The organism is Pseudomonas indica NBRC 103045 (assembly GCF_002091635.1).
GTDB lineage: Bacteria > Pseudomonadota > Gammaproteobacteria > Pseudomonadales > Pseudomonadaceae > Pseudomonas_M > Pseudomonas_M indica.
This window is the reverse complement of the sequence record NZ_BDAC01000021.1, coordinates 1-57671: the sequence shown is the minus strand read 5'-3', so window position 1 is coordinate 57671 and position 57671 is coordinate 1. Positions and strand designations below refer to the sequence as shown.

Genomic DNA, 57671 nt, shown 5'->3' with positions numbered 1-57671 from the left:
CTTGCCGCCACGCTTCGTCGAACGCCTCGACCGCCGCGTGGAGGTCCTCTGGCGCAACGATCTGCCTGACAACGGCTACGGCCGGGTCACCCGCCTCGATGCCCTGGCGCTGAACGCAAAACTGCTCGACGGCCTGGTCGATGGCTCCGCCGCACGCGAGCGCACCAACCGTCCCCACGGCACGGTACGCCGCGAGCTGCTGGCTACCGTGCTGCACGAACTCACGCACCTGTACGACCGCGCCCGCCTCTGGCCCGATGGCGAATGGCAGCGCCTGCAGCGTTGCCGCCGGCAGGCCGCCGATCTCGGCCCGGTCGGCCTGCCGGACCGTTGCCGAGGCCAGACCGCTCGCCGCTTCACCCTCAGCGACGACCCACGCCTGCTCGATCTGGCCGGCTGGCCGCAGCGCGTCGGCAGCCGCGGCCAGCGCGAACGGCACAACGGCCAGGTCGCGCGCAGCCCGGACGTCTACGAGTTGAGCAACCCGCGTGAGTTCGTCGCGGTGAACATGGAGTATTTCCTCCTCGACCCGAGCTATGCCTGCCGCCGCCCGTCCCTGTACCGCTACTTCAGCGAACACTTCGGCTGGTCTCCAGTCGACCGTGACACTTGCCTGGACGGTTACGCCTACCTCAACGCCGGGCGTGATTTCGGCCGGGTACCGCTGGGCAAGCTGGACCCGGAACGGGTCTACGAAGTGGACTACCTGTTCGCCGAAGCCAACGATGCCTGGGTCAGCCGCTGGGGCCACAGCATGCTGCGCCTGGTGGTCTGCGCCCCCGGTCGGCCACGCGGCCCGGCCTGCCGGCTCGATCTCGACCACCATCTGGTGCTGTCCTACCGTGCCTTCGTCGGCGATGTGCAACTGTCCAGCTGGGACGGCCTTACCGGCGTCTACCCCTCACGGTTGTTCGTGCTGCCGTTGTCGCAGGTGATCGACGAATACACCAAGGTGGAGATGCGCAGCCTGGCCTCGGTCCCATTGCGCCTGAATCGCACCGAACAGGACATGCTGGTCGCTCGCGCAGCCGAGCTGCACTGGAGCTACGACGGCGACTATTACTTCCTCTCCAACAATTGCGCGGTGGAGACCCTCAAGCTGTTGCGCAGCGGCACCGACCGCCCGGAGTTGGTCGGCCTCGACAGCATCATGCCCAACGGCCTGCTCGACCTGCTGATCGCCCGCGGCCTGGCCGACCGTAGCGTGCTCGACGATCCCAAGGAGGCCCTGCGCCTGGGCTATCGCTTCGACTCCTTCCGTGACCGCTACCAGGCGATGTTCGCCGTACTGCGCCAGCGCCTGGCGGTGCCCCAGGCGCGCGTCGAGGAGTGGCTCGCCCTGCCCGCCGAGCGCCGCCGACCCTGGTTCGAGAATGCCGACCTGCGCGCCTCGGCAGCCCTGCTCCTCTTGGAACAAGCCGCCCTGCGCAGGCAACTGCTGCTGGCCCAGGACGAACTCAAGCAGCGCTACCTCGGCCCGCGCGCCGCCGACGACGAGCTTCTCGCCAAGGCCGGCGATACCCTCGAAGGCATCCTCGCCAACAGCGGCTTCCTCAGCCGCCCCGCTGAAATGCTAGACAGCGGCTACGGCCTGCCCCAGGCCGGCGAATGGCAGCGCCTGGAAGCGGAGGCATCCGAACGCCAGCAGACGCTGCATCGGCTGAGCGACGACCTCGACCGCGAGGTGCGCCTGCTCCTGTTGCCGGAGCGCCGCAGCGAGCTGGAAGCCAGCGAAGCCAACCTGGCCCGCCTTGGCGAACACCTGCGCGCGCTGCATAAGGCCGGTGGCGGGCTGGAACTACCCTGACAGCCGAACGGCACTGAACTCTCCCGTGCGGAATGCCTCTGAACCAGATCGCAACCCGCGCGGAGGACGCATCATGAAAAAGCACGCATCGGCGGTCTGGCAGGGCAATCTCAAGGACGGCAAGGGCACCCTCAGCACCCAGAGCGGCGCGCTCAAGGACAACCCCTACGGCTTCAACACGCGCTTCGAAGACCAGCCGGGCACCAACCCGGAAGAGCTGATCGGCGCGGCACACGCCGGTTGTTTCTCCATGGCGCTGTCGATGATGCTCGGCCAAGCCGGACTCACCGCCGAGCGTATCGAAACGCAGGCCGTGGTGACCCTGGACAAGGTGGGCGAAGGCTTTGAAATCACCACCGTCGACCTCATCCTGAAGGCGAAGATTCCCGGTGCCGACGTCAACCAGTTCCAGCAGATCGCCAATCAGGCGAAGGAAGGCTGCCCGGTCTCCAAGCTGCTGAAGGCACGCATCAACCTCAACGCCACCCTGGAAAGCTGAGCCGAAGTCAGGGCAGCCAGCTGAGCACGAAGCGGTTCTTGCCCCCCGCCTTGGCCCGGTACAACGCCGTGTCGGCGCGCTTGTACAGGGTCTCGGCGGTGTCCCGCTCGTTGGCGACGGCAACGCCGATGCTCAGGGTCAACGGTCCGCGCGGCCATTCCGAAGGGTGCGGCAGCGCATTTTCACGCAGGCTCTTGAGGATGTTCCCGGCAATGACCTCGGCCCCCGCTTCGTCGGTGTCGTACAACAGCAGGGCGAACTCTTCGCCGCCGGTCCGGGCCGCTACGTCCAGCGGGCGCCGGGCGAATTCGGCGAAGCGCACGCCGAAGACCCGCAACAGCTCATCGCCCGCCGGATGCCCCAGGGTATCGTTGTAGACCTTGAAATCATCCAGATCGGCCAACAGCAGCGCCATAGGCATCCGGTCACGTCGCGCCTGCGACAGGCGTACCCGCAGCGACGAATCGTAGTGGCGCCGGTTCGCCAGGCCGGTCAGGGCGTCATGCTCGGCCACCCAGCCGAGCAGCTTGCGCATGAGGAACTGCTCGCGCTGGGAAAATTCATGCACGAAGCGGCCGGTCGCCCCGATGAACAGAAGGACCAGGTAGTAACCGGTGGCGATCCAGTGCTCGGCCAGCAATGGTCCTTCCAGCCGCCACTGCGCCATCACGCCGTCCACCAACATGATCAACAGGCCGCAACACAGCGCCGTCCAGAACGTGATGCCGAGAAAGAAGAACGACGAAACGATCAACAACCCCGCTTCGTAACGCAGCACCAGCGGCAGCCGGCTGGCTTCGTAATGCAGATCGACATGGGAGGCGAGACCGCCGATTACCACCAGCAATAGCGGATAGAGCTTCGTTGCGATTCGTCGTCCACGGCGACTGCCGCTCATCAGCAGGACCATACCGCCGATGCCGATCAGTGCCAGGCGGATCAGTGTCACTTCCGTCAGCCACACCGGCTGGTAGGCAACGATGAAGACCTGCTCGATGTACAGATAGCCACCGACCACCAGGGTCAGCAGTAGGCCGGCGAGGAATTGGGAAAGACGCGACTGCTCGTTGAGTTGGGCGCGGAACTCGCGCTCCAGGGAAGAGGAAAAGCGCAGCCAACGGAAACCTTGCCGCAATTGCTGCCCGTACGGGGTATGGAGAAATTCTTCAACCACCTGACTTTCTTGGGCAAACATGGCGCGGGCACTCGTTGGTCGCCAGGAATAATATCATTTCGACATCTCCAGCTCAGGCTTTAGGTCACCCGATCCGACGAAACGTGACTGCCTCGGCCAGCATAGCCCGCCCTAGAGCGGTCAACCCGGCTTTCGGTCTTGCCGACGGGCGCGTCAGCTACCAAGATGTGACCTCCTCTCCTGCCTGGAAATCCGAGTGACTGCCCTGCTGCTCGCCCTCTGGCCCCTGTTCGCCCTGATCGTCGGCGGTTATCTGCTGCGCCGTTGGGACTTTCCCAGCGAGGCCTTCTGGCCGGGCGCCGAACGCCTGAACTACTTCATTCTCTTCCCCGCCCTGCTGTTCAGCAGCCTGGCCACCGCTCCGTTGGACAACCCCGCGCTGCCCCGCCTGGCCCTGGCAGTCCTGCTTGCCCTCGGCCTGGCCTGGATCGCCTTGCTCGTCGCCCGCCGGGTGCGCGGTTGGTCGGCGGCACGCTTCGGCGCCGTCACCCAGGGCGTGCTGCGCTTCAACACCTACCTGGGCCTGGCTGCGGTGGGCAGCCTGTTCGGCAAGGAGGGCCTGACCCTGGCCGCGTTGATGCTGGCGCTGATGGTGCCGACGGTGAACGTGATGTCGGTCTGGGCGCTCACCGCCGAGCGCGGCGTCAGCGCCCGCTCGTTGCTGCTGCCGATCGCCAGGAATCCGCTGATCCTCGCCTGCCTGGCCGGTGCGCTGGTCAACCTCTCCGGCCTCGGCCTGCCCGGCGGCACCGACCGCCTGCTCAGCCTGCTCGCCGCCGCCAGCCTGCCGCTCGGCCTGCTCTGCGTCGGCGCTGCGCTGCGACCGCAGGAACTCGGCGGCGAAGTCCCGGCCCTCGGCTGGAACTGCGCGATGCGCCTGCTGGCCATGCCGCTCCTGGCGTTCGGCGTGGCCCTGGCGCTGCACCTGCCGGCCATGGAAAGCAGCCTGCTGATCCTGTTCTTCGCCCTGCCCACTGCCCCTACCGCCTACGTCCTGACCCGCCAGCTCGGCGGCGATAGTCATTTGATGGCCGGGATCATCACCCTGCAAACGCTGCTGGCCGCGGCCAGCCTGCCGTTGGTGATGGGATGGGTGGGCTAAACCGATTATCGGAGTGAACGTACGGTCGCGCTGAGGAGACGGAAAAACCTCGGAGCCGAGAAGTTCGACACGTAACGGGCGTTCGCTAGAACAAGTCCAACTGCCCCTTGGCTGCCGGATCGACAGGCTTCGGCGGAGCCGGCGCGACTGGCTCGGCGCTGGCGGCTGGTGGCACGCCCAGTCGCTCGGCCAGACCGGCAGCGCGTTCGGCGCGGGTGTTCACCGCTTCGCTCAGGCGGGGCGCCAGGGCCCAGATTTCCACTTTGCGCTTGGCGCGGGTGATGCCGGTGTAAAACAGGCTGCGGGTCAGCAGCGGGCTGGGCTGTTCCGGCAGTGCCAGCAGCACCTCGGCGAATTCCGAGCCCTGACTCTTGTGCACGGTCATGGCGAAAGCGCTGTCGTGGCTGGGCAGGCGCGCCGGGGCGAACGGCCGGTAGCCGTCCTCACCCTCGAAGAACACCCGCAGGCCGTTGGACGTCGGCAGGCACAGGCCGATATCGCCGTTGAACAGCCCCAGGGCGTAGTCGTTCTGCCGCACCATCACCGCACGGCCAGGGTACCAGCGCTCCCGGCTGGCCAGACCGAGACGGCGCTTGATGCGCGCCTCCAGGGCCTCGTTGATCCCGGCCACGCCCCAGGGGCCTTCGCGTTGGGCGGTGAGGGCGCGGAAGGTGTTGAACGCAGCGAAGGCAGCACCCGGATCGCCCTGGCGGGCGGCGGCGAGATACGGCGCATAGCCCGCATCCAGTCGCTCCAGCAGGCCGGCAGGCGTCGGATGGGCGTTCCAGGCCAGGTCGGCGCGGTTTTCCCGCAGCAGGGCCTGGGTGCCCTTGGCGTCACCGGCATTGATCCGCCGCGCCAGTTCGCCGATGCCGCTATCGCCGGCGAAGCGATGACTGTGGGTGAGCAGCACCACCGCATCGCCCAGCTTCGAACGGGGCTTCTCCACCGGCACCGGCTGGCCGGTGAGGCGTTGCAGATCGGCCGCCGCGCGTGCATCGAAACCACGTCCCTCGCACAGTTCGGCGAACACCGCGCCGGCCTCGACAGCGGCGAGCTGGTCCTTGTCGCCGAGCAGAATCAGCCGCGCCGCGGGGGGAAGGGCAGCGAGCAGCTTGGCCATCAGCGCCAAGTCCACCATGGAGGCCTCGTCCACCACCAGCACGTCCAGGGGCAGCGGATTGGACGCGTCGTGACGCACCTGGGGGCTGTCGCCGCGGCTGCCGAGCAGCCGGTGCAGGGTGCGCGCCTCCTCAGGCAGCGCCGCCTTGATCGCCTCGCTGACCGGCAGTTCGGCCTTGGCGTTGCGGATCGCCTCGGCCATCCGCGCCGCCGCCTTGCCGGTGGGCGCCGCGAGGCCGATGGCCAGGGACTCGCCGCCGCGTTGCTCGAGCAAGGCGGCGAGCAGGCGCACCACAGTCGTGGTCTTGCCGGTTCCGGGGCCGCCGGAAATCACCGCCAGACGCCGACGAACCGCCTGCGCCGCCGCCAGGCGCTGCCAGTCCGGCGACTGGGTGTTGCGGGCAAACAGGCGGGCGAGGGAGTCGGCCAGCAGCGTTTCGTCCACCTCCGGTCGGTCCGCCGCCCGTGTCAACAGGCGTTCGGCGAGCTGGCTTTCGTAAGCGTGGTAGCGCGCCAGGTAGAGACGGTCACGGTCGAGGATCAGCGGGGCGAACTCGCCCGGCCTGGCCACCAAGGGCGACGCCTCCAGGTGCGCACGCCACGCCGCCAGAGGCGGCAGCACGAAGCCGGCGTCCGCTTCCGGCCAGGCGGGCTTGCCCGCGCGGCGCCCCAAGGGCAGGCAGACATCGCCCTCGGCCAGCACCTGGCAGCAGAGTGCGGCGGCAGCCAGCACCGCGTCGTCCGCCTGCGGATCGAGGCGTTGCAGGCTGTCGACGAAGGCGCGCTCCAGGGGGCTGAGGGGAAGATCAGCGAGCGCCATGGCGGTCTCCGTTCGGTGCAGGGAGCCGTCGGGCGAATGAATTCGCACCTACAGGGGAAAAGCCGGACATAGGTAGGGGCGAATTCATTCGCCCGATGACAACTGGGTTCATGCCCCCTCCTCGAACAGCCGGTCCAGCGCATCCAACAGGCCGTCCGCCGGGCGGGCGAAGTACACGCCGGCGTCCGGCATGCCACGCAGGAACAGGTAATAGGCGCCACCAAGCTGTTCGTCGCGGAAATCCGCGAGACGCTGGCGCAGGAAGCGGCGCAGCGCCACCAGATAGATCAGGTATTGCAAGTAATAGTGCTCGCCGGCCAGGGCCTGGAGCAGGCGGTCGCCGCCGTAGTGCCCGGTATCCGGGCCGAGCCAGTTGGATTTGTAGTCGGCGATGTACCAGCGACCGTCGTGCTCGAAGGTCAGGTCGATGAAACCCTTGAGGAAACCTTTCAGCGCATCGAATTCCAGGCGTGCCGCCGCCTCGCGCAGGGGCTCGGCCAAGCCATGAGCCGGGTCGCAGAGCAGGGCGCGCAGGCGCTGGACATCCAGGCCGGCCACCGGGAAGGTGAAGCCCAGCTCGGGCAAGCGGCGCTCCGACGCCAGGGCGGACAGGCGCAATTCGCCGTGCTCGTCCAGCCGGGTGTCCAGCACCTGTTGCAGATGGGCCACGGTCAGCGGCGCCCAGTCCTCGGGCAAGCCGTGGTCACGCAGAGCCGGGGCGACCAATTCCTCCAGGCTGCCCTTGCCCCGCGCCCAGAGCTCCAGGATCGCGTGCAGACAGGTACCGGCACGTGCACCGCGAGGGAAGGCGAAGAAGCCGCTGCCCGGCTCGCTGGCATCCGGCATGGCCAGGGTATCGCGGTCCGGTGCTTCCATGTGTACCCCGGCGGCCAGACCGGAGAAACTGCCGATCCGCCAGGCGCTGTGCAGGCTGCGCGGCAACAGCGCCAGCTCGGCGGGCGGTGTGGCGCGGTGCTGACCCTGGGCACTGGCCTCACGCTCCAGCAGCGGGATGCGGGCGAGGGTGCCGGCACTGTCGCTGGCCAGCGCGTCCAACTCCTCGCGCAACTGCGCCGGCTCGCATGCGGCCAGATGTGTCGCCAGTTCGGCCAGGGCATCGTCGCCCGGCAGGTCGCGGCCATGCAGCAGCCAGGCGAGGGCGCTGCTGTGCAGGCCGTCCTCGGACAGTTCGCCGTCTTTCTTCGCCTTGGGCAAGGCGACCGGGCCCCAGTGCAGCCAGAGCCGATCGCGGGCACGGGTCAGGGCGACATAGGCCAGCCGCAGGCGTTCGGCGAAACGCTCCTGGCGGGCACGTCGGCGATGGTTGTCCCAGTCGGCGCTGCCCAGGTCGAGCAGCGGTGTACCGTCGGCGGCGTGGCAGGTGACGTCCTCGTCCTTGCGCAGCAGGCCGCCGTCCCACAGGTACGGGCAGAACACCAACGGGTATTCCAGGCCCTTGCTGGTGTGCACGGTGACGATCTGCACCCGCTCGGCATCGCTTTCCAGGCGCAGCAGCGCGTCGTCGCCAGCGCCTTCGCTGGTGCGCTGGGCATTCAGCCAGGCGAGCAGCGGCTCCAGGCCGGGGCGTTGCAGGCTCTCGGTTTGTAGCAGTTCGGCCAGGTGCAGGAGGTTGGTCAGCCGGCGCTCGCCATCGGGCAGCCCGAGCAGTCGCCCGGCCACACCCTGTTCGTCCAACCAGGCGCGGAAGGCGCGCATGAAGCCATGCTGTTGCCAGAGCTGATGGTATTTCTCCGCCGCTTCGCGCTCGGCGTCCCAGGCCAGTTCGTCATCCTGGCAGCGCGCCAGTTGCAGGGCGTCGCGGCCAAGCAGGCGGGTGGCCAGGGCGTAGCGCAAAAGCCCCTCGCGCCCCGGTTCGGCATAGGCGGCGAGCACCGCGGCAAGCTCTTCCGCCTCCTCGCTGTGCCAGACGCTGTCGCGCCCGCGCCGCACGCTGGGTACCCCACGCGCAGCCAGTTCGGCAGCGATGTCGGCGGCCTGCCGGTGGCTGGCCACCAGCACGGCGATGTCGCCCCCCTTGAGCGGCGTGCGCGTGCCGTCCTGCTCGAAATACGCCTGCCCTTCGGCGCTGGCCGCCAGGATCGCCGCGATGCGGCGCGCGGTGTCCTGCGCCGCCAGGCGGCCCGCCTCGCCCTTGATCAGCGGCTCGTCGCCGAGCCAGACCAGCGCCAGCGGCGACTCCTGTTCCGGCAGGACCAGCCGGGCACGGTCTTTCTGCCCCGGACGAACCGGCGGATAGTCCAGGCCCTCTTCGGCGAATGGCCGGGGACGGTCGAAGAGGAGGTTGAGCGCGGCGATCAGCTCCGGCGTGGAACGGTAGTTGAACGGCAGGTCGTAGTGCCGACCGGCTTCGTCGCGGGCCTTCAGGTAGGTCGCCAGGTCCGCGCCGCGGAAGGCATAGATGGCCTGCTTGGGATCGCCGACGAAGCACAGGTCTCCCGCCGGCGCATCGCCACGGGGACGGTAGATGCGATCGAAGATGGCGTACTGGATCGGGTCGGTGTCCTGGAACTCGTCGATCAGCGCCAGCGGATAGCGCTCGCGCAGGGTCGCCGCCAGCTCATCGCCGGCCGGGCCGTGCAGGGCTTCGTTGAGACGGTTCAGCAGGTCGTCGAAGGCGAGAATACGCTGCGCCGCCTTGCGCGCCGGCAATTCGCAGTTGAGCTGGTCGAGCAGGCGCACCTGCAGGGCGATCAAGCGTCGTTCGCCGGCCGGAATCGCTTCTTCCAGGGCTTCGCGCAGAATGTCCAGGGCCTCCGCCAGCTCGCATACCGGCGCGTCGAAACCCTTCTTGCAGGCTTTCGCCAGCGCCTGGATACCGAGTTTGTCCAAGCCTTGTGGCGGGTCGAAGAGGGCAGCCGGATCGGCGAAATAAGCATCCAGCTCACTGGACCAGAGCGCGAATTTCTCCTGCTTGTGAGTGGTCTGGCTGAGTCCGCCATGGGCCCGCAGTTCTTCGACCCAGGCGTAGCCCGTACTCCGCCACAGCGCTGCGGCACGCTCCCAGGCGGCGCCGGCCGCAGACAGGTCCGCCGCGTCGATATCCTCGCGCGGCTCGATGCGCAGGTACGGCTTGCCCAGATGGCTGCGCAGCCGCTGGCGCAGCCAGGCCGGGGTGATGCGCTGCTTGGCGAGGAAGCGCGCCCAGGCCGAATCCGCCTCGGCCAGCTCATGGCGCCAGGCATCGGCCAGAACGGCGTCGAGCACCTCGCGGTCGTCGGTGGACAGCTCGCTGTCGAAATCCCCGCCGGCCTCGAATGCCGCGTCCTGCAGGGCGCGCTGGCAGAAACCGTGGATGGTGAAAATCGCCGCCTCATCGAAACCATGCACCGCCAGCAACAGGCGCCGGTGTGCGTCTTCGCCGGGGTATTGGGCATGCAGGCGGGTGAGGAAGTCATCGCCGCTCGGCGTGCCTTCGTAGATTGCCAGCAGCTCGGCCAACCGGGCACGGATGCGCTCGCGCAGTTCGGCCGTGGCCGCCGTGGTATAGGTCACCACCAGAATCTGTCCGACCGACAACTGCCGCTCCAGCAGCAGCCGCGCGTAGAGCGCGGTCAGCGTCCAGGTCTTGCCGGTGCCGGCGCTGGCCTCGATCAGGCTGCGGCCGTCGAAGGGCGAGGCGAGGAGGTCGAGGCTCATGTCAGACCCAAGTCTCGCATAGCGTTTCCGCCTGCTAGGGTTTTCTGCTCAAGCTGGTCTTCAGTCATCACCTTCTCCCTAGCGGATGCTCACTCATCCGTCGCCGATGCTGCCCGATACGCCTGGCGCTCATGCGTGGGGCGCGACGGGAACGCCAGTTGGATCTGCCGATGACGCACCATCTCGTTCAAATACTGCTGGCGTAACGCATCGGGGTTACGCTCGACCAGCCGGGCCAGCACGTTCAGCGTCATGAACTGCTCCTGGCACAACGCCGTCAGCACCTGCTGCATGCGCTCCCTGGCCAGTTTCTTTTTCCGCCGGGGCTCGGCAGCCATCGTTTCCAGCCTCGTGCGGAAGTTTTCGTCCAGACAGTCGAGAGAGTCCACGACCGGCAAAGGCAGATGAGGACTGATCCAGCGTCCCACTTCGTCCCTATTGCTATCGCTCTCCTCCGAACCTGAATTCCAATGTTCGGAGCTGACAGCGAAATGTTCGGAGCTTCGATTCCAATGTTCGGAGCTGACAGCGAAATGTTCGGAGCTTGAATTCCAATGTTCGGAGCTGGGGCCCAACTTGGCCGGGGAACCATAGCCCGGCATGGGCTGCGGTCCCTCGAACACCTGCTCGGGCGTCGGCATGACCTCACCCGGCAGGTGATACATCATGCCGCGCGACCGCCCATCCGAGACCAGCATGCCCTCCTTGACCAGCCGGCTCAGCATCTGGCTGAGGTCGTGGGGATGGGCATCGCAGAGTTCCAGCAGACGATTATGGTTGACCACCCGCTCGATGGCGGCCGTGGCCAGGATCATCCGGGCGGTATGGTCGAGCCGGTCGAAACGCTCTCCGAAACGCTCGCGCAGTTGCTCTACCGCCTCGGCAGGCAGCAGATCGACCATACGCAGCTCGAGCAGGGTCTGCTCGGGCTCATCCTTCTCGTACAGTGCCGGCGGGCGCCAATGCTGGCTGCGCCAGCCACTGTAAATCTTCGGTACCCCGGAGCCACCACGCTCGCCCAAGCCGATCATCAGGAACATCTGATGCATCAGCCGGTTCCGACAATCGCTCGTACCGCCTTGCAGCACTTGCTCCAACGGTAAACGCAGGCCACCGGGGTTACGGAAACCAAACAGGTCGGGACGCTTGACCACCAGCACGGACACACGCCCTGTGTAATCGGCATGCACCAGCGTGTTGACCAAGGCTTCGCGCAAGGCTTCGTGCACAGGCGTATCGTCTTGGCGCTGATCGCCCTTGAGGGCGAAAGGCACCTTCAAATCCTCGGTCAGCTTGCGGTAGACCCGCCGATAGAAGTCGAACAGGTTGCCTGACCAAGTGCCATCCGGCACCAATCGGTCGACCCAGCGCAACTCGGTCTTCGCCTGCGGCCGCTCCTGGTAATCGAGGAAGTAATGAGGCATGGCTTCCTGGATCGACAACCAGCGGCCGAACATCAACAACCCCGCAACCGTCAGGCCCTCCTGCCCGGTGGCACGGTCCCGCCGCCATCCGCCGATCTGGCGCAGGAAGTCGACGCCCTGGTGCTCCAGCGCCGGATGATTGGCTTTGCGATCGCTGAGCATCTGCCGGTATATGCGCAGGCTGTCTGGATCGATATCGCTCAGGTCGTAGTGGGGCAGGATGCGTTCGTCCCGGGAGTCCTCCACCTGCTCGGCGAACATACGCTTGACGCTTTCCTCGTCGCAACGCCGGTCGCCCTCATGCAACCGCCGATAGGTATTACCCAACGGCTGGCCGTTGAGGAAAACCGGCTTCTGCTTGCGCGAAGCGGCGGGGACGCGCACCTCGAGAATCCGCTTGCCCTCCAACTCACGAACCACGACATCATCGTCCGTCAGCAGATTGATGCTGACCTTTGCCGGGTTGTTCAGGGTGTTGAACAGGTCGGTGCGGACCTTCTCGACATTCGACAAGCCAGCCACGCTGAACTGGCCATCCTTCTCCCGGACACCGAGCAACACGACGCCACCATGGGTATTGGCGAAGGCAGAATAGGTCGTCCAGAAATCCTTCGGCACCTCACCCTTGCCGTCCTGACCCTGGGCGAGCTTGCACTCCAGTTCGACGGTTTCAACCAACAGCGACAGATCGTCCAGCGAGTAGGGTTGGGTCATGCCGCCCTCTTCGCCGTGCACTCGACGGGGAATCGCCTGAGCAGCCACTTGGCCATCATGCTTTCGACAATCCTGGGCGTGGAGTGATCCGTCATGTACGACTCCCAAATAGCTTTCAAGCCCTTGTCCGGGGCTGCGTCATCCAGAAAATACGTAGTGTGCCTAAAGCAGCCGCATTTATCCTGCGTCCTCTCCACCTTGCTTCAGCGCATCCATCGCCGGCCCCAGCAGGGCTTCCGCCAACTGCTCGAAGCGCTGGCCGAGCGGGTCGGCGTCGCGGAAGGCGAGGGCGTACCAGGGGTCGCGGCATTCGCCGGCGGGACCGAAGTCGGTGCCCTCCCAGGCGGCGCGGGCGCGTTTGCGAGCGGTGTCCAAGGGCTCGCCGCGTCCTGGCTTGCGCAGGCCGTTGGCGAAGGCATGGCTGCTCTTGGTCAGCAGCGGCAACGGTTGGCATATGGCTTCGCGATAGGCGGCCAGCCAGGGCTCCAGCAGGGCGGCGGCGTCCGGCAGCGGGCCGAGTTGCCAGTCGCCGTCCGGGGAGAGCAGCAGACTCTCGCGGCGAATGCCGTCGCCGGCCGCGAGGTTGAGCAGCAGATGGCGTAGCCAGAAAGGCGCCAAGTCCCATTCGCCGAGGCGATTCAGGCGCCAGCCGAACAGCCCATGGGAGGTCACGCCATCGAGCCAGCCGTGGACGCGCACGCCGGCCAGGCGGACATCTACCAGCAACGGCTGCGGCGTCTCGTCCGGCCGTGCTTCGAAGAGGCGAGGCGCGAAGGCTCTCACCGGACCGCGCAGCTTGCCCCACAGCGCCTGGCCCAGCTCGCCGGTGGGCAGCCAGCCGGCGGCGCGGGCGACCCGGCGCTCCTCTTCCTCGGACCAGCCACGTTCCACGGCCTCCAGCGCCAGTTGGCGCAGGCCGCGCCAAGCTGGGCCTTCCAGGGCGAAGGGTTCATCGCCGGCCAATGCCTCCTCGGCATCGGGCAGGCGCAGGCCGAGACGTTGTTCGAGCAGGAAACGCGCCGGATGGCGGAAGCATTGCAGCAGCAGCGAGGGCTCCAGGGTCAGCCAATCGTCGTCCGGCTCGGGCAGGCGCACGGTGAAGGCTGCCGAAGCCGGCTGCGGCGGCGCGGCGAGACGCTGGGCGGCGCGGAACCAGGGGGCGGCGAAACCGGCGCGGCGACCGCCCTCGAAGTTGCCCGGCGCGAACGGTTGCAGCGGGTGGGCGACGGTCAGGCCGGCGCTGGCCTGCAGAGCCGAATCCGGCTGGACTGCCGTCAGGTCCACCGCTTCGAGGATTTCGCTGACCAGTACCGACGGCGGCAGCACGGCGTTGTCCCGTGGGTCGCGGCCGACATAGCTGAGGTAGAGCGCATCGCGGGCGCTGAGCAGGGTTTCCAGCAGCAGGTAGCGGTCGTCCAGTCGCCGCGCACGGTCGCCGCGCCGGGGGTGACGGGCGATCAAGTCGAAGCCGGCCGCCGGGGTGCGCCGGGGCAGGGCGCCGTCGTCCAGGCCGAGCAGGCAGACCAGGCGGAACGGCAGGCTGCGCATGGGCACCATGGTGCAGAAGGTCACCGCGCCGGTGAGGAAGCCACTGGCGCCGCTACCCTGCTCCAGCGCGGCGGCCAGTTGCTGGCGCACCAGCGCCAGCTCCAGCGGCCGCGCGATGCCGGCCGCCTCACCCTGTTCGCGCAGGGCGGCACAGGCCTTGGAGAGCAGCAGCAGGGTTTCGCCGGCGCTGCGTTCGTCGAACAGGGTGTCGATCAGTCCTTGCAGGGTCTCTGCCCAGTCTGCCAGCGGGCGCGGTCGGGCCAGGTCCTGTGCCAGCACGGCGAGACGCTGGACGAACCCGGCAAGCCGTCCGAGCAACTGCCCACGGGCGCCTTCCAGCGCATCCAGCGGCCAACTGTCGCCGAGCAGCGGGGCGGCATGGCCGGCCAGCCGTGGCGGCGCGGCGAAGCCCAGCAGCAGCCGGTCCAGGCCCTGGCGCCAGGTGAACGCAGCATCCGCCGGCAAGCCGAGACCGGCGCGGTGATCGGCGTCGCGGCCCCAGCGCACCCCGGCCTCGCGCAGCCAGTCGCGCAGCAGCGGCAGGTCTCCATCCTCGATGCCGGCGCGGATGGCGATGGCCGGTTGCTCCAGCCAGCCGAGGATGTCTTCGGCGGTGAAGCGGCTGTCCGGCAGGGCGAGCAGGTCGAGGAATGCCTCGATCAGCGGGATTTCCGCACGCAGGCTGCGGTCGGCGAGGCTGTAGGGAATGCGCGGCGCGCCTTCGCGGGAGGCGAACACCGCTTCGATGTAGGGCGCATAGCGCTCGATGTCGGGGGTCAGCACCACCACCTGGTCGGGCGTCAGGCCCGGGTCGGCGGCGAAGCGGGCGAGCAACTGGTCGTGGAGGATTTCCACCTCGCGCAGGGGCGAGTGGGCGATATGCACCTCCAGGGAGCGATCGCCCTCGCGCAATGCCAGGCGCTCTTCCGGGGTCCGGGTGCGCAGGCGCAGGATGTCGTTCTGCAAGGCGTGCAGCAGGCTGTCGTCACGCAGGTCGGCGTCTTCGGAATACAGGCCGGTCTCGTTGCCGCCTAGGGCGAACAGGCTGTCGAAAAAGTCGCGGCCCTGCTTGCCGAGGCTGGCGAGCAGCGGGTGGCCAACGTCCAGGTACCAGTCGTCCGGCCCCGTGCCGGCCGGTTGCCGGGCCAGCTCGCGGATGTCGCGGATGTCGCCCCAGGCCTCGCGGCAGGGGTTGAGCGCGCAGATCACCACGTCGATGTGCCGGGCCAGACCGTCCAGCACCCGCAGGTGGTGCGGCGGCAGGCTACTGATGCCGAACACCAGCAGGCGTTCGGGCAGACCGGGGATCGGCTCGCCCGTGTACAGGCGACGCAGCAGCTCTTCCAGCAGACGGGCGCGGTGCGGGTGGCCATCGGCGGTCAACTCGTGCCAGAGCAGAGCCTGCCAGCCCTCATCGGCGCCCAGGTCGAGGCGCTCGCCACGCTCCCAGGCGGCCAGCCAGTCGTCGCGATACAGCAGGTATTGATCGAAAACATCGGCGATCTTCGTCGCCAAAGATAGCCGTCGGCGCTCGTCACCGCCCTCCAGGTACTGCGCCAGACGCGGCACACGTTCGAGATTGGCCGGCTCGCACAGCCAGTCGTAGAGCCGCCAGGCGAGCGTCGCCGGGGCGAAGGCCGATTGCTCCGGTAACTGGCCGAGCACCTGCCGCGCCAGTTCCCAGACGAAGCGCGCCGGCAACTGCATCTCCACCTGCATGGCGATGCCCTGCTTGCGCGCCAGCTCCAGGGTCAGCCAACGGCCCATGCCCTGGCTCGGCACCACGACCTGGGCCGGCGCCAGCGGGTCGCGCTGCGGCTGGGCGAGCAGGGTGGTGGCCAGCTCGCCGAGGGTTTCCAGGTCAGGGGCGTGGTAGAGGTCGAGCATGGATGGTCCTGTGGGAATCCGACTAGGAGCCTGTCGGACTTGACCGTCCGTAGCATAGGACAGTGTTAAGTCCGACAGGCTCCTAGGGTAGCAAGCGACCCTCGTTCATCGCGAACGCCGTATGAACGCGAAACCGCAACGATAGCCAATTGATATTACGTCGACTGGCCGGCCGTTCCGATTTGCACTGTACTGAGAGAAGAGAGCATCTCGTAGAGCCGACACCATGGACCAGAGCCCCACCGGCGCCAGGCCGGACATCTTCCCGTACCTGTACCTGCTGCATCAGCGGGGCGGCTCGGACATGTTCCTCAGCGTCGGTGCGCCGCCGCACATCAAGCTGGAAGGGCGTACCCAGCCGGTCGCCGAACCGCCGCTGGTGCCGGGTTCCGTGCAGCACATGGCCTACCAGTTGATGACCCAGAAGCAGATCGTCGAGTTCGAACGCGACCTGGAAATGAACCTGGCGATCAGCCTGCCGAATTCCGGGCGGTTCCGGGTCAACGTCTACCTCCAGCGCGGCGAAGTGGCCATGGTGGTGCGCTTGGTGAAGAGCGAAATCCCGCGCATCGCCACCCTCGGCCTGCCGCCGATCCTCGAACGCCTGGCGTTGCTGGATCGCGGCCTGGTCCTGGTGGTCGGCGCGGCCGGCTCGGGCAAGTCCACCACCCTGGCGTCGATGCTCGACTACCGCAACAGCAATAAATCCGGGCATATCCTCTGCATCGAGGACCCCATCGAATTCATCCACCAGCACAAGCGCTCTGTGATCGACCAGCGCGAAGTCGGCCTCGACTGCCACAGCTTCGCCGATGCTCTGCGCAATGTGCTGCGCGAGGCGCCGGACGTGATCATGCTCGGCGAAGTGCGCGACCTCGACACCATGCAGCACGCCCTGCACTACGCCGAAACCGGCCACCTGTGCCTGGCGACCCTGCACGCCACCGGCAGCGTGCAGACACTGGAGCGGATCGTGCACTTCTTCCCAGAAGAGGCCCGCCGCCAGATCCTCGCCGACCTGGCGCAGAACCTGGTGGCGGTGATCGGCCAGCGCCTGGTGCCGGGCGTGGCGCAGAAGCGCGTGGCCGCGGTGGAACTGATGCTCGCCACCCCTTACATCCGCGACCTGATCCAGCGCGATCAATTCGACGACCTCCGCAGCGCCATCGCCCGCGCCGGCGAACAGGGCCTGCAGACCTTCGACCAACACCTCTATCAGCTCTACGAGAACGGCCGCATTTCCCTCGAAGAAGCCCTCCGGCACGCCGACTCGCGCACCGACCTGACCCTGCGGATCAAGCTGGAGCACGGCTTCGGCGCGAACGAGGCGGAGAAGAAAGTGTTGCGGGACAGCTAGCTCCGGGGCGCAGGCCGCGGACCCGCGAAATAAAGGCGTTCTGCCACTGGCAATCCGCTCCGCGCCCAACTAAAGCTCAATACAGAGCCGCAGAAAAATCGAACGCGGGCGTGGCGCGGCGAGTCTCTTTAGAAAGAACCCAGCGCCGCGAGCGTTCGTGAAAACGAGCGACCGTGGTCTTTTGCTCAACAGGTTCTGCACGAAAAGTAGCCGAGCGAAGGTCAGGCAAGGCAAAAACAGGCGAAGAAGCGGAATTTACGGTTGTAAATGAGCATTCTGAGCCTGTTTTTAACGCAGCATCACCGAGCGCAGGCACTTTTCGTCAGAAGCTAACAAGGCTGCCAGGGAGGCCGCATTATGCTCACCCTGCTCAACCTGCTGTCATCCATCGCCTTGCTGGTATGGGGAACCCATATCGTCCGCACGGGCATCCTGCGGGTCTACGGCTCGCAGTTGCGGCGCATGCTCAGCCACAGCCTGGACAACCGCTTGCTGGCGTTCTCCTCGGGGATCGGTGTCACCGCGCTGGTGCAGAGCAGCAATGCCACGGCGCTGCTGACCACCTCCTTCGTCGCCCAGGGCCTGATGGCGCTGGCGCCGGCCCTGGCGATCATGCTCGGCGCCGACGTCGGGACGGCGCTGATGGCGCGGGTGCTGACGCTAGACCTGTCGTGGCTGTCGCCGCTGCTGATCTTCCTCGGGGTGATCTTCTTCCTCTCGCGCAAGCAGACCCGCGCCGGTCAGCTCGGCCGGGTGGCCATCGGCCTGGGGCTGATCATCCTGGCGCTGGAGCTGATCGTCAGCTCCGCCACGCCGATCACCGAGTCGCGCGGCATCAAGGTGCTGTTCGCGTCGCTCACCGGCGATCTGCTGCTGGATGCGCTGGTCGGCGCGCTGTTCGCCCTGATCACTTATTCGAGTCTCGCTGCCGTGCTGCTCACCGCGACCTTGGCCGGCGCCGGGCTGATCAGCCTGCCGGTGGCCATCGGCCTGGTGATCGGCGCCAACATCGGTAGCGGCATCCTCGCCTTTCTCAACGCCAGCATGCAGAACGCCGCGGGCCGGCGGGTGGCGCTCGGCAGCCTGCTGTACAAGCTGCTCGGCCTGTTGCTGGTGATGCCGCTGCTCAGGCCGATGGTGGACTGGATGGACGGCCTGGCGCTGAGCCCACAAGGCATGGTGATCGGCTTCCATCTTGTCTACAACGGGCTGCGCTGCACGCTGTTGCTGCCCACCGTGGGGCCGATGGCGCGGCTGTGTACCTGGCTGCTGCCGGAGCGGCAAGTGGACAACGGTGTCGCCCGGCCGCGGCATCTGGACCGTAGCGCCCTGGGCACGCCGAGCCTGGCACTGGCCAACGCGGTGCGCGAAACCCTGCGCATCGGCGATCTGGTGGAGCAGATGCTGACCCATCTGCTGGAAGTGCTGCGCCATGGCGAGACAGCGCCGGGCAAGGAAATCCGCCGTCTGGACGATGACGTGGATGCGCTCTACAGCGCGGTGAAGCTGTACCTGGCACAGGTCCCACGGGACGAGCTGGGCGACCATGACAGCCGTCGCTGGGCGGAGATCATCGAGCTGGCGGTGAACCTGGAGCAGGCCGGGGACATCATCGAGCGGATGCTGGGCAAGTTGCAGAATCAGAAGACGGCCCAGCGCCATTCGTTCTCCGACAGCGGCCTGGAGGAGCTGTCCAGCCTGCATGCCCAGTTGATGAGCAACCTGCGCCTGGGGCTGTCGGTGTTCCTTTCCGGGGATCGCGAGAGCGCCCGCCGCCTGCTGCGGGAGAAACGCAGCTTCCGCGCCCGCGAACGGCGCCTGGCCCATGCCCATGTGCATCGCCTGCACCGGCAGGTGGTGCAGAGCATCGAGACCAGCTCCCTGCATCTGGAGCTGATCGCCGATATGAAGCGCTTGAATTCGCTGTTCTGCTCCAGCGCCTATGCGGTGCTGGAGGCAGGGGAAACCGGCGCGTTGCACGCCGGTGAGGATAACGATCCCGCCGAGGCGACGATCAGCCTTGCCGACGACGACGCTGTAGCCAGACCACCAGGCCGAACAGCATGAAGCCGGGAATCCACATCAGCTCCTTCGGCCAGCTTTCGGTGGGCGCCCGCACGCTGAGGATTTCCTGGTCGAACTCGAGGCCGGCCTCGGCGGCCGGGCTGCCGAAGGCAACCGTATCCACCAGGGTCTTGCCATCCTGCTCGTAGAGGGCGAGGCCGAGCTTTTCCAGGCGTTCCTGGCCGTTGGCGCCGTCGGGGATCGCCAGCAGCAACGAGAAGGTGCGCTGGTCGCCCACCGCGTCTTCGCCGCGGACACGCAGGCGCAACTGGCTGTCCGGCTCCACGTCGTCGAGGGCCTGGGCCAGCTCGGCGGGCGCGATGTCGCGGTAGGGGTCGTGCACGATGTCCATCCAGAAGCCCGGACGGAACAGGGTGAACGCCACCAGCAGCAACAGCACGTTCTCGTACCAGCGGCTGCGCACCAGGAAGAAGCCCTGGGTGCCGGCGGCGAAGATCAGCATGGCGACGGTCGCCACGGCGAAGATCAGCACGCCGTGCCAGAAATCCACGTCGATCAGCAGCAGGTCGGTGTTGAAGATGAACAGGAACGGCAGCGCCGCGGTACGCAGGCTGTAGTAGAAGGCGGTGACGCCGGTCTTGATCGGGTCGCCCTTGGACACGGCGGCGGCAGCGAACGAGGCGAGGCCCACCGGCGGCGTCACGTCGGCCATGATGCCGAAGTAGAAGACGAACAGGTGCACCGCGATCAGCGGCACGATCAGGCCGTTCTGCTGGCCGAGGGTCACCACCACCGGCGCCAGCAGGCTGGACACCACGATGTAGTTGGCGGTGGTCGGCAGGCCCATGCCGAGGATCAGGCTGAACACGGCGGTGAGCATCAGCATCAACAGCAGGTTGCCCATCGACAGCAGTTCGACCAGGTCGGCCAGCACCAGGCCGACGCCGGTCTGCGACACCGCACCGACGATGATGCCGGCCGCGGCGGTGGCGATGCCGATACCGATCATGTTGCGCGCGCCGGCGATCATGCCTTCGCGCAGGTCGATCACGCCGTCCATGAAGGTGCCGTGGTCGTGGCTGCCGTCATGGCGCATCCAGCTCAGCAGCGGACGCTGGGTGAGCAGGATGATCACCAGCATCACCGAGCCCCAGAAGGCCGACAGGCCGGGGGACAGGCGCTCCACCATCAGGCACCAGACCAGCACCACCACCGGCAGCAGGAAGTGCAGGCCGGAGAGCAGCACCGCGCGGGTTTCCGGCAGGGCATCGAGGGGCGCGTTCGGGTCTTCCGGCGGCAGCACCGGCACGCTGGCGGCGATTTTCAGCAGGCCCAGGTAGACCAACGCCAGCAGCACGCCGATGCCTTCCAGGGCGTACGGGCCGAGGGCCGGCTTGAGCCAGCCGAGGCCGTAGTAGACCGCCAGCGACAAGCCGGAAATCAGCGCCGCGCCGAAGGCGAAGCCGGTCAGGCGGCGCAGCCAGGTCTTCGGCTGCTGGTTGCCGATGGGCTGCAGGCCGAGCTTGAGCGACTCCAGGTGAACGATGTAGAGCAGCGCGATGTAGGAGATGGCCGCCGGCAGGAAGGCGTGCTTGATGATCTCCACATAGGGCATGCCGATGTACTCGACCATCAGGAATGCCGCGGCGCCCATCACCGGGGGCATGATCTGGCCGTTCACCGAGGAGGCCACTTCCACCGCGCCGGCCTTCTCCGAGGAGAAGCCGGTGCGTTTCATCATTGGGATGGTGAAGGTGCCGGTGGTGACCACGTTGGCGATCGACGAGCCGGAAATCATCCCGGTCAGGCCGGAGGACAGCACCGCCGCCTTGGCCGGGCCGCCGCGCAGGTGGCCGAGCAGGCTGAAGGCAAGCTGGATGAAGTAGTGGCCGGCGCCGGCCCGTTCGAGCAGGGCGCCGAACAGCACGAAGAGGAACACGAAGCTGGTGGACACGCCGAGGGCGATGCCGAACACGCCTTCGGTGGTGATCCACTGGTGGTTGGCCAGTGCGGTGAAGCTCACGCCGCGGTGGGCCAGCAATCCTGGCATGTACGGGCCGGCGACGCTGTAGACGAGGAAGACCAGGGCGATGACCGCCAGGGCCGGGCCGAGGGCGCGGCGGGTGGCTTCCAGCAGCAGCGGAATGCCGATGCAGGCGGTGATCAGGTCGAGGGTGGTCAGGTTGCCGGGCCGCTGCGCCAGTTGCTCGTAGGCCAGGAACAGATAGGCCGCCGCCGCGCAGGCCACCAGGCCGAGGGCGATGTCCAGCAGCGGCACGTAATTGCGCGGCGAGCGCTTGAAGGCCGGGTAGACGAGAAACGCCAGCAGCAAGGCGAACGCCAAGTGGATGGCACGGGTCTCGGTGTCGTTGAACACGCCGAAGCCGAACACGAACGGCAGCGGCGAGGCGATCCACAACTGGAACAGCGACCAGAGCAGCGCCAGGCCGGCGATGATCTGCGCCATCGGGGCCCCCGGAAGGCGCGCGCCGACGTCCTGGGCGATCAGTTCTTCGGTGGACAGTTGCTTGTCATGCATGGAAAAGGGACCTGCATTTTCGGCTGATCGGAACACGGCAGAACCCGCGGTCTCGCGACGCGCGGGTTCTGCCGGAGGGCGAATACGAAATGCCGCCCCGCCACGGCAAGCCGGGCAGGGCGCCAGGGCTTACAGCCAGCCCTTTTCCTTGTAGTAGCGCTGGGCGCCTTCATGCAGCGGGGCGGACAGGCCGACCTTGATCATGTCTTCGGCCTTCAGGTCCTTGAATGCCGGGTGCAGGCGCTGGAAGCGCTCGAGGTTGTCGAAGACCGACTTGACCAGTTGGTAGACCACTTCCGGGTCGGTCTTGGCGGAGGTGGAGAGCACCGCCTTGCCACCGATGGACGCGGTCGGCTGGTCGTTGCCCTTGTACACGCCGCCGGGGATCTCGGCCTTGGTGTAGTAGGACTTCTCGGCCAGCAGCTTGTCGATTTCCGGACCGGTGATCGGTACCAGCACGGCGTCGGTGGTGGTGGTGGCTTCCTGGATGGCGCCGTTCGGGTGGCCGACGAAGTAGGTCATGGCGTCAATGTTGTTGTCGCCCAGCGCGCTGGCCTGTTCGGCCGGCTTCAGCTCGGCGGCGAGGGCGAAGACGGACTTGTCCCAGCCCTTCACGCGCATGATTTCCTCGAGGGTGTCGCGCTGGCCGGAGCCAGGGTTGCCGACGTTGACGCGCTTGCCCTTGAGGTCGTCGAGGCCCTTGATGTTGGCGTCGCGACGGGCCAGCACGGTGAAGACTTCGCTCTGCAGGGAGAACACCGCGCGGATGTCTTCCATCGGACCTTCGGCCTTGAACGGTTCCAGGCCCTTCATGGCCTTGAACTGGTGGTCGGACTGCATGATGCCGAAGTTGAATTCGCCATTACGGATGCCGTTGACGTTGGCCACGCCGCCGCCGCTGGCCGGCGCGTTGCACTTGATGCCGTGGTCGGCGGAGCCGCGATTGAGGAAACGGCAGATGGACTGTCCGGCGACGTAGTAGACGCCGGTCTGGCCGCCGGTGCCGATGGTGACGAACTTGTCCTGTGCCTGTACCGTGCCGCCCAGCGTGGTGCCCGCCAGGGCCGCCGTCAGGGCCCATGCCAAGGATTTGCCTTTCATGGGTTTGCTCCTTCTTCTGTTTGTTGGATTCAGCCGACCCTCGTGGGGGCAACCGAAGGAGGCGACTTTATACCGGATTGTCCGAAACGGGGCGTATGCCGAACGCGCATGCCCCATGCCGAATACGGTGCATCTTCTTCGATTCCGGTGGGCCGCCCGCTCTATTGCGGTCCTGGCCGGACCGCGTCCCGCTCAAAGCTTAGTCCACCTTGGGCGGCGCAAAGTGCGCCAGTCGAATGGAAAAACCGTGCCGCAGCCATGACCGACGTCAATATCGGCATGGCGCTATCCACTAAAGTGCAATGGCCATCCGCCACCCTCTGGCCGACCATGCCTCCAGCCACAGCCTGCCTGCTGATCGCCAGCGGCGACCGGGACCTCGCGAATCGACTGCGCCAGCACCTGGCCGCGGCGGACCTGCCCTGCGACGTCCTGGCGGAAAGCGCCGACTGCCATGAGGCGCCGCTGTGCCGCTGGCTGCGGGCCGATCCGGTGAGCGAGCCGGCCCGCCTGAGGGCGGCGCTGGTGGATGCCGTCGGCGTGCTCGAACGCACCCGTCACGCCTTCAAGTCGCGCGAACTGGGCGAGCTGCGGCGACGCCTGGAGGCGCTGCTGGAGGCATCGGCCGGACGGGATTGAACGAAGGTTCCGCACAAGCGGGAACCGGCTTTGCCGGGCAGGACATAAGGGCCTGCAAGACAGAGCGCCCTGCGCCCAGCCGGAACGGCTGCCGCGCACGGCGCTTTTTTCATGCCTGGAATTCGGGGAGTGCCAGTAGGGATGGATGATCGGCTTCGCGGGTTGCTCAGACGGATCGGGCTGGACAGGGCGGAAGTCGCCGAACGCTGCCGCTTCCTGGACTGGCGGACCGAGGACGCGGAACGCCTGGGGGCGATGGCCGAGGCCATGGAGCCGGCCCATGGCGCCTTCGTCGACAGCCTTTACCAGCACCTCGGCCGTTTCGAGGCGCCGCTGGCGATCCTCGGCGGCGAAGAGGTGGTCACCCGTCTCAAGCACAGCCAGCTCGGCTATTACCGGCGTCTGTGGCTCGGCCCCTACGACCGCGACTACGTGGCCGACCGCCTGAACGTCGGCCTGATCCACCAGCGTGTGGGCGTCGAGCCCAAGTGGTACCTGGGCGCCTACCGGCTCTATCTGGACCATATGCTCGTCCGGCTGCTGGGCGAGCATCCGGCCGCCGCCACCTGTGCCAGCCTGCTGAAGGTGGTGTTCTTCGACATGACCCTGGCCATCGACACCTACATCGCCGCCCAGCGCCAGGCCCTGGAAGACAGCGAAGCACGTTTCGCCCGCGCCCTGCGCGGTGCCAACGACGGCCTCTGGGACTGGGACATCGAGACCGACCGCCTGTACCTCTCGGAGCGCTGGACCGGCATGCTCGGCCTTCCGGCGGACAGCCTGAGCGCCAACAGCGCCGCCTGGCTCGAACGCGTCCACCCGGAGGACCTGCCCGCACTGCGCGATGCCATCGCCGCCCATCTGCGCGGTGAAACCGCTTCGCTGCACCACGAATACCGCATCCGCCGGCACGACGGCGACTATGCCTGGGTGCTGGTGCGCGGCGTGGCCGAGGCGAGCGTACCCGGCTCCGCCGAAACCGGCCGCCGGATGGCCGGCTCGCAGACCGACATCAGCCAGCGCAAGGCCGCCGAAGAGCAACTGCGCCACGCCGCCCGTCACGATCCGCTCACCGGGCTGGCCAACCGCACGCGCCTGGGCGAACTGCTGCAGCAGGCCCTGCACCGCCTGAACCGGCCCGGCGCACGCCAGGCGGCGCTGCTGTTCGTCGATCTCGACCGCTTCAAGCTGATCAACGACAGCCTGGGCCACGCCACGGGCGACCGGGTCCTGATCGAAGTGGCGAAACGGCTGAGCGCCTGCCTGCGCCCCGGCGATCACCTGGTCCGTTTCGGCGGCGATGAGTTCGTCGCCCTGCTCGACGACCTCGCCCACCAGAGCGACGCCGAGCGCGTCGCCCAACGCATGCTGGAAAGCCTGCACCAGCCGCTGCATCTGGACGAGCGGGTGCTGGTAGTCAGCGCCAGTATCGGCATCGCCCCGCTGCGCGAGACGGACGGCGCGCTGGATGCCCTGCAAGCCGCCGACCTCGCCCTGTACCGGGCAAAAGCGGCGGGCAAGGCGCAATTCGCCCGCTACAGCGACGAGTTGCAGGGCATGGCGCAGCGCCAACTGGAACTGGAGAGCGCGCTGGCCCAGGCGCTGGGCAAGGCCGAGTTCGAGCTGCACTACCAGCCGATCTGCCGCCTGGACCAGGACCAGCCCTACCTGCAGGCCGTGGAAGCGCTGTTGCGCTGGCGCCAGGACGGGCGCCTGGTTTCGCCCTTGGAGTTCATCCCGGTGCTGGAGGAGTCCGGCGAGATCGTCCGCGTCGGCGACTGGGTACTGCGGCAGGCCTGTCGGCAGACCCGCGCCTGGCAGCTCGCCGGGCAGGACCGGCTGCGCTGCTCGGTGAACCTGTCCAGCCGCCAGTTGCGGCAACCCGACTTCGCCGCACGGCTCGCCGATATCCTGCTGGACAGCGGCCTCGCCCCGGGCAGCCTGGTGCTGGAGATCACCGAGAGCCTGCTGATGCAGGACAGCGCGGAAACCCTCTCCAGCCTGCGCGAGCTGGCCAGCCTGGGTGTGCGCCTGGCCCTGGACGACTTCGGCACCGGCTACTGCTCCCTCGGCTACCTGACCCGCTTTCCGCTGCACATCCTGAAGGTGGACAAGAGCTTCATCGGCGGCGCCCCGCACGATCCGGAAATGACTGCGATCAGCCGCGCCATCATCGGCCTCGGCGCCAGCCTGGGCCTGGAGGTGGTGGCCGAAGGCGTGGAAACCGAGGCCCACCTGGCGTTCCTGGCCGCCGAAGGCTGCCGTTATGCCCAGGGCTACTGGTTCGGCCGGCCGAAGCCGCCGCAGGAATTGCAGCGGCTGTTCAGCGGCGAGGATTGCTTCGATGGGCACTGGTGCCTGCTGCCGGAGCCCAGCGGCATGGTCTGAAGGTCAGCCAAAGAACCAGTAGCAGATAGCGATCGCCGCCAGCACCCCGGCGACATCCGCGATCAAGGCGCAGCCCACCGCATGACGGGCGCGCTGGATGCCGACCGCGCCGAAGTACACGGCCAGCACGTAGAAGGTGGTTTCGGTGCTGCCCTGGATGGTCGCCGCCACCAGCGCCGGGAAGCTGTCCACGCCCTGGCTCTGCATGGTCTCGATCAGCATGGCGCGCGCCGCGCTGCCGGAGAACGGCTTGACCAGCGCGGTCGGCAGCGCATCGACGAAGCGGGTGTCCCAGCCGAACCACTCGACCAGCGCCCGAACGCCATCGAGGCCGTAGTCCAGGGCGCCGGAAGCCCGCAACACGCCAATCGCGCAGAGCATGGCGACGAGGTAGGGCAGCAGGTTGCGGGCGACATCGAAGCCTTCCTTGGCGCCTTCGACGAAGCTCTCGTAGACCGGCACCTTGCGCAGGGCGCCGACCAGCAGGAAGGCCAGGATCAGGCCGAACAGGGTCAGGTTGCCGAGCAGGCTGGACAGTTCCTTCAGGGCCGTGGCGGACAGGGTGCTGAGCAGGGCCATGAAGGCGCCGAGCAGCAGGGCGCCGGGAACCAGGTAGCCCAGCACCACCGGGTCCCACAGCCGCAGCCGCTGGACGATGGCCACGCTGACCAGGCCGGCCAGGGTGGAAGCGCTGGTGGCGAGCAGGATCGGCAGGAAGACCAGGGTGGGATCGTCGGCGCCCTGCTGGACGCGGTACATGAAGATCGACACCGGCAGCAGCGTCAACGAAGAGGCATTGAGCACGAGGAACAGGATCTGCGCATTACTCGCCACCGTCTGGCTCGGATTCAGGTCCTGCAAGGCGCGCATCGCCTTGAGGCCGATCGGCGTGGCGGCGTTGTCCAGCCCCAGGCCGTTGGCGGCGAAGTTCAGAGTGATCAGGCCCAGGGCCGGGTGCCCGCGCGGCACCTCGGGCATCAGGCGGGCGAACAGCGGGCCGAGCAGGCGGGCCAGCAGGTCCACCAAGCCGGCTTTCTCGGCGATGCGCAGAAACCCCAGCCAGAGGGTCAGCGTGCCGAACAGCACCACCATCAGCTCGACGGAGACCTTGGCCATGGCGAACAGGCTTTCCACCAACGCCGCCCAGACCGTGGGGTCCCCACCGATCCAGCGCACCAGCGCGGCCAACGCCGCCACCAGGAAGAAGCCGAGCCACAGGCCGTTGAGCATGATGATCCCCCGAAAACCGTGCGGAGGATGATAGCGGCCCGGCGACGCAACGGTCACCCACCGTGCCGGCGTGCGGGTTCAGAAGGAGGGAAGCAGATTGCTACGCACTGCCCACCGGGGCGCGAGACCTGTCGCGGCCCCGGTAGCAGCGCTCGCCAGACCCGGCCCGTCGGACGGAGGTACTCCCTGTACCCCTAGGTCGCTTCGAACCTGACGCATTCAAAGCAACCCGGCCCCTTGGTCTACCCCTTGTCGGGGGATATCAATGCCAATCCGGATCGGCCCTCAACTGCTCGTCGAGAAGCCTTTTCTGCTCTTCGTCCGGCTCGCCCAGCCAGCGGAAGCTGGCATGCCGGCTGGGCGCCTTGTCCGCAGGCATGCCCTGCGGTACCTGGACGTAGAGCGCGTAAACCTTGTCCTTGTCCCAGCTGAACGCGACGTAGAGCCGCTGATGGAAGCAATCCTGCTCATCGCAGAGCCGGCCAACCAGGTACTTGCCGTCCTTGCTTTCCACTGCCTTCATCGGCGATCCCTTGCCGGTCAGGTTCATGACCCATTCCGGCAGCCGGAGTTCGTCCTCGACCAGCTCCTGCCAGGTCTCGCGGTATTCCTCGTCCGTCAGCACCTCGTTGAGGCGGAACTCGGCATCCGTGTCGGCAGCGTGGGCAACCGCGCTGGCGCTCAGCAATAGAGCGGCCAGCAGCGCTTGCGGCCGTTTCACTCTCAACGTGGCCCCCTCATGCGGCCAAAGATGAACGACGCGACGAACAGCACCAGGAACAGCACGAACAGGATCTTCGCGATGCCGGTGGCTGTACCTGCTATACCACCGAAGCCGAGTACCCCGGCGATGATGGCAATGATCAGAAAGGTAATAGCCCAGCTCAACATGGTGATTCTCCTCTCGGGTTGGTGAAGGAAACCGTACGGTTTCCCCGGGCACGCCAATGTGCCCGCCCCGTCAGGCGGAACCGAAGCTCCACCGACGGCCACCGGGACCGGAGTGCCGGTGCCCGGCCTGTTCCGAAGCGGTTCGCGGGCGAACCTTTTCAGAACATCCTTGCGTGCCGATCCTGGGAAGGATGGCGCTCATCTCTGACATCAGAACACCCAGCTCTGTCGGCGGGGCAGCTCGCTCCAGGCTTGCGTCTGGGGCTCGCGCTCCAGAACCGGTACCGCATGCTGGATGCCCGATGTCTGCGACCGCAGTTGCGATTGCAGAATCTGCAGCTGCTGCTGGATCTGCGGCTGAAGCAGGGGCTGTGGGTTCCGGCTTTCCTGAAAACGCTCCGTCACCGTCCCGAAACTGCCCTGGATCAGCAGCACTGCCAGTCCAGCAATAACGCTCTTGAGCAATAGACCTTCATTGGATTGGCGTTGTTTCATCCTGAATCTCCTCCCAGCCATATGGGACTCCGGCCAAGGCCGCATAAAAGGCAGATAGTGTTTGCTGCATCGCTTATGCCAATCACGGCTAATGCTTTTCCGGAATAAGATCAATGACTTATGTATCGTTAGCCAAGTAACTTCCAGGCAATTTGCACGATTGAATATTTTTCGATCTTGCAAATTGCACGAATAAAAGCCTGGAACATCCCTATTCCAGGAAGCTCATCCAAGGCTCTGTTTCAGGCTGCGCATGCGGTCATGGCAGGCACGGACCTTGGGCATTTCCACGGAAAGCAGGGCGCGCACGTCGGGCTCGGCGCTCTCGAGCGCATCTTCGAACGCATGGACGATGCGATCCTCCGCGGCTTCCAACTGGGCGATGTAGGCGCCGTTCTCGTCTTTCGCCAAGGTCGCGCGCGTATCGGCATAGACTTCGCGCAGCTTGCCTAGCGCGGTACCGCCCTGCGCCGGTTGTTCATGATTCGCCGCGACTTTCACCGCCAAGGCCTGGATCACCTCGGTCTTCGCCTGGGCCATGTCGCGGAACAGGCTTTGCAGCCGGGTGTCCTTCACTTCCTCGATGGCATGCTGGTAGAAACGCTCGCCATCACGGGTGATCTCGATCAGCTCGTTCAATTGCGCTGTGGTTCGGGTCATGGCTGTTTCTCCTGAAGGGTTATCAAAGGTCCCGGCACCGGTGGGTCCTGCACCGGGCGTTCCCTTGCCGCTCCCGTGCACTGTCGGCCAGGGCGTCCCGGTACAGCCTCGGTACATCGAATCCCGCTCGCCGTGCCGATTGCATCGAACGGCGGGCCCCTCGCCATGGCTTGCGGGACGAAGCCGCACGACAGGCCGTCAGGTAACGGGTGCACAGGTCGGCTTCTCGATTGGCAAACACACAGGCCCGGTCGTTCGTCGAGCCGGCGGCCGTCTGTGCTGCTGCGGCGATGCGATCGGTGGGCTTGCGTGGGTCTGCCATGAAAAGGTCCTTCGAGCAGTCTGCAACCTGGGTTTCTGTCTCTTCCTTCGCAAGCCCTGTGCCAGCTTCAAAAAGACGCAATTTCAATGACTTAGGATTTCCAGCAGACACAGAGGCCATGCACGATGCAGGATTGAGCGGAAACTGTCGTGCAACTTGCACGGACTTCCCGTTGACTAATAATCCTGTCCTACAAGACCCCGCCTCGCTGAAGGTATCGGGGCTGACACATGCCGTTTTAGGGAGAAGTCTTATGGAGTCGATGTTGGAAACCGGCGGGCGCATCCTGCTCGTGGACGATGAAGCGGCAATTCTTCGGACCTTCCGCTACTGCCTGGAAGACCAGGGCTACAGCGTGTCCACCGCCAGCAGTGCGGCACAGGCCGAAGCGCTGTTGCAGCGCCAGGTCTTCGATCTCTGTTTTCTCGATCTGCGCCTCGGGGCCGACAACGGCCTGGATGTGTTGCAGCAAATGCGCAACCTGGCGCCCTGGATGCGGGTGGTCATCATCACCGCCCATTCCGCGGTGAACACCGCGGTGGACGCCATGCAGGCCGGCGCCGCGGATTACCTGGTCAAGCCGTGCAGCCCGGACCAACTGCGCCTGGCGGCCGCCAAGCAACTGGAGATGCGCCAGCTGGCGGCGCGCCTGGAGGCCCTGGAAGGCGAGCTGCATCGCCCCAGCGATACCCTCAACTCCAACAGTCCGGCCATGATGGCGGTGCTGGAGACCGCCCGCCAGGTCGCGGTTACCGATGCCAACATTCTCATCCTCGGCGAGTCGGGCTCGGGCAAGGGCGAGCTGGCACGCGCCATCCATGGCTGGAGCCGCCGCGCCAAGAAGGCCTTCATGACCATCAACTGCCCGTCGCTGTCGGCCGAGCTGATGGAAAGCGAACTGTTCGGCCACAGCCGCGGCGCCTTCACCGGCGCCACCGAAAGCACCCTGGGCCGGGTCAACCAGGCCGACGGCGGCACCCTGTTCCTCGACGAGATCGGCGACTTCCCGCTGACGCTGCAGCCCAAGCTGCTGCGCTTCATCCAGGACAAGGAATACGAGCGGGTCGGCGATCCGGTCACCCGTCGCGCCGACGTGCGCATTCTCGCAGCGACCAACCGCAACCTGGAGGAAATGGTCAGCCAGGGACGCTTCCGCGAGGACCTGCTTTACCGCCTCAATGTGATCACGCTGAACCTGCCGCCGCTGCGGGAAAGGCCGGAAGACATCGTGGCCCTGGCCGAACGCTTTCTCGCCTACTTCGTCAAAACCTATTCGAGGCCCGCACGGGGGTTCAGCGAGCGGGCGCTGGAAGCGCTCGGCAGCTATCGCTGGCCGGGCAACGTGCGCGAGCTGCGCAACGTGATCGAACGCGCCTGCATCATCTGTCCACAGGAGTGGCTGGAGGTCAGCCACCTCGGGCTCGCCGAGCAGCCCAGCAACAATGCGCCACGGGTGGGTGAATCCATGAGCCTGGAAGAACTGGAGAAAGCCCATATCGCGGCAGTCATCGCCACCAGCGAGACCCTCGAGCAGGCGGCGAAAGTGCTCGGCATCGATGCCTCTACGCTGTACCGCAAACGCAAGCAGTACGGCCTATGAACAGACACCTGCCGGTCAAGCTGCGTACCCGACTGTTCCTCAGTATTTCAGCCCTGATGACGGTAGCCCTCCTGGGGCTCATCCTCGGCCTGACCGGGGTGGTACAGATGGCCAACTCGCAGAAGGAGCTGATCAACCAGAACTACGGGACGATCAAGAATGGCATCCAGTTGCGCCAGGCCTTCACCGACCAGTTGGTGATCCTGCTCAACGAGCATCCGGACTTCGATGCGTTGCACGAGGCCCAGCGCGAATTCCAGGACTACCTGAGCGTGGCCTTGGAGGAATCGCGCAACGACTCACGCTACAACCATTACCAGGCGGTAGCGGCCAACTACGCGAAGTTGCTGGAAGTACTCGACCAGCCGCCCCAGCGACGCCGGGAGATTCTCGACGACGCCGCGTTCGCAGAGGCGATCAGCTCGTTGCAGCGCAGCCTGATCGACGTGCAGCAGCAGAGCATCGACAACGTACTGGTCATGGAGGCGCATTCGCGGGAACGCGCCTTGCTGGTCGCGGGTCTGCTCGGCATCGTCGGGGTCGCCGTGCTGCTGATCGGCTTCGTCACCGCTCACAGCTTCGCACGTCGCTTCAGCGCGCCCATCGAACAGCTCGCCCATGCGGCGGATGAGATCGGCCAGGGCAATTTCCAGATCACCCTGCCGATCGCCCCCGAAGCTGAGCTGTCGTCGTTCATCCGTCGCTTCGGCCTGATGGCCGAGGCCCTGAGCCTGTTCAAGCAGACCAACGTCGAGGCCCTGAGCAGTGGCCAGCGGCGCTTGCAAGCGGTGCTCGACAGCATCGACGACGGCCTGCTGATCATCGACCGCCAGGGCCGCCTGGAACACGCCAACCCGGTGGCCCAGCGCCAGCTCGGCTGGACCTCGGAGCACATCGGCCAATCCCTCGGCGCGGCCCTGGACCATGCCGAACTGGACGAAGCCGTGCAGCAAGTGCTGAACAACCAGCCGCTGGAAAAACCATTGCAGGATCTGGAAATCCAGGTGGATGGCGACACCCGCCTGCTGAACTGGCGGCTCAGCACCGTCGGCCACGACGACGGCCGCGTAATGGGTGCGGTGATGGTGCTGCGCGACGTCACCGAACAGCGTGCCTTCGAGCGGGTGCGCAACGAATTCGTGCTGCGCGCCTCCCACGAGCTGCGCACGCCGGTCACCGGCATGCACATGGCCTTCGCCCTGCTCCGCGAACGGCTGCGCTTCTCGCCGGAGGCGCGGGAAAGCGAACTGCTGCGGACCGTGGACGAGGAAATGCACCGGCTGGTCCGGCTGATCAACGACCTGCTGAACTTCTCGCGCTACCAGAGCGGCCAGCAGAAACTCGAACTGTCGCCCTGCGACGTCGGCGAACTGCTCGAGCGCACACGCCTGCGTTTCGCCGCCCAGGCCGCCGAACACGACATCAACCTCCAGGTGGAGCTGCAGTCGCCGCTGCCGCGCCTGCTGGCCGACCACCTGCAACTGGAGCGGGCGCTGGACAACCTGGTTGGCAACGCACTACGGCACACACCCAACGGCGGGCAAATCTGCCTGCAGGCGCGTCGCCATGGCGATCGGCTGATCATCAGCGTCGAAGATACCGGCGAGGGCATCCCCTACAGCCAGCAGGCCCGCATCTTCGAGCCGTTCGTTCAGATCGGCACCAAGAAGGGCGGCACCGGCCTGGGGCTGGCGCTGTGCAAGGAAATCGCACAACTGCACGGCGGAAGGCTCGGCGTTCACTCACGCCTCGGCCAGGGCACCATCTTCTACCTCGCCCTGCCGGTCTAGGGCCTGTCTGCGACGGGCTCTACGCCGCGCGAATCACCGGAATATCCTGCTCCACCAATGTCCGCAGCTTGTCCGCCGTCAGCGGCTGGGCGAACAGCCAACCCTGGCCGTAGTGGGCGCCTTCGCTGCCGAGCAGGCGTGCCTGGGCTTCCTGCTCGATGCCCTCGGCGATCACCTTCAGCTTGAGCGCATGGGCCATGCGGATGATGTGCGGCGCCACACCGCTGCTGGCAGCGTCGTGGCCGAGGGCATCGACGAAAGATTTGTCGATCTTCAGGTAGTCCACCGGCAGGTTCTGCAGGTGCGCCAGACTGCAATAACCGGTACCGAAATCGTCGATCAGCACCCGGTGGCCGTTCGCCCGCAGCGCCATCAACTGGCCGCGCGCCGCCTCGATGTCGGTGAGCCCGCGCTCGGAAATCTCGAAGGCGATCTGCGAGGCCGGCACCCGGTATTGCGCCAGCAGGCTCGCCGCGACCTGGCCGATGCGCGGCTCGGTGACGTCGCAAGCTGCCAGGTTGACCGAGATGTACAGGTGCGGATTCTGTTGCAGCAGGTCGCCGAGGTCTTCCAGCACCTGCTCCAGCACGTAGTCGGTGATGTCGCGAATCTGCCCGGTCGCCTCGGCCAGGGGCACGAACAGGTCCGGCGTGGCCAGCGTGCCATCCGGGCGCATCCAGCGCACCAGCGCCTCGGCGCCGACGCAGCGGCGGCTGGCGAGGTCGAAGATGGGCTGGTAGCGCACCCGCAGCTCGCGGCGGTGCAGGGCACCTTCCAGCTCGCCGCTGAGGGACTGGCGGTGACGGACCAGTTGCAGCACCAGTGCACCGATCAGCAGAGCCAGGATCAGGCTGCCGGGCACCAGCATGCGCCAGCCGTCGCGCACCTTCTGCATCAGATCGTCGCGCGGAACGGCCAGCACCAGATCGTACTGGGGAATCCGGCTCGGCATGCGGTAGATCAGTTGCCCCTCGGTGAGCACCAGGGCGTCGTCGTCCTTCGGCGGCCAGCCCTCGACGGGCGGCCAGTAATGTTCGGGGCCGAGAATCGGCAGCGGCGCACCGCCGGCCTTGGGCACGAACAGCAGGCTGCCACCTTCGGGCAGGTCGACCACGTCGGCGAAATGCCCGCGCGACACGGAAACGCGGAAGTAGCCACGCCCCACTACCAGGGCCGCCAGGTCATCGTTGACCTGGGAGGCCGTGTTCAGCCAGTAGCGGTAGGCTTCATCCTGGATATCCGCCGGCCGCTCGGCGCCCAGCGAACTCTGCCGGGGCCAGGACGAACAACGCTGCCGGCCGCCGACGAAGGCCGCTTCGTAGATGAAGCGATGCTTGAAGGCGACCTGCCGCAGGGTTTCGACCATGGCGATGTCGCAGCCGCGCAACGGTTGCGCCTCCAACTGGTCCAGCCCCTGGCGCAACTGGCCGAAGACTTGCTCCAGACGCTGGAGGAAGCGTTCGCCGCGGGCATTCATCTGCTCGCTCTCCACCATCCTCGCCTGCTGCGCCGCGAGTGTGAGACTCCCCAACAGAAGCACCGCGGCGCTCAACAGGACCGCCAGCAGGGCCATCGGCCAGGGGTGATAGAAAGCTCGGCGCAAACGCGCTATCGGGTGCGACATACTCGGCTTCCCAACGTCGTTGACCTTTTTCAGGTATAGCGCAAGGCGCACCTTGTTAGGCCCCTGAAACACTTCCCGGTTCGCTCGACGGCTGTTCAGCCGGTCACAAACCGATAGTCGGGTTCCGTTCTACCCGCCCGAGCGGCAGGCTGTCGCGCAGGAACGACGTCCAAAAACCTTCCCGCGACTACATGGAGACGCCCTGTCCAGGGTCCTCAGCCAGAGGCACATCCGCCGGTGCATCGCCGTTCAGCACCGCGAGCAGGCCCGCGGTTTCCGCATCCGGCTCGCCGTCGAAACGCGACGGACGGTATTTCATCTGGAACGCCGCGATGACGCGGCGCGTGGCCTCGTCCAGCTCGCCGTGCCGCGGTACCCGATAGCCCTGTTGCTCCAGCTGCTGCTGGAACCAGGCCACGTCCGGCAGGCCGCCGCGGGCAAAACGCGTCTGCCAGCGGATCACTTCGCGGGCATCGGGCCAGACGATGAGGCCGGCATCGGCCAAGCGCTTCCAGGGGAACAGCGGTCCCGGATCGACCTTGCGCAGCGGCGCGATGTCGCTGTGGCCGATGATGTTGCCCGGCGGTACGCCGTGCCGGCGGACGATGTCCTTGAGCAGCAGAATCAAGGCGTCGATCTGCTCGTCGGGATAGGGGTACCACAGCCGCTGGCCATCGGCGGTCTCGGAGTAGCCTGGGCTGATCAGCTCGATGCCGATGGAGCTGGCGTTCAACCAGGTCCGACCGCGCCATTCGCTCTCGCCGGCATGCCAGGCGCGGCGGTTCTCGTCGACCAGGCGGTAGATGGTCGGTGGCTTGGCGCTGATCAGATAATGGCTGCTCACCTCGCCGTGGGTGAGGGTCGCCAGGGAACGCGGCAGGTCGCTGGAGGTGTAGTGCAGGATGACGAACTGTACCCGGCTGTCCTGGCCTTGGGAGGTGTGGCTGGTGTCGATGCGCAACCCGCCGCAACCGGCCAGCACGCTGAGGATCGAGGCAAGCAGGAAGACTCTCATGGGACGATGTGTAGCACGCTCTGCAGGTTATCCAACAGCATGTCGACGCTGAGCATGATCAGCAGCATGCCGGCGAGACGCTCTATGGCGGTGAGACCGCGCGGGCCGAGGAAGCGTTGCAGGAACGCTGCCTGGAGGAGGATCAGGGAGGTCGCCGCCCAGGCCAGGAACACCGCGAGGTAGAGCTCCCACAGTGCCCCTTCGTGGGTGTTGCGCAGGGTCATCAACACGGTCAACGCGGAAGGACCCGCCACCGCCGGCGTGGCCAGCGGCACCAGCATGGGCTCGCCGTCCGGCAGGTCGCCGAGCAGGCCCTGGGGGCTGGGGAAGATCAGCCGCATGGCGATGACGAACAGGATGATGCCGCCGGCGATCGCCGTCGCTTCGCGGGACAGGCCGAGGCCGCTGAGGATCTTCGCGCCGAAGGTGAGGAACAGCAGCAGAAGGGCGAGGGCGAACAGCAGCTCGCGCGCCACTACGCGCACCCGCCGCTCCGGGACGACGTTCTTCAGGGCCGCCAGGTAGATGGCGATGTTGCCGAAAGGATCGGTTACCAGAAAGATCAGGACGGCGATGCCGAAGATATCCATCGATACGACTCCAGGGAATCCGAAACCGGCGCGGAACAGCTCTGACCCTCCGTCGAGCATAGCCTGCCGTATGGCGCTTCAGCGGGCGAAGCCAAGGCGGCACCGCTACGCTCAAAGGGGAGGCGGATTATACGCAGCACGCTGCCGGGCACCATCGCCGCGGGCGTGTGCGGCTGCCGATCGGTCGAAGGGAACGACCGCCGTACCGGGCCGCTCTATAGCTAGGCTCGCCGATCCCGCCGGGCTCCGGCCAACGGAATGCAGAGGACCCACCATGCGCCGCGTATTGCTCTGGTTCAAACAGGACTTGCGTCTCGACGATCACTCCGCCCTGCGCGATGCGCTGGATGCCGATTGCCTGCTGCCGCTGTTCGTACTCGACCCTTCGCTGCTGGAGAACGGCCCGCTGGGCAGCCGTCGGCTGGGCGTGCACCGGACGCGCTTCCTGCTGGAAAGCCTGGCGGCACTGGACGGCGCTCTGCGCCAGCGCGGCTCGCGGTTGCTGGTTCGCTCCGGCACGCCGGAGCTGATCATCCCGGCGCTGGCCGAGCAGTTCGGTCTGCGTGAAGTGCTGACCCTGGAAGAGATCGCACCGGATGAGCGGGCGCAGATGGCTCGCCTGCGCCAGGCCCTCGGGCCGGTGGCTCTGCGCGAGCAGCCCGGCAACGGCCTGTTCCGCACCGAAGAGCTGCCCTGCCCGCCCGAGGCCTTGCCGAAGGTGTTCAGCCGCTTCCGCGAACTGATGGACCAGCGCCCGACGGTATTCCAGCCGCAACCGGCGCCGGACGACCTGCCCCCTTTGCCGGACGGAGCGGACAGCCTGCTGGAGCCGCTGCCTAGCCTGTCGCAGCTCGGCCTCGGAGAGCCCTTGGCCGTGCCGGGCAGCGCCTTCCCCTTCGCCGGGGGCGAGGCCGCGGGCCAGGCGCGCGTGCGCGAATACCTGTGGGAAAGCCTGGGCGTACGCACCTACGAAGAAACCCGCAACGGGCTGACCGGTACCGAATATTCGTCGAAGTTCTCGCCCTGGCTCTCCACCGGCTGCCTGTCGTCCCGCCGCGTCGCCGCCGAGCTGCGCCGCCACGAGGCGCAGTACGGCCGGAATGACTCCACCCGTTGCCTCTGGCAGCAGTTGCTATGGCGGGAATTCTTCCGCTGGACGCTGGTCCGCCACGGCGACGCGCTGTTCCGCGCCGGCGGCCTGAAAGCCACGGCACATGCACCGCAGAACCTCGACGAACGTTTCGAACAGTGGTGCCAGGGCCGCACCGGCGTGCCCCTGGTGGATGCCTGCATGCGCGAACTGGCCGCCACCGGCTTCCTCGCCAACCGCGGCCGGCAGATCGCCGCCAGTTACCTGATCCACGACCTGGAGCAGGATTGGCGGTACGGCGCGGCCTGGTTCGAAGAGCACCTCCTGGACTACGACCCGGCGAGCAACTGGGGCAACTGGGCCTATCTCGCCGGCGCGGGCAGCGATCCGCAGCGCCGTGCCGCATTCAACGTGCTGCGCCAGGCCCAACGGTTCGACCCCGAGGGCGATTACGTCGGCCTCTGGCTGCCCGAACTGCAACACGTCCCGCCAGCCCTGCGGCATACGCCGTTCCTGCTGCCGCGCCTGCAGCTCGAGACCCTGCAATATCCTCGTCTGGAACGCATTCCCAGCGATTGGCGGCCGTATCTGCCCAGCGTTGCCTGATCAGGCGGTTTCGATGCGGTTGCGCCCGCCGCGCTTGGCCCGGTAGAGCGCCTGGTCGGCGCGCTCGAAGGTCCGTTCGCTTCGCTCGCCGTCGGCAAAGGCGGCGAGTCCGGCGGACAGGGTGATGGTCAAGCGCTCGCCACGGAAGTGGAACGGGCAGGCCTCGATGGCGGCTCGCAGCGTTTCCAGCAACTGCAGGCCCCCTTCCAGGGGCGTCGAAGGCACCAGCAGGACGAACTCCTCGCCGCCGAAGCGGGCGATGAAGTCGGTTTTGCGCAAACGTTTGGCCAACTCTCCGGCGATGATCTTCAGCACCTTGTCGCCGGCGAGATGGCCGTAGTTGTCGTTGATCCGCTTGAAGTGATCGATGTCCAGCACCGCCAGCAGCAGGTCTCCGCCGTAACGCTGCCAGCGCGCCACCTCCAGCTCCAGCCGTTCATCCAGGGCAGCGCGATTCGGCAGGCCGGTCAGCGGGTCGACCAGGGCCTTCTGCCGCTGTTCTTCGAGGTGCTCGCGGAAGCCCTTGGCCTCCTGCTCCATGCTCGCGACGCGCTCCACCAGATGTTGCAAACGGTCGGCGATCGTCTGCTCGCGCTCGTCGCGTAGCCGCTGGTAGCGGTCCATGCTGCCCAGCAGGCCGTCCAGGCGGTTTTCGACGGTACGCTTGAGGCTTTCCAGATCCACCGCGTCGCGCACGCTGCTGTGCAGGTCGTCCATCTGCTCGCGCAGCTCGCTGTCCAGCTCGCGCGCAGCCTCCAGGCTGTCACTGTAGCCCTCGCGGGCAAATTGCAGGCCCTCCTGGAAGGCCGACAGCCGTTCGTTGAGCTGCTTCAGGTAACGCTCGAATTCCTGCTGGCTGCCGCCGGCCACTGCCAGCATCAGTACCGAGACGTCGTCCAGCACCGGCACCAGCTCGTACCAGTTGAGGCCATGGCGGATGCGTTCGCGCAGCCCCTCGGCCTGAGCCTGGTGCCGATCCGGCAGGCTCAGCTCGTCGAGCAGGCCGAGCAGCGTCGCCTCGACGTGTTCGGCAATGGCGCTGTAACCCGGCTCGGGGGAGGGCGGCAGGGCGTACTCGGCGTCGACCGGCTCGGAAGGCGGAGCGGGGCTATCCGCAGCGGAGGGCGTCGATTCGGTCAGCAACGACGCCGACAGCGGCAGGCTGTCGAGCAGCGGGGCACGCGGCGGTATGGTCTCGACCGGCTCGGCGGGGAGCGGACGGAGTGTCTCGATGGACGCGATGGGCGCAACGGCTGCCGATGATTCAGCGCTGTCAGGCTGCGTGGGATCGGCCTGGGCAGCCGCTGTGGATGATGTCCCCGGCAGCGTCTCATCCGCCTCTTCGGAGGTGCGCTCGCGCCCACCGAACAGCCGTTGCAGCAGGCCAGGCCGTTCGACCTCTTCTCGCTCCAGCAATGCCAGGGCCTGGCGCTGCAATTGGCTCAGCTCGGCCAGCAGGGCGGGAAGCTCGCGAATCTGGCCGGCGCGACTTTCGAGGCGCTTGGTGAAACCCTTCAGCGGCTTGCGCACCTCGCGCGGCAACGGCAACGCCTGGAGCTGGCCGGCAAGGGAAGACAGCGCCGAGACGATCTGCGCGGCCCGCTCCTGACGGCGCTGCTCGGAATCCAGTACCGCCTTCTCCAGACGGGGAATCAACGCCGAGAGGCCGGCATCGATCTCATCGCGGCGGAGAATCTCACGCATCTCCTGCATGCACTGGTCGACCGCCTTGTCCGCGCCCTCGGCGGCAAGGCTGCTGCGCACCAAGCCACGGCGCAGCAGGTCGAGGCGGGCATCCCAGCGCCGTTCGAGCTTCTCCTGTTGCTCCAGGTTTTCCAGGTACTTGGCTTTCCAGCGCTGGCCGTCGTCACTCATGGTTTCGCTCGACGGCAGGCCTCGCCGGGACAAGCGATACATCGTTACCGACCGATTCGGGCAAACGGATATCCACAGCCACCGGCAGATGATCGGAAATCGGCTGGGCCAGCACCTGTACGCGCTCCAGCGTCAGGCTCGGGCTGATGAGGATATGGTCGAGGCAGCGCTGCGGCCGCCAGCTCGGGAAGGTCGCCTCGACCTGCGGCGCCAGCAGGCCCAGGTCACGCAAGGGAGAATGTTCGAGCAGATCGACGGCATGGGTGTTCATGTCGCCCATCAGCACCTGATGGCGGTAGCCACCGATCAACTCGCGGATGTAGGCGAGCTGGCGGGTACGGGTTCGCGGGCCGAGGGCCAGGTGCATCATCACCACGGCCAGCGCGTCCGGCCCTTCGCCGAAGCGCAACAGGATGGCACCCCGCCCCGGCGGGCCCGGCAACGGGTGGTCTTCCAGCAGCCCGGGGTGCAGGCGGCTGAGCAAGCCGTTGCTGTGCTGGGCGAAACGCCCCAGATTGCGGTTGAGCTGTTGGTACCAATAGGGAAAGGCGCCCAGGTGGGCAAGGTGTTCCACCTGATTGACGAAGCCCGAACGCAGGCTGCCGCCGTCGGCCTCCTGCAGGGCCACCAGGTCGAAATCGGCGAGCAGGTCGCCGATCCGTTGCAGGTTCAGCGCACGCCCCTGGTGCGGCAACAGGTGCTGCCAACTGCGGGTCAGGTAATGGCGATAGCGCTGGGTGCTGATGCCGACCTGAATATTGAAACTGAGCAGCCGTAGCCGGCCGTTGGCGGGTAACCCGCTAGCATCGAGGCAATGCGGGTTGACCCGGGGGCTGTGCAAACCCACTGCACGGTCATTGCTCCAACGGCGCAGCATGCTGGCTACGCGCCGCTCACTGGGCGGCGCGCTCCTTGGCGATCAGGAAGTCGGCGACTTCCAGTGCCTGCTCAGGACCACCGGCCGAGCCGATGTCGAAGCGGTACTTGCCGTTGACCACCATCACCGGTACGCCGGTGATCTGGTAGGCCATCGCCAGCTTCTTGGCCTTTTCCATCTGGCCTTTCACGGCGAAGGAGTTGTAGGCCTTGAGGAAGGCATCCTTGTCGATGCCCTGGGTGGCAAGGAATTCGGCCATTTCGTCCGGGGTCGACAGCTTTTTGCCTTCCTTGTGGATCGCATGGAAGATCGCGTCGTGAACCTTCTGCTCGACCTTCATCGACTCCAGGGCGATGAACAGTTGGCCGTGGACGTTCCACAGGCCGCCGAACAGGGCCGGGATGCGCACGAAGTTGACGTCTTCAGGGAGTTTGGCGATCCAGGGGTTGAGGGTCGGCTCGAACTGGAAGCAGTGCGGGCAGCCGTACCAGAACAGCTCCACCACCTCGATCTTGCCGGGCTGGGCGACCGGCACCGGGCTGTTCAGTTCGACATACTGCTTGCCGGCCTGGATATCGGCCGCCTGCAGCGGAGCGGCGACAAGGGCGGTGAACAGGCTCGCGGTGGCGAGAGCGGCACTGAAAATCAGGTTACGCATGGAGACTCCTCGACTGATGGCTCCGCGATGCGGCCGGACCGGTCCGACGCAAGGGCGCGGTTCGAACTATTGTAGCGGCCAGTCCAACGAAAAAGGGTGGCATCCGCCACCCTTTTGTTTACCGCTGTTTTCCAGCCAGGACTCAGTGCAGGCCCTGGATATAGCTGGAAACGGCTTCGATGTCCTTGTTGCTCAGCTTCGCGGCGATGGCGCGCATCATCATGGTGTCGCCATCGTTGGTGCGGTCGCCTTCGCGGAAGTTGGTCAGCTGCTTGGCCACGTACTGGGCATGCTGGCCGCCCAGGTGCGGGAAGCCGGCCTGGGCGTTGCCCGAACCGTCCGGGGAGTGGCAACCGGTGCAGGCCGGCATGCCTTCTTCCAGCTTGCCGCCGCGGAACAGCGCTTCGCCACGCTCGACCAGTTTCGGGTCGGCGGCGCCCACGCTCATCTTCTGGCTGGCGAAGTAGGCGGCGATGTCGGCCAAGTCCTGCTCGCTCAGGTTGTCCAGCAGGCCGGTCATTTCCACCACGACGCGGTTGCCGCTCTTGATGTCGTTCAGTTGCTTGAGCAGGTAGCGCTCACCCTGGCCGGCCAGCTTGGGGAAGTTGGGGGCAGGGCTGTTGCCGTCCATGCCATGGCAGGCGCCACACACGGCAACCTTGCCCTGGCCAGCGGCGGCGTCGCCGGCAGCGTGGGCCATACCGGTGATGCCCAGGGTCAACAGCAGACTCACGAGTACTTTGTTCATCAGCTAATCCAATAACGGCTAAGGGTGGGAGATTAGGAGCAGATTACTGGCTCATCCATTGGATGACGGCCTGGTAATCCTCGGCACTGCAATCCATGCACAGGCCGCGGGGCGGCATGGCGTTGAATCCGTTGGTCACGTGCTGCACCAGCACGTCCATGCCCTGGGCCAGACGCGGTTCCCAGGCGGCCTTGTCGCCCTTCTTCGGCGCCATCGGCAGTTGCCCGTTGTGGCAGGCGGCGCAGGCACGATTAAAGACGGCTTCCGGTTCCTGCGCAGCCTGGGTGGCGGTAAACGGCAGCAGCACTATGCCCGCTGCGATCAGCAATTTCTTCATGAGATCGGCCTCATCAGGGATGGGAGCGTCCTGCGTTCTCGTGCGCAGACCGTCTATATCGCTCCCGTGAACACTTATCCTGCGGGTGGGACAAAGCGCACACAAAATCTGCGGCATTATATACTGGCGAGCCTGAAACGGAAACGACACCGCACGCCGCGCTATAAGCGGCAGAGCCCCCACCGGATTATCCCCATGCCGCCGAAGAATCCCATCCTGGGCCTGTGCCAACAGGCTGCCTTCATGCTCAGCGCCGCCAAGGTCGACCAGTGCCCGGACGACCAGGGCTACGAAGTTGCCTTCGCCGGCCGCTCCAATGCCGGCAAGTCCAGCGCGCTCAATACCCTGACCCACGCCAACCTGGCGCGTACCTCGAAAACCCCGGGACGCACCCAGTTGCTGAACTTCTTCCGCCTGGACGACGAGCGCCGCCTGGTCGACCTGCCCGGCTACGGCTACGCCAAGGTGCCGATCCCACTGAAGCAGCACTGGCAACACCATCTGGAAGCTTACCTGGGCAGCCGCGAAAGCCTGGTCGGCGTGGTGCTGCTGATGGATATCCGCCACCCGCTGACCGAGTTCGACCGGCTGATGCTGGACTGGTCCGCCGCCAGCCAGATGCCGCTGCACATCCTGCTCACCAAGGCCGACAAGCTGGCCTTCGGCGCCGCCAAGAACGCGCTGCTCAAGGTGCAGAACGACGTGCGCAAGGGCTGGGGGAAAGGCGTCAGCGTGCAACTGTTCTCGGCACCCAAGCGCCAGGGCATCGAGGAAGCCCACGGCGTGCTGGCGCAGTGGCTGGGCCTGCTGGAAGAAGACGAGGCGCCGGCTGCACCGTGACGGTCCGCGCCGCCTGCGGCGATAGGCCAGTACTTTTTCGCAGGCAAAAAAAACCCCGAACTTCATATGGGGAGGGAGAAGTTCGGGGTCTAAGTCCGGACCGCTAGGGCGGGGTCCAGAGATCTGCCAACACTAAAACACAACAAGGAGCATTGAACGGCTTCACCCATTCGTAAGCTCTGACTGTCCGGCCAAGAAGAAAGTTCAGGGAGTTTTAAAAACTATTTGTTCTTTCTGATCGAAACGCTGATTCGATAATCGAATAAAAAAGCGAACGGCCGCGACCTTATGCCGCAGCCGTTTTCTTCGTTTCGACCCGGAAGAGGTCGAAAGCCGGTCAGTGGGCCTCGTCCCAGTTGTCACCTACCCCCACATCCACCACCAGCGGCACGTCCAGTTCGGCGGCACCGCTCATCAACGGCCGGATCGCTTCCTTCACCTGATCGACCAGATCCTCGCGGACTTCCAGGACCAGTTCGTCGTGTACCTGCAGGATGACTTTGGCATCCAAGCCGGACTCCGCCAGCCAGCCGTCCACCCGCACCATGGCGCGCTTCATGATGTCCGCCGCGGTGCCCTGCATGGGCGCGTTGATCGCAGTGCGCTCGGCCGCCTTGCGCATGGCGCCGTTCTTCGAATGGATTTCCGGCAGGTACAGCCGGCGACCGAACAAGGTCTCGACGAACCCCTGCGCCCCGGCCTGCTCGCGGGTACGCTCCATGTAGGCCAGCACGCCCGGGTAGCGGGTGAAATAGCGGTCGATGTAGGCCTGGGCTTCCTTGCGATCGACGCCGAGCTGCTTGGCCAGGCCGAAGGCGCTCATGCCATAGATCAGGCCGAAGTTGATCGCCTTGGCGCTGCGCCGCTGGTCATGGCTGACGTCTTCCAGGGTGACGGCGAACACCTCGGCGGCGGTGGCGCGGTGCACGTCGCGGTCGTGGCGGAAGGCGTCCAGCAGGCCCTCGTCCTTGGCCAGGTGAGCCATGATGCGCAGCTCGATCTGCGAATAGTCGGCGGCCACCAGCTTGTAGCCGCGCGGCGCGACGAACGCCTGGCGGATGCGCCGCCCTTCGGCGGTACGGATCGGGATGTTCTGCAGGTTCGGGTCGGAGGAGGACAGGCGCCCGGTGGCGGCCACCGCTTGGTGATAGGAGGTGTGGATGCGCCCGGTACGCGGGTTGATCTGCTCCGGCAGACGGTCGGTGTAGGTGCTCTTCAGCTTGCTCACCGTGCGGTACTGCATGATCACCTTGGGCAGCGGGAAGTCCTGTTCCGCCAGCTCGGCGAGGACGTTTTCCGCCGTGGACGGCTGACCGGTGGCGGTCTTGGCGATCACCGGCAGGCCGAGCTTTTCATAGAGGATGGCGCAGAGCTGCTTGGGCGAACCGAGGTTGAACTCTTCGCCGGCCAGTTCGTAGGCCTGGCGTTCCAGCTCAACCATCTTCTCGCCCAACTCCAGGCTCTGCTGGCCGAGCAGACGGGCATCCACCAACGCACCTTGCTGCTCGATGCGGGCCAGGACCGGCACCAGCGGCATCTCGATTTCCCGCAGTACCTTGGCCAGGCTGGGGATGGCCTCCAGCTTCTGCCACAGATGCTGGTGCAGGCGCAGGGTGACGTCGGCATCCTCGGCGGCATAGGGACCGGCCTGCTCCAGGGCGATCTGGTCGAAGGTCAGTTGCTTGGCGCCCTTGCCGGCGATGTCCTCGAAGCGGATGGTGCTGTGCCCCAGGTATTTCAGGGCCAGGCTGTCCATGTCGTGGCGGGTGGCGGTGGAGTCCAGCACGTAGGACTCCAGCATGGTGTCGTAGGCCAGGCCCTGCACCTCGATCCCGTAGAGCGCCAGCACGTTCATGTCGTACTTGGCATGCTGGCCGACCTTGGCCTTGGCCGGGTCTTCGAGGATCGGCTTGAGCGCGGCGAGCACCTCGTCGCGGTCCAGTTGCGTCGGCACGCCCATGTAGCTGTGCGCCACCGGGATGTAGGCCGCCTCATGGGCCTCGACGGCGAAGGACAAACCCACCAGTTGCGCCTGCTGGGCATTCAGGCTGGTGGTCTCGGTGTCGAAGGCGATCAGCTCGGCCTGGCGCAGCTTCTCCAACCAGGCCTGGAAGCGTGCCGGCTCGAGAACGATCTCGTAGCGCGCCTCCGGTACGGCCTCCTGCTCCGGCGTAGCGACCGTTTCCCCGGAAGCCTTGGCCTCGCGCAGCAGTTCGTCCAGCCAGGCCTTGAACTCCAGTTCGCGATACAGGCGGATCAGCGCCTCGCGGTCCGGTGCTTTTGGGTGCAGCGCCTCGACGTGGATGTCCAGGGGCACGTCGGTCTTGATGGTCGCCAACTGGTAGGACAGGAAGGCCATCTCGCGGTGTTCTTCGAGCTTCGCCGGCAGGCTCTTGGCGCCGCGGATCGGCAGTTCGGGCACCTTGTCCAGGTTGGCATAGAGCACTTCCAGCCCGCCGCCGACGCCGTTGAGCAGGCCGCAGGCAGTCTTCTCGCCGACGCCCGGCACGCCGGGGATGTTGTCCACCTTGTCGCCCATCAGGGCGAGGAAATCGATGATCAGCTCAGGACCGACACCGAATTTCTCCTTCACGCCATCCACATCCAGGCTGCTACCGGTCATGGTGTTGACCAGCGTAATGTGGCCGTCGACCAACTGCGCCATGTCCTTGTCGCCGGTGGAGATCACCACCGGGCAATCCCGCGCGGCGCTCTGCCGGGCCAGGGTGCCGATCACGTCGTCCGCCTCCACGCCATCGACGCACAGCAGCGGCAGACCGAGTGCGCGGATGCTCGCGTGCAACGGTTCGACCTGCACGCGCAGATCGTCCGGCATCGGCGGGCGGTGCGATTTGTAGTGCTCGAACAGTTCGTCGCGGAAGGTCTTGCCCTTGGCATCGAAGACCACCGCGAAAGGGCTGTCCGGGTACTGCTTGCGCAGACTCAGCAGCATGTTCAGCACGCCTTTCACCGCGCCGGTGGGCATCCCGGTCGACGTGGTGAGCGGCGGCAGGGCGTGAAAGGCGCGATACAGGTAAGATGAACCATCCACCAGCACGAGGGGAGCGTGTGACATGTGCGGGATCAACCTTTTCCATGGGTCCGGGGTTAAACTGAATGGACCGTTGACGACAAAGGGACAAGGTTACCATGCGCACACTGAATCGCCTGTTGCTGGCCAGCCTGCTGGCAATGCCGCTCGCCACCCTGGCCGAAGAAGGCCCGGTGACCGGCGACCCGGATGTGACCATCCGCCAGGAGGGCGACAAGACCATCGAGGAATACCGCGTCAATGGCTTCCTCTACGCCATCAAGGTCACGCCGAAAGGTGGCAAACCCTATTTCCTGGTTCGGGCCGATGGCAGCGACGGCAACTTCGTGCGCTCCGACCAGCCGGACATGCTGATTCCCGCCTGGGAAATCTTCAAATGGTAAGCGAGCGTTCCTGATATGTCGGTCTTCACCCCCCTCGAACGGCACGAGCTGGAAGTCTTCCTCGAGCCGTACGGTCTCGGCCGCCTGCGCGACTTCCAAGGTATCGCCGCCGGCAGCGAGAACAGCAATTTCTTCGTCAGCCTGGAGCAGGGCGAATTCGTTCTGACCCTGGTGGAACGGGGGCCGACGCAGGACCTGCCGTTCTTCATCGAACTGCTCGATGTGCTGCACGATGCCGACCTGCCGGTGCCCTACGCCCTGCGTACCGGTACCGGCGAGGCCCTGCGCAGCCTGGCGGAAAAGCCCGCGCTGCTGCAGCCGCGCCTGCCCGGCAAGCATGTCGCCCAGCCCAACGCCCATCATTGCGCCGAGGTCGGCACTTTGCTGGCACGCCTGCACCTGGCGACCTGCGGACGCATCATCGAGCGCAAGAGTGACCGTGGCCTGGACTGGATGCTGCAAGAAGGCCCGTGCCTGGCCCTGAAGCTGCCCGAGGACCAGCTCCCGCTGTTGCGCGACGCCCTGGCGGAAATCGCCGAAGTGAAGGACAAGGTACTCGCCCTGCCACGGGCGAACCTGCATGCCGACCTGTTCCGCGACAACGTGCTGTTCGACGGCCCGCACCTGGCCGGGGTGATCGACTTCTACAACGCCTGCTCGGGGCCGATGCTCTACGACCTGGCCATCGCTCTCAACGACTGGTGCTCGGAGCCGGACGGCCGCCTGAACGAAGACCTCGCCCACGCCCTGCTCGGCGCCTACGCCACGCTGCGTCGTTTCACCGCCGCCGAGGCCCGGATCTGGCCGGCCATGCTGCGGATCGCCTGCGTGCGCTTCTGGCTGTCGCGGCTGATCGCCGCCGACTCCTTCGCCGGCCAGGAAGTGCTGATTCACGATCCTGCCGAGTTCCAGCGTCGCCTGAAACACCGACAGCAGGTCGACTTGGCGCTGCCTTTCGCGCTCTGAATGGCTAGGACCAGAAGCTGTTTACGATCAACGCAGCAGGGCCGGCGCGCAGCAGATCGTAGACAGGTTCTCAGGGCCCCAACCCGTATAGCCAACGCCCCCGTTCAGGATCGTCAGGCAACGGCTCGACGGTATCGAAGTCGCCCTTGTCCAAGCGGAATTCCAGCCGCGCCTGGGCGTTGTATTCGCAGAAACGCAGGCGCAGCACGGTATCGGCCGGAATCGTCACGCCCTGGTCGCCCCGCAGGACGACGCGGGTACGGTAGTCCTGAAAGCCGCCCGGACAAAACAGGTCACGATCACCGGATGCCTGCAGGCCCACCGCGTACCCGGCCATGCCGGTGATCCCTGCCAGCAGTACGGCCCCTCCGGCGAACAGCCACCTCGTCTTGCGCATGCCCTCTCCCATCGAATCTCTTCCTGAAACCGTAATCCGGATCAGCGCCGTGCCATCCGGGAAAATCCTCACCCACACTTCGAATGCCCACAGTTCAGGCAGGTGGCACAACCTTCCACCTGCACCACCGCCTGGGTATGGCAGGCGCCGCAGAGCTGCGCGCCCGGCGGGAAGCCGTCGCCGGGCTCGACCGCCACGGCGTTCTGGCTGGCCTCGTAGGCCGCGCGCTTTTCCGCCAGGTAGCGCCGTTGGGCCTCATCCAGCGGTTGTCCCGGAAGCAGGCCGATGGCGATCATGTGCCGCTCCAGCACCGCGCCGATCTCCGCCACGATCGAGGGCATGTACACCCCGCCGCGCTTGAGATAGCCGCCACGCGGATCGAACACCGCCTTCAGCTCTTCCACCAGGAAGGTGCAGTCTCCGCCTTTGCGGAACACGGCCGACATGATGCGGGTCAAGGCCACGATCCATTGGAAGTGGTCCATGTTCTTCGAGTTGATGAAAATCTCGAAAGGCCGCCGCTGCTCGTAGGGTGTCCCGGCGTTCAGCAGGATGTCGTTGATGGTCACGTAGAGCGCATGCTCGAACAGCGGTGACTTGATCTTGTAGGTCACCCCCACCAGCGTTTCCGGGCGCTCCAGGCTCTCGTCCATCTCCACCGGCGCGCCGGCTTCGGAGACCGGCGGCGGCGCGACACGCTCGTCGATCACCTTGAAGCTCTTGATGCGCTTGTCGATCTTCACGGTCATGGCGATTCCCCGGGCTCAGTACTTGCCGTAATAGCCTTCCTTCAGCGCATCGAAGAGGTTGGCGGCGGTGTGCACCTCGCCGTCGTACTCCACCTCCTCGTTGCCCTTCAGCTCCACCACGCTGCCGTCTTCCAGCTCGAAGCGGTAGCGGGTCTTCTCCAGGTCGGCTTCCTTGACCAGCACGCCCTGGAACGCGGCCGGATTGAAGCGGAAGGTGGTGCAACCCTTGAGCCCCTGCTTCCAGGCGTAGCGGTAGATGTCCTTGAATGCCTCGAAGGGGTAGTCGGTGGGCACGTTGGCGGTCTTGGAGATGGACGAGTCCACCCACTTCTGCGCCGCCGCCTGGATATCCACATGTTGCGTCGGGCCGATGTCGTCGGCGGTGACGAAGTAATCCGGCAGGCGCTCGGCGGGGTCATCCGAACCGGGGCGTGCGCGTGGATTGACCAGGGCGCGGTAGGCCAGCAGTTCGTAGCTGAGCACCTCCACTTTGTCCTTGCTCTTGCGGCCGGCGCGGATCAGGTTGCGCGAGTACTGGTGGGCGAAGCTCGGTTCGATGCCGTTGGAGGCGTTGTTCGCCAAGCTCAGGCTGATGGTGCCGGTGGGCGCGATGGAGCTGTGGTGGGTAAAGCGCGCCCCGTGCTCGGCCAGTACCGCCACCAGCTCCGGGGCATGCTCGGCGAGGCGCTGCATGTAGCGCGAATAGCGGGCGTGCAGCACTCGGCCGGGCAGGCGGTCGCCCACCTTGTAGCCGTCGGCAATCATTTCCGGGCGCTTGCGCAACATCTCGGCGCTGACCTCGAAGGTCTGCGCCAGCAGCGGCGCCGGGCCTTTCTCCCGGGCCAGTTCGAGCGCCACCTGCCAGCCGGTGAGCGCCATTTCCCGCGCCACTTCCTCGGTGAACACGCAGGCCTCCGGGCTGCCGTAGCGCAGGCGAAGCAGAGCGAGCGCAGAGCCGAGGCCGAGGAAGCCCATGCCGTGGCGGCGCTTGTCGAGGATTTCGCGGCGTTGCGGCTCCAGTGGCAGGCCGTTGATTTCCACCACGTTGTCCAGCAGGCGGGTGAAGATGCGCACCACCTGGCGGAACCGATCCCAGTCGAAACGGGCGTCGGCAGTGAAGGGGTCGAGCACGAAGCCGGTCAGGTTGATCGAACCGAGCAGGCAGGAGCCGTAGGGCGGCAACGGCTGCTCGCCGCAGGGGTTGGTGGCGCGGATGTCCTCGCACCACCAGTTGTTGTTCGACTGATTGACCCGGTCGATGAGGATGAAGCCCGGCTCGGCGTAGTCGTAGGTGGAGACCATCATCAGGTCCCACAGGTGACGGGCGCGCACGCTGCCGTAGACCTTGCAGGCCACCAGGCCGTCTTCCCGTGTGCAGTAACCTTCGTGCAGCGGCCATTCGCGCCAGCGCACCTGGGCCGGGTCGTCGAGGTCCAGCTCGTCGTGCTCCTTGGCGTGCACCGGGAACAGCAGCGGCCAGTCCGCATCGGCTTCCACCGCCTGCATGAACTCGTCGGTGATCAGCAGGCTCAGGTTGAACTGGCGCAGCCGGCCGTCCTCGCGCTTGGCGCGGATGAACTCGCGCACGTCCGGGTGGGCGACGTCGAAGGTGGCCATCTGCGCGCCGCGCCGCCCGCCTGCCGAGCTGACGGTGAAGCACATCTTGTCGAAGATATCCATGAACGACAGCGGCCCGCTGGTGTGCGCGCCGGCACCGGACACATAGGCGCCGCGCGGCCGCAGGGTGGAGAATTCGTAGCCGATGCCACAGCCGGCCTTGAGGGTCAGGCCGGCCTCGTGGACCTTGCCGAGGATGTCGTCCATCGAGTCGCCGATGGTGCCGGAGACGGTGCAGTTGATCGTCGAGGTGGCCGGCTTGTAGCTCTGCGCCCCGGCGTTGGAAATGATCCGCCCGGCCGGCACCGCGCCGTTGCGCAGCGCCCAGAGGAACTGCTCGTACCAATGTTCGCGCAGCTCCGGCGCCTCGATGTCCGCCAGGGCGCGGGCAACGCGCTGCCAGGTTTCGTCGATCCGGCTTTCCAGCGGCGAACCGTCGCGGTCGCGCAGCCGGTATTTCGCTTCCCAGATTTCCACCGAGGCGGCCTGCAGGGGGATGCCCTGGAGCTGCGCCGTGGTGGTACCGCCGGTCTTCGCCATGCCGCGGCCCCCTCAACGCGTTGCGAGTCGGCAGCGACGCGGGCTGCCTCCTTTCACCTTAGCGCGTATTGGGGAGAGCGAAGTTCCCGGCCAGCGATCAGAGCTTCTCGAAGGTCTGTACGAAAAGTCGCCGAGCGAAGGTCAGGCGAGGCAAAAATCGGTGAGGAAGCGGAGTTTACGAGCTGTAAATGAGCATTCCGAACCGATTTTTAACGACGCATCACCGAGCGCAGGCACTTATCGTACAGAACCTAGGCAGCCCGCCAGCTCCCCCGCCAGATTATCCAGCAGGCGCTCGTAGCCGCCGGCATCGACGGCAACGCCGCTGCCCATGGCATCCAGCTCGGCGAGGGTCACCGGCAAGCCGGCGCTCAGGGTTTCGGCGAGACGCGGGCGTAGCGGCGGTTCGCTGAACACGCAGGTCGGACCGGCCGTCTTCAGGCGCTCGCGCATGGCGGCGACGTGACGGGCGCCCGGCTGCACCTCGGCGGCGACACTGAACACGCCGGCGTGACGAATGCCGTAGGCCGCTTCGAAGTAATCGAACGCCTCGTGGAAGACGAAGAAGGGCTTCCCGGCCAACGGCCTCACGCGGGCCGCGAGGCGCTGGTCGAGGGCGTCGAGGCGCTGCTGGAAGGCCGCCAGGTTGGCCTGGTAGCGCGCGGCGTTGGCCGGGTCGACGGCGCTCAGATCGGCGGCCATGCGCGCCGCGATCGTCCGGGCGTTGGCCGGCAGCAGCCAGAGGTGGGCATCCAGGCTGCCGGGACGGTGGGCATGATCATGCTCGTCGCTGTCTTCCTCGTGGTGTTCGCCGGCATGCTCGTTGTGCTCGTGGCCATGCTCGTCGTCGGCCTCTTCGTGATGGCTTTCCTCGCCGAAATGGCGCAGGTGCAGGCCCGCCAGGCCCTGTACGGCCAGGCTCGGCTTGTCGCGGCCTTCCAACACGCGGATGAGGAAGCTCTCCATGTCCGGGCCGATCCAGTAGAACAGGTCGGCCTCGCGCACCCGCCGCACGTCGGAAGGGCGCAGGGCGAAGTGATGCGGCGACGCGCCCGGCGGCAGCAGCACGTCCGGCTTTGCCACGCCATCCTGTACGGCGGCGGCGATCAGCTGCAGAGGCTTGATGCTGGTGAGCAGACGCACCTCGGCCTGGGCCAGGGAGGAAAAGGCGCAAAGTACGAGCGGAAGGAAAAGGCGGAACACGGGCAGTCACTCGGGGGCAAAAGAGTAATAGAATAACGTCTCTTTTCCCGGACGTCGCCGCCCATGAAAACACCCCTGGCCTGCCGCCCCCATGACCACTCCCGCTGCGTGCACAGCGCCCTCAGCGAAGCCGACGCGCTCTGCGCGCGCCAGGGCGTGCGGCTGACCGCCCTGCGTCGGCGCGTGCTGGAGCTGGTCTGGCAGAGCCACAAACCGCTGGGCGCCTACGACATCCTCGCCGTGCTGAGCGAGGAAGACGGTCGCCGCGCCGCACCGCCCACCGTCTACCGCGCCCTGGACTTCCTGCTGGAAAACGGCCTGGTGCACCGCATCGCCTCGCTCAACGCCTTCGTCGGTTGCAACCACCCGGAGCACGCCCACCAAGGCCAGTTCCTCATCTGCCGCCAGTGCCACACCGCCATCGAGCTGGAGCAGCCGGCGATCAGCGAGGCGATCGTCGCCGGCGCGCGGACGGTGGGCTTCACCGTGGAAGGGCAGACCGTGGAAATCGTCGGCCTGTGTGCCGCCTGTCGGGAGGCCGCATGAGCGATGCGCTGATACGCCTGAGCGGAGTCGGCGTGCGCTACGCCGGCCAGGCGGTGCTGGAAGACGTCCAGTTGAGCGTGAAGCCGGGCGAGATCGTCACCCTGATCGGTCCCAACGGCGCCGGCAAGACCACCCTGGTGCGCGCCGTGCTCGGCCTGCTGACCCCGGACCAGGGCGAGGTCTGGCGACGGCCGCGCCTGCGCATCGGCTACATGCCGCAGAAGCTCCAGGTGGATGCCACCCTGCCGCTGACCGTGCTGCGCTTCCTGCGCCTGGTGCCTGGCGTGGACCGCCCGAAGGCGCTGGCGGCGCTGGGCGAGGTGGGCGCGGAACAGGTGATCGACAGCCCCTTGCAGAGCATTTCCGGCGGTGAGTTGCAGCGCGTGCTGCTCGCCCGCGCCCTGTTGCGCGAGCCGGAGCTGCTGGTGCTGGACGAGCCGGTGCAGGGCGTCGACGTGGCCGGGCAGGCCGAGCTGTATCGTCTGATCACCCGTCTGCGCGACCGCCACGGCTGCGGCGTGCTGATGGTCTCCCACGACCTTCACCTGGTGATGAGCACCACCGACCAGGTGGTCTGCCTCAACCGCCATGTCTGCTGTTCCGGCCACCCGGAGCAGGTCAGCGGCGACCCGGCGTTCGTCGAGCTGTTCGGCCAGGACGCTCGCAGCCTGGCCATCTACCACCACCATCACGACCACGCCCACGATCTGCACGGCAGCGTGGTGGTCGGCAAACCCCACGTGCACGGGCCGAACTGCAATCATGGCTGATTTCCTGTTCAACGCCCTGCTCGCCGGCCTCGCCCTGGCCCTGGTGGCCGGCCCGCTCGGCTCCTTCGTGGTCTGGCGGCGCATGGCCTATTTCGGCGACACCCTGTCCCACGCGGCGCTGCTCGGCGTCGCCCTGGGCCTGCTGCTGGACGTCAGCCCGACCCTGGCGGTGACCGCCGGCTGCGTGCTGCTCGCCGTGCTCCTGGTGACCCTGCAACAGCGCCAGCCACTGGCCTCCGACACCCTGCTCGGCATCCTCGCCCACAGCACCCTGTCCCTCGGCCTGGTGGTGCTGAGCTTCATGAAGGACGTGCGCGTCGACTTGATGAGCTACCTGTTCGGCGACCTGCTCGCCGTCGGCCCCGGCGACCTGGCCTGGATTCTCGGCGGCAGCGCGCTGGTGCTGCTGATCCTGATTCCGCTCTGGCGGCCGCTGCTGGCGATCACCGTCCACGAGGAACTGGCCAAGGTCGAAGGGCTGCCGGTGGCGGCCATCCGCCTCGCCCTGATGCTGCTGATCGCCGTGGTGATCGCGGTGGCGATGAAGATCGTCGGCGTGCTGCTGATCACCTCGCTGCTGATCATCCCGGCCGCCGCCGCCCAGCGCCACGCGCGCACCCCGGAGCAGATGGCCCTGGGTGCCAGCGCCCTCGGGCTGGTGGCGGTCTGTTGCGGGCTGGCGCTGTCCTGGTACGAGGACACCCCGGCCGGCCCGTCCATCGTGGTCAGCGCCGCCTCGTTGTTCCTGCTCAGCTTCGTGCTGCCGCGCCGCACGGCGTGACCCGGCGTCGCGGCGGTTTGGTGCCGCTTCGCCGCGCAGTGTAGACTTGACCCTTTCGTCCAGATCGAGATGCTGCAGGAATGACGCCATTCGCCACCCGTTACCTGCCCGTTGCGCTGATATCGCTGCTGCTGGCCGCCTGCCAGCAGCACCCGAGCCAGCCTTATGAGGCGCCCGTCGATGAGCGCGTCGCGGCGTTCCGCCAGTTGGAACAGAGCCTGAACGGCGGCAACCTGGAAAGCGCCGAAAGCCAGCTCGCGACGCTCCAGCGGAACGCGGCCGGCGATACCCGCCTGGAGCAGTACCAGCGGCAACTGGCCGAGGCCTACCTGCAACAGGGCCAGACGGCCTTGCAGAACAACGACCTGGACGCCGCCGCCAAGGCCCTCAGCCATGCACGCAGCCTGATGCCCAACGCCCCGGCGCTGGCCACCGGCCTGGACGGCGCGCTCAACCAGGCCCGCGAGGCCGAGAAGCAGGCTGCCGAACGAGCCGCCCGCGAAACGGCGGCGCGCAACGAACAGGCCCGCCGTCTTCAGGAGGCCGCCGAGCGCCAGGCCCAGGCGATCCAGGCCACCCGATTGCCCGGTGCGCCGCAGGAAGAAAAGCCCGCGCCGGCCAAGCCGAGCGCACGCCTGATCGACCCGGCCGCCGCCAGCAGCGCCGTGCCGCTGCCGATGCTGGACAGCCAGGACAACGACAGCCTGCGCGAACTGCTCGATGCCGTAGCCGCCGACGTGGTGACGTTCGATTGCGCGGTGCGCGTCGAAGTCCGCCAGGCCAAGGACTACCCCTGGGTCGCCGCGCTGCTGTCGGCCCGGGTGAAGAAGCTCGACCCGGCCTTCGGCCTGCGCCTGAGCCAGTCGCTGAAGCCGGAACAGGTCCCGCGCCTGGTGCTCAGCCCGCGCCGGTGACACGCCGCTTCGCTTATTCCAGAAGCGGCGAACAACCAAGCAAGAAAGACTAAGAGTGCATAAGCAAACAGGCTAGAATGCGCGCCTTTGGCCAACCGCCTAGGCTTTCTCTTTCATTCGCCCTGACCGCACCCACAAGGTTCGCTCCGTGATCGAGTTTCAGCAGGTTTATAAAACCTACCGCGTCGCCGGACGCGACATCCCCGCCCTGCAACCCACCACCCTGGATATCCAGGGCGGCCAGGTGTTCGGGCTGATCGGCCATTCCGGTGCCGGCAAGAGCACCCTGCTGCGCCTGATCAACCGCCTGGAAGAGCCCTCCGGCGGGCGCATCGTCATCGACGGGACCGACGTCACCGCGCTGGACGCCGACGGCTTGCGGCGCTTCCGCCAGCGCGTCGGGATGATCTTCCAGCACTTCAACCTGCTCGCCTCCAAGACCGTGGCCGATAACGTCGCCATGCCGCTGCGCCTGGCCGGCGAACTGTCGGCGGCGGAGATCGATGCACGCGTCGCCGAGCTGCTGGCCCGTGTCGGCCTCGGCGACCACGCGAAGAAGTACCCGGCGCAACTCTCCGGCGGCCAGAAGCAGCGCGTCGGCATTGCCCGCGCCCTGGCCACCCGACCGAAGATCCTGCTCTGCGACGAAGCCACCAGCGCCCTCGACCCGCAGACCACCGGCCAAGTCCTGCAACTGCTGGCCGAGATCAACCGCGAGCTGGGCCTGACCATCGTACTGATCACCCATGAGATGGACGTGATCCGCCGCGTCTGCGACCGCGTCGCGGTGATGGACGGCGGGGTGATCGTCGAACAGGGGCCGGTGGCCGACGTCTTCCTCCACCCGCAACATCCGACCACCCGCCGCTTTGTCCTGGAAGCCGAGCACGTGGACGAGGACGAACAACACGACGACTTCGCCCATGTGCCGGGCCGTATCCTGCGCCTGACCTTCCGCGGCGAGGCCACCTATGCGCCGCTGCTGGGCACCATCGCCCGCGACACCGGCGTGGACTACAGCATCCTGGCCGGGCGTATCGACCGCATCAAGGAGACGCCCTACGGCCAACTGACCCTGGCGCTGGTCGGCGGTGACGTCGAATCCGCCCTCATCCGTCTCAACGCCGCCGATGTACACGTGGAGGTGCTGCGCTGATGGAAGCCCTGTTCACCCATGTCGACTGGTACGAAATCTGGCTGGCGACCCTCGACACCCTGCTGATGCTCGGCGGCTCGCTGCTGTTCACCGTGATCCTCGGCCTGCCGCTGGGCGTGCTGCTGTTCCTCACCGGGCCGCGCCAGTTGTTCGAGCAGAAGGCGCTCTACGGGCTGCTCTCGCTGCTGGTCAACGTGTTGCGCTCGCTGCCGTTCATCATCCTGCTGATCGTGATGATTCCGTTCACCGTGCTGCTCACCGGCACCTCGCTGGGCGTGGCCGGCGCCATCCCGCCTCTGGTGGTGGGCGCCACGCCGTTCTTCGCCCGTCTGGTGGAAACGGCGCTGCGCGAAGTGGATCGCGGCATCATCGAGGCCACCCAGGCGATGGGCGCCACCACCCGCCAGATCATCTGGAACGCCCTGCTGCCGGAAGCGCGGCCGGGCATCTTCGCCGCCGTCACCGTTACCGCCATCACCCTGGTCTCCTACACCGCGATGGCCGGCGTGGTCGGCGCGGGCGGCCTCGGCGACCTGGCCATCCGCTTCGGCTACCAGCGCTTCCAGACCGACGTGATGGTGGTCACCGTGGTCCTGCTGCTGGTGCTCGTACAGATTCTGCAAACCGTCGGCGACAAGCTGGTGGTGCATTTTTCCCGTAAATGACCGATCGGCTATCCGCCGGAACGACCTCTTCCCATAAGGAACCGAACCGATGAAAAAACTGCTCGCTGCCGTCGCCGCCTTCGCGGCCTTCTCCGCCCAGGCCGAAAGCCTGACCGTCGCCGCCACCGCGGTGCCGCACGCAGAAATCCTCGAATTCGTCAAACCGGCCCTGGCCAAGGAAGGGGTCGAGCTGAACGTGAAGGTCTTCACCGACTACGTGCAGCCGAACATCCAGGTCGCCGAGAAGCGCCTGGACGCCAACTTCTTCCAGCACCAGCCGTACCTGGATGAGTTCAACAAGGGCAAGGGCACCGAGCTGGTCGCCGTCACCGGTGTGCACGTCGAACCGTTCGGCGCTTACTCCAGCAAGATCAAGAGCCTCGACGAGCTGCCCCAGGGCGGCACCGTGGTCATTCCCAACGACGCCACCAACGGCGGCCGTGCCCTGCTGCTGCTGGACAAGGCCGGTGTGATCAAGCTGAAGGACAAGAGCAACATCCTCGCCACGCCGAAGGACATCGTCGAGAACCCGAAGTCGCTGAAAGTCCGTGAACTGGAAGCCGCCACCCTGCCGCGCGTGCTGACCCAGGTCGACCTGGCGCTGATCAACACCAACTACGCCCTGGAAGCCAAGCTGAACCCGACCAAGGACGCCCTGGTGATCGAAGGCAGCGACTCGCCCTACGTGAACATCCTCGTCGCCCGCCCGGACAACAAGGACAGCGACGCCATGCAGAAACTGGCCAAGGCCCTGAACAGCGCCGAGGTGAAGCAGTTCATCGAAGAGAAGTACAAGGGCGCCGTGGTGCCGGCGTTCTGATCGCCCTCACCCTCGCGACGAAAAAGCCCGCCCCGTGCGG

Annotated in this window: 45 protein-coding genes (1 of these 45 running past the window's edge); 20 read left to right on the top strand and 25 right to left on the bottom strand. The window is 66.5% G+C overall.

Annotation, left to right across the window (positions count from 1 at the left end):
- Together PIN01S_RS20970 and PIN01S_RS20965 are read left to right on the top strand one after the other, a co-directional pair.
- On the top strand, positions 1 to 1807 hold the 3' portion of the coding sequence (locus PIN01S_RS20970) for a DUF7844 domain-containing protein (protein WP_084338621.1). It extends 143 nt beyond the left edge of the window; 1807 of the gene's 1950 nt are visible here — the last part of the coding sequence; the start codon falls outside the window, past its left edge; the stop codon is at positions 1805 to 1807.
- 73 nt (positions 1808 to 1880) lie between these two features.
- Positions 1881 to 2306 carry an OsmC family protein gene (locus tag PIN01S_RS20965; protein WP_084338619.1) on the top strand — a complete coding sequence of 142 codons (426 nt, stop codon included), beginning with the start codon at positions 1881 to 1883 and terminating at the stop codon, positions 2304 to 2306.
- A 7-nt stretch (positions 2307 to 2313) separates the two neighbouring features.
- On the opposite strand, the gene PIN01S_RS20960 is transcribed toward PIN01S_RS20965, so the two are convergent.
- Positions 2314 to 3501: a GGDEF domain-containing protein gene (locus PIN01S_RS20960; RefSeq protein WP_084338617.1), complete on the bottom strand. Its 1188-nt coding sequence runs from the start codon at positions 3499 to 3501 to the stop codon at positions 2314 to 2316.
- A 184-nt stretch (positions 3502 to 3685) separates the two neighbouring features.
- On the opposite strand from PIN01S_RS20960, the gene PIN01S_RS20955 reads away from it, so the two are divergent.
- Positions 3686 to 4603, top strand: coding sequence for an AEC family transporter (locus tag PIN01S_RS20955; RefSeq protein ID WP_244505998.1), 918 nt, complete (start codon positions 3686 to 3688; stop codon positions 4601 to 4603).
- A gap of 85 nt (positions 4604 to 4688) precedes the next feature.
- Here the strand turns inward: PIN01S_RS20955 and recD are convergent, their stop codons facing one another.
- The 4 genes from recD to recC all read right to left on the bottom strand — a co-directional run bounded on the left by recD (position 4689) and on the right by recC (position 15775).
- Positions 4689 to 6545, bottom strand: coding sequence for an exodeoxyribonuclease V subunit alpha (recD, locus tag PIN01S_RS20950; RefSeq protein WP_084338613.1), 1857 nt, complete (start codon positions 6543 to 6545; stop codon positions 4689 to 4691).
- 108 nt (positions 6546 to 6653) lie between these two features.
- Positions 6654 to 10202 carry an exodeoxyribonuclease V subunit beta gene (gene recB / locus PIN01S_RS20945; protein WP_084338611.1) on the bottom strand — a complete coding sequence of 1183 codons (3549 nt, stop codon included), beginning with the start codon at positions 10200 to 10202 and terminating at the stop codon, positions 6654 to 6656.
- An 89-nt stretch (positions 10203 to 10291) separates the two neighbouring features.
- Positions 10292 to 12340, bottom strand: coding sequence for an RNA/DNA-binding domain-containing protein (locus tag PIN01S_RS20940; protein ID WP_084338609.1), 2049 nt, complete (start codon positions 12338 to 12340; stop codon positions 10292 to 10294).
- Positions 12341 to 12517: 177 nt separating this feature from the next.
- Positions 12518 to 15775, bottom strand: a complete 3258-nt coding sequence (gene recC, locus PIN01S_RS20930; protein ID WP_084338605.1) for an exodeoxyribonuclease V subunit gamma — start codon at positions 15773 to 15775, stop codon at positions 12518 to 12520.
- A gap of 226 nt (positions 15776 to 16001) precedes the next feature.
- Here recC and PIN01S_RS20925 point away from each other — a divergent pair, with 226 nt between their 5' ends.
- Positions 16002 to 17132 (top strand): PilT/PilU family type 4a pilus ATPase, encoded by a 1131-nt coding sequence (locus tag PIN01S_RS20925; protein WP_084338603.1) that lies wholly within the window; start codon positions 16002 to 16004, stop codon positions 17130 to 17132.
- Between the two features lie 357 nt (positions 17133 to 17489).
- Entirely contained in the window at positions 17490 to 19199 is a 1710-nt protein-coding gene (locus PIN01S_RS20920) for a Na/Pi cotransporter family protein (RefSeq protein WP_084338601.1), read from the top strand.
- On the opposite strand, the gene PIN01S_RS20915 is transcribed toward PIN01S_RS20920, so the two are convergent.
- Positions 19147 to 21696 (bottom strand): TRAP transporter permease, encoded by a 2550-nt coding sequence (locus PIN01S_RS20915; protein ID WP_084338599.1) that lies wholly within the window; start codon positions 21694 to 21696, stop codon positions 19147 to 19149. The two genes, PIN01S_RS20920 and PIN01S_RS20915, sit on opposite strands and share 53 nt — an antisense overlap.
- A gap of 129 nt (positions 21697 to 21825) precedes the next feature.
- Positions 21826 to 22797, bottom strand: a complete 972-nt coding sequence (locus PIN01S_RS20910; protein WP_084338597.1) for a TAXI family TRAP transporter solute-binding subunit — start codon at positions 22795 to 22797, stop codon at positions 21826 to 21828.
- A 258-nt stretch (positions 22798 to 23055) separates the two neighbouring features.
- Between PIN01S_RS20910 and PIN01S_RS20905 the strand changes: the two genes are divergently transcribed.
- Together PIN01S_RS20905 and PIN01S_RS20900 are read left to right on the top strand one after the other, a co-directional pair.
- Positions 23056 to 23436 (top strand): hypothetical protein, encoded by a 381-nt coding sequence (locus PIN01S_RS20905; RefSeq protein ID WP_244505997.1) that lies wholly within the window; start codon positions 23056 to 23058, stop codon positions 23434 to 23436.
- Positions 23437 to 23577: 141 nt separating this feature from the next.
- Positions 23578 to 25824 carry a putative bifunctional diguanylate cyclase/phosphodiesterase gene (locus PIN01S_RS20900; RefSeq protein ID WP_084338595.1) on the top strand — a complete coding sequence of 749 codons (2247 nt, stop codon included), beginning with the start codon at positions 23578 to 23580 and terminating at the stop codon, positions 25822 to 25824.
- A 3-nt stretch (positions 25825 to 25827) separates the two neighbouring features.
- On the opposite strand, the gene PIN01S_RS20895 is transcribed toward PIN01S_RS20900, so the two are convergent.
- The 5 genes from PIN01S_RS20895 to PIN01S_RS20875 form a co-directional block, all read right to left on the bottom strand.
- Positions 25828 to 27054 carry a nucleoside recognition domain-containing protein gene (locus PIN01S_RS20895; protein ID WP_084338593.1) on the bottom strand — a complete coding sequence of 409 codons (1227 nt, stop codon included), beginning with the start codon at positions 27052 to 27054 and terminating at the stop codon, positions 25828 to 25830.
- Positions 27055 to 27316: 262 nt separating this feature from the next.
- Positions 27317 to 27775, bottom strand: coding sequence for an inhibitor of vertebrate lysozyme family protein (locus tag PIN01S_RS20890; protein WP_084338591.1), 459 nt, complete (start codon positions 27773 to 27775; stop codon positions 27317 to 27319).
- Positions 27776 to 27777: 2 nt separating this feature from the next.
- Positions 27778 to 27945: a DUF1328 domain-containing protein gene (locus PIN01S_RS20885; RefSeq protein WP_084338589.1), complete on the bottom strand. Its 168-nt coding sequence runs from the start codon at positions 27943 to 27945 to the stop codon at positions 27778 to 27780.
- Between the two features lie 210 nt (positions 27946 to 28155).
- Positions 28156 to 28440 carry a hypothetical protein gene (locus PIN01S_RS20880; protein ID WP_084338587.1) on the bottom strand — a complete coding sequence of 95 codons (285 nt, stop codon included), beginning with the start codon at positions 28438 to 28440 and terminating at the stop codon, positions 28156 to 28158.
- Positions 28441 to 28665: 225 nt separating this feature from the next.
- On the bottom strand, positions 28666 to 29100 hold the full coding sequence (locus PIN01S_RS20875) for a PA2169 family four-helix-bundle protein (RefSeq protein ID WP_084338585.1): 435 nt from the start codon (positions 29098 to 29100) through the stop codon (positions 28666 to 28668).
- 575 nt (positions 29101 to 29675) lie between these two features.
- Between PIN01S_RS20875 and algB the strand changes: the two genes are divergently transcribed.
- Entirely contained in the window at positions 29676 to 31022 is a 1347-nt protein-coding gene (gene algB / locus PIN01S_RS20870) for a sigma-54-dependent response regulator transcription factor AlgB (protein WP_084338583.1), read from the top strand.
- Complete coding sequence (locus tag PIN01S_RS20865; RefSeq protein WP_084338581.1) at positions 31019 to 32812, top strand: ATP-binding protein; 1794 nt, start codon at positions 31019 to 31021, stop codon at positions 32810 to 32812. Before algB ends, PIN01S_RS20865 begins: the two co-directional genes overlap by 4 nt.
- A 19-nt stretch (positions 32813 to 32831) precedes the next feature.
- Here the strand turns inward: PIN01S_RS20865 and PIN01S_RS20860 are convergent, their stop codons facing one another.
- From PIN01S_RS20860 to PIN01S_RS20850, 3 genes are all read right to left on the bottom strand, one after another.
- Positions 32832 to 34436, bottom strand: coding sequence for an EAL domain-containing protein (locus PIN01S_RS20860; protein WP_084338579.1), 1605 nt, complete (start codon positions 34434 to 34436; stop codon positions 32832 to 32834).
- 187 nt (positions 34437 to 34623) lie between these two features.
- Positions 34624 to 35451: an N-acetylmuramoyl-L-alanine amidase gene (locus PIN01S_RS20855; protein WP_084338577.1), complete on the bottom strand. Its 828-nt coding sequence runs from the start codon at positions 35449 to 35451 to the stop codon at positions 34624 to 34626.
- Positions 35448 to 36041, bottom strand: a complete 594-nt coding sequence (locus tag PIN01S_RS20850) for a MarC family protein (protein ID WP_084338575.1) — start codon at positions 36039 to 36041, stop codon at positions 35448 to 35450. The genes PIN01S_RS20855 and PIN01S_RS20850 overlap by 4 nt, the downstream gene beginning before the upstream one ends.
- A 274-nt stretch (positions 36042 to 36315) precedes the next feature.
- Between PIN01S_RS20850 and PIN01S_RS20845 the strand changes: the two genes are divergently transcribed.
- Positions 36316 to 37737: a DASH family cryptochrome gene (locus PIN01S_RS20845; protein ID WP_084338573.1), complete on the top strand. Its 1422-nt coding sequence runs from the start codon at positions 36316 to 36318 to the stop codon at positions 37735 to 37737.
- On the opposite strand, the gene PIN01S_RS20840 is transcribed toward PIN01S_RS20845, so the two are convergent.
- The 5 genes from PIN01S_RS20840 to PIN01S_RS20820 all read right to left on the bottom strand — a co-directional run bounded on the left by PIN01S_RS20840 (position 37738) and on the right by PIN01S_RS20820 (position 42232).
- A complete protein-coding gene (locus tag PIN01S_RS20840; protein WP_084338571.1) occupies positions 37738 to 39612 on the bottom strand; it encodes a GGDEF domain-containing protein in 1875 nt (624 codons plus the stop codon).
- On the bottom strand, positions 39605 to 40489 hold the full coding sequence (locus tag PIN01S_RS20835) for an endonuclease/exonuclease/phosphatase family protein (protein ID WP_169715860.1): 885 nt from the start codon (positions 40487 to 40489) through the stop codon (positions 39605 to 39607). Before PIN01S_RS20835 ends, PIN01S_RS20840 begins: the two co-directional genes overlap by 8 nt.
- A 16-nt stretch (positions 40490 to 40505) precedes the next feature.
- Positions 40506 to 41147, bottom strand: a complete 642-nt coding sequence (locus PIN01S_RS20830; protein WP_084338569.1) for a thiol:disulfide interchange protein DsbA/DsbL — start codon at positions 41145 to 41147, stop codon at positions 40506 to 40508.
- Positions 41148 to 41289: 142 nt separating this feature from the next.
- Entirely contained in the window at positions 41290 to 41895 is a 606-nt protein-coding gene (locus PIN01S_RS20825) for a c-type cytochrome (protein ID WP_084338567.1), read from the bottom strand.
- A gap of 43 nt (positions 41896 to 41938) precedes the next feature.
- A complete protein-coding gene (locus PIN01S_RS20820) occupies positions 41939 to 42232 on the bottom strand; it encodes a c-type cytochrome (protein WP_084338565.1) in 294 nt (97 codons plus the stop codon).
- A gap of 195 nt (positions 42233 to 42427) precedes the next feature.
- On the opposite strand from PIN01S_RS20820, the gene yihA reads away from it, so the two are divergent.
- Entirely contained in the window at positions 42428 to 43072 is a 645-nt protein-coding gene (yihA, locus tag PIN01S_RS20815) for a ribosome biogenesis GTP-binding protein YihA/YsxC (RefSeq protein ID WP_084338563.1), read from the top strand.
- 337 nt (positions 43073 to 43409) lie between these two features.
- Here the strand turns inward: yihA and polA are convergent, their stop codons facing one another.
- Positions 43410 to 46148 (bottom strand): DNA polymerase I, encoded by a 2739-nt coding sequence (gene polA / locus PIN01S_RS20810; protein ID WP_084338561.1) that lies wholly within the window; start codon positions 46146 to 46148, stop codon positions 43410 to 43412.
- Between the two features lie 74 nt (positions 46149 to 46222).
- Here polA and PIN01S_RS20805 point away from each other — a divergent pair, with 74 nt between their 5' ends.
- Together PIN01S_RS20805 and PIN01S_RS20800 are read left to right on the top strand one after the other, a co-directional pair.
- Positions 46223 to 46507: a DUF2782 domain-containing protein gene (locus tag PIN01S_RS20805; protein ID WP_084338559.1), complete on the top strand. Its 285-nt coding sequence runs from the start codon at positions 46223 to 46225 to the stop codon at positions 46505 to 46507.
- A gap of 15 nt (positions 46508 to 46522) precedes the next feature.
- Positions 46523 to 47473: a homoserine kinase gene (locus tag PIN01S_RS20800; RefSeq protein WP_084338557.1), complete on the top strand. Its 951-nt coding sequence runs from the start codon at positions 46523 to 46525 to the stop codon at positions 47471 to 47473.
- A gap of 70 nt (positions 47474 to 47543) precedes the next feature.
- Here the strand turns inward: PIN01S_RS20800 and PIN01S_RS20795 are convergent, their stop codons facing one another.
- From PIN01S_RS20795 to znuA, 4 genes are all read right to left on the bottom strand, one after another.
- Positions 47544 to 47870, bottom strand: coding sequence for a hypothetical protein (locus PIN01S_RS20795; protein WP_139198573.1), 327 nt, complete (start codon positions 47868 to 47870; stop codon positions 47544 to 47546).
- 68 nt (positions 47871 to 47938) lie between these two features.
- Positions 47939 to 48619: a TSCPD domain-containing protein gene (locus PIN01S_RS20790; RefSeq protein ID WP_084338553.1), complete on the bottom strand. Its 681-nt coding sequence runs from the start codon at positions 48617 to 48619 to the stop codon at positions 47939 to 47941.
- 15 nt (positions 48620 to 48634) lie between these two features.
- A complete protein-coding gene (locus PIN01S_RS20785) occupies positions 48635 to 50776 on the bottom strand; it encodes an adenosylcobalamin-dependent ribonucleoside-diphosphate reductase (protein WP_084338551.1) in 2142 nt (713 codons plus the stop codon).
- A 237-nt stretch (positions 50777 to 51013) separates the two neighbouring features.
- Positions 51014 to 51979 carry a zinc ABC transporter substrate-binding protein ZnuA gene (gene znuA / locus PIN01S_RS20780; protein ID WP_084338549.1) on the bottom strand — a complete coding sequence of 322 codons (966 nt, stop codon included), beginning with the start codon at positions 51977 to 51979 and terminating at the stop codon, positions 51014 to 51016.
- Between the two features lie 63 nt (positions 51980 to 52042).
- On the opposite strand from znuA, the gene zur reads away from it, so the two are divergent.
- The 7 genes from zur (at position 52043) to PIN01S_RS20745 (ending at position 57631) form a co-directional block, all read left to right on the top strand.
- Complete coding sequence (gene zur / locus PIN01S_RS20775; protein ID WP_084338547.1) at positions 52043 to 52525, top strand: zinc uptake transcriptional repressor Zur; 483 nt, start codon at positions 52043 to 52045, stop codon at positions 52523 to 52525.
- Positions 52522 to 53295, top strand: coding sequence for a zinc ABC transporter ATP-binding protein ZnuC (gene znuC, locus PIN01S_RS20770; protein ID WP_084338545.1), 774 nt, complete (start codon positions 52522 to 52524; stop codon positions 53293 to 53295). Before zur ends, znuC begins: the two co-directional genes overlap by 4 nt.
- On the top strand, positions 53288 to 54076 hold the full coding sequence (gene znuB / locus PIN01S_RS20765; RefSeq protein ID WP_084338543.1) for a zinc ABC transporter permease subunit ZnuB: 789 nt from the start codon (positions 53288 to 53290) through the stop codon (positions 54074 to 54076). Before znuC ends, znuB begins: the two co-directional genes overlap by 8 nt.
- Before the next feature lie 80 nt (positions 54077 to 54156).
- On the top strand, positions 54157 to 54990 hold the full coding sequence (locus PIN01S_RS20760; protein WP_084338541.1) for a PA5502 family lipoprotein: 834 nt from the start codon (positions 54157 to 54159) through the stop codon (positions 54988 to 54990).
- Between the two features lie 148 nt (positions 54991 to 55138).
- Positions 55139 to 56146 carry a methionine ABC transporter ATP-binding protein gene (locus PIN01S_RS20755; RefSeq protein ID WP_084338539.1) on the top strand — a complete coding sequence of 336 codons (1008 nt, stop codon included), beginning with the start codon at positions 55139 to 55141 and terminating at the stop codon, positions 56144 to 56146.
- The gene (locus PIN01S_RS20750) at positions 56146 to 56811 is read left to right on the top strand and encodes a methionine ABC transporter permease (RefSeq protein ID WP_084338537.1); all 666 of its coding nucleotides are present in this window, start codon (positions 56146 to 56148) and stop codon (positions 56809 to 56811) included. Before PIN01S_RS20755 ends, PIN01S_RS20750 begins: the two co-directional genes overlap by 1 nt.
- A 49-nt stretch (positions 56812 to 56860) precedes the next feature.
- A complete protein-coding gene (locus PIN01S_RS20745) occupies positions 56861 to 57631 on the top strand; it encodes a MetQ/NlpA family ABC transporter substrate-binding protein (protein ID WP_084338535.1) in 771 nt (256 codons plus the stop codon).
- Positions 57632 to 57671 lie beyond the last annotated feature (40 nt).

Bases quoted from the DNA above. Each gene is read 5' to 3' on its own strand.
- PIN01S_RS20965 (WP_084338619.1), top strand. From the start codon at position 1,881: ATGAAAAAGCACGCATCGGCGGTCTGGCAGGGCAATCTCAAGGACGGC.
- PIN01S_RS20960 (WP_084338617.1), bottom strand. From the start codon at position 3,501: ATGTTTGCCCAAGAAAGTCAGGTGGTTGAAGAATTTCTCCATACCCCG.
- recD (WP_084338613.1), bottom strand. From the start codon at position 6,545: ATGGCGCTCGCTGATCTTCCCCTCAGCCCCCTGGAGCGCGCCTTCGTC.
- recB (WP_084338611.1), bottom strand. From the start codon at position 10,202: ATGAGCCTCGACCTCCTCGCCTCGCCCTTCGACGGCCGCAGCCTGATC.
- PIN01S_RS20940 (WP_084338609.1), bottom strand. From the start codon at position 12,340: ATGACCCAACCCTACTCGCTGGACGATCTGTCGCTGTTGGTTGAAACC.
- recC (WP_084338605.1), bottom strand. From the start codon at position 15,775: ATGCTCGACCTCTACCACGCCCCTGACCTGGAAACCCTCGGCGAGCTG.
- PIN01S_RS20925 (WP_084338603.1), top strand. From the start codon at position 16,002: ATGGACCAGAGCCCCACCGGCGCCAGGCCGGACATCTTCCCGTACCTG.
- PIN01S_RS20920 (WP_084338601.1), top strand. From the start codon at position 17,490: ATGCTCACCCTGCTCAACCTGCTGTCATCCATCGCCTTGCTGGTATGG.
- PIN01S_RS20915 (WP_084338599.1), bottom strand. From the start codon at position 21,696: ATGCATGACAAGCAACTGTCCACCGAAGAACTGATCGCCCAGGACGTC.
- PIN01S_RS20910 (WP_084338597.1), bottom strand. From the start codon at position 22,797: ATGAAAGGCAAATCCTTGGCATGGGCCCTGACGGCGGCCCTGGCGGGC.
- PIN01S_RS20905 (WP_244505997.1), top strand. From the start codon at position 23,056: ATGACCGACGTCAATATCGGCATGGCGCTATCCACTAAAGTGCAATGG.
- PIN01S_RS20900 (WP_084338595.1), top strand. From the start codon at position 23,578: ATGGATGATCGGCTTCGCGGGTTGCTCAGACGGATCGGGCTGGACAGG.
- PIN01S_RS20895 (WP_084338593.1), bottom strand. From the start codon at position 27,054: ATGCTCAACGGCCTGTGGCTCGGCTTCTTCCTGGTGGCGGCGTTGGCC.
- PIN01S_RS20885 (WP_084338589.1), bottom strand. From the start codon at position 27,945: ATGTTGAGCTGGGCTATTACCTTTCTGATCATTGCCATCATCGCCGGG.
- PIN01S_RS20880 (WP_084338587.1), bottom strand. From the start codon at position 28,440: ATGAAACAACGCCAATCCAATGAAGGTCTATTGCTCAAGAGCGTTATT.
- PIN01S_RS20875 (WP_084338585.1), bottom strand. From the start codon at position 29,100: ATGACCCGAACCACAGCGCAATTGAACGAGCTGATCGAGATCACCCGT.
- algB (WP_084338583.1), top strand. From the start codon at position 29,676: ATGGAGTCGATGTTGGAAACCGGCGGGCGCATCCTGCTCGTGGACGAT.
- PIN01S_RS20865 (WP_084338581.1), top strand. From the start codon at position 31,019: ATGAACAGACACCTGCCGGTCAAGCTGCGTACCCGACTGTTCCTCAGT.
- PIN01S_RS20860 (WP_084338579.1), bottom strand. From the start codon at position 34,436: ATGTCGCACCCGATAGCGCGTTTGCGCCGAGCTTTCTATCACCCCTGG.
- PIN01S_RS20855 (WP_084338577.1), bottom strand. From the start codon at position 35,451: ATGAGAGTCTTCCTGCTTGCCTCGATCCTCAGCGTGCTGGCCGGTTGC.
- PIN01S_RS20850 (WP_084338575.1), bottom strand. From the start codon at position 36,041: ATGGATATCTTCGGCATCGCCGTCCTGATCTTTCTGGTAACCGATCCT.
- PIN01S_RS20845 (WP_084338573.1), top strand. From the start codon at position 36,316: ATGCGCCGCGTATTGCTCTGGTTCAAACAGGACTTGCGTCTCGACGAT.
- PIN01S_RS20840 (WP_084338571.1), bottom strand. From the start codon at position 39,612: ATGAGTGACGACGGCCAGCGCTGGAAAGCCAAGTACCTGGAAAACCTG.
- PIN01S_RS20835 (WP_169715860.1), bottom strand. From the start codon at position 40,489: ATGCTGCGCCGTTGGAGCAATGACCGTGCAGTGGGTTTGCACAGCCCC.
- PIN01S_RS20830 (WP_084338569.1), bottom strand. From the start codon at position 41,147: ATGCGTAACCTGATTTTCAGTGCCGCTCTCGCCACCGCGAGCCTGTTC.
- PIN01S_RS20825 (WP_084338567.1), bottom strand. From the start codon at position 41,895: ATGAACAAAGTACTCGTGAGTCTGCTGTTGACCCTGGGCATCACCGGT.
- PIN01S_RS20820 (WP_084338565.1), bottom strand. From the start codon at position 42,232: ATGAAGAAATTGCTGATCGCAGCGGGCATAGTGCTGCTGCCGTTTACC.
- yihA (WP_084338563.1), top strand. From the start codon at position 42,428: ATGCCGCCGAAGAATCCCATCCTGGGCCTGTGCCAACAGGCTGCCTTC.
- polA (WP_084338561.1), bottom strand. From the start codon at position 46,148: ATGTCACACGCTCCCCTCGTGCTGGTGGATGGTTCATCTTACCTGTAT.
- PIN01S_RS20805 (WP_084338559.1), top strand. From the start codon at position 46,223: ATGCGCACACTGAATCGCCTGTTGCTGGCCAGCCTGCTGGCAATGCCG.
- PIN01S_RS20800 (WP_084338557.1), top strand. From the start codon at position 46,523: ATGTCGGTCTTCACCCCCCTCGAACGGCACGAGCTGGAAGTCTTCCTC.
- PIN01S_RS20795 (WP_139198573.1), bottom strand. From the start codon at position 47,870: ATGCGCAAGACGAGGTGGCTGTTCGCCGGAGGGGCCGTACTGCTGGCA.
- PIN01S_RS20790 (WP_084338553.1), bottom strand. From the start codon at position 48,619: ATGACCGTGAAGATCGACAAGCGCATCAAGAGCTTCAAGGTGATCGAC.
- PIN01S_RS20785 (WP_084338551.1), bottom strand. From the start codon at position 50,776: ATGGCGAAGACCGGCGGTACCACCACGGCGCAGCTCCAGGGCATCCCC.
- zur (WP_084338547.1), top strand. From the start codon at position 52,043: ATGAAAACACCCCTGGCCTGCCGCCCCCATGACCACTCCCGCTGCGTG.
- znuC (WP_084338545.1), top strand. From the start codon at position 52,522: ATGAGCGATGCGCTGATACGCCTGAGCGGAGTCGGCGTGCGCTACGCC.
- znuB (WP_084338543.1), top strand. From the start codon at position 53,288: ATGGCTGATTTCCTGTTCAACGCCCTGCTCGCCGGCCTCGCCCTGGCC.
- PIN01S_RS20760 (WP_084338541.1), top strand. From the start codon at position 54,157: ATGACGCCATTCGCCACCCGTTACCTGCCCGTTGCGCTGATATCGCTG.
- PIN01S_RS20750 (WP_084338537.1), top strand. From the start codon at position 56,146: ATGGAAGCCCTGTTCACCCATGTCGACTGGTACGAAATCTGGCTGGCG.
- PIN01S_RS20745 (WP_084338535.1), top strand. From the start codon at position 56,861: ATGAAAAAACTGCTCGCTGCCGTCGCCGCCTTCGCGGCCTTCTCCGCC.